The sequence below is a fragment of the Oxalobacteraceae bacterium OTU3CINTB1 genome (assembly GCA_024123955.1).
Taxonomy (GTDB): Bacteria; Pseudomonadota; Gammaproteobacteria; order Burkholderiales; family Burkholderiaceae_D; genus Rugamonas.
Window position 1 is genome coordinate 3453607 of the sequence record CP099652.1, and the last position, 57671, is coordinate 3511277.

Annotated in this window: 43 protein-coding genes (2 of these 43 only partly in view); 33 read left to right on the forward strand and 10 right to left on the reverse strand. The window is 63.3% G+C overall.

What is annotated here, in order from left to right:
- From NHH73_15225 to NHH73_15240, 4 genes are all read left to right on the forward strand, one after another.
- A protein-coding gene (locus NHH73_15225; protein ID USX23980.1) for a type VI secretion system tip protein VgrG crosses the window boundary here: on the forward strand, positions 1 to 1019 show its final stretch. Its footprint begins 1837 nt before the window's first position; the window shows 1019 of its 2856 coding nt (coding positions 1838-2856); its start codon lies off the left edge, out of view; its stop codon occupies positions 1017 to 1019.
- Positions 1020 to 1239: 220 nt separating this feature from the next.
- Positions 1240 to 2127: a DUF4123 domain-containing protein gene (locus NHH73_15230; GenBank protein USX23981.1), complete on the forward strand. Its 888-nt coding sequence runs from the start codon at positions 1240 to 1242 to the stop codon at positions 2125 to 2127.
- A gap of 52 nt (positions 2128 to 2179) precedes the next feature.
- Positions 2180 to 2668 carry a hypothetical protein gene (locus NHH73_15235; protein USX23982.1) on the forward strand — a complete coding sequence of 163 codons (489 nt, stop codon included), beginning with the start codon at positions 2180 to 2182 and terminating at the stop codon, positions 2666 to 2668.
- Positions 2658 to 4670, forward strand: coding sequence for a DUF2235 domain-containing protein (locus NHH73_15240; protein USX23983.1), 2013 nt, complete (start codon positions 2658 to 2660; stop codon positions 4668 to 4670). The genes NHH73_15235 and NHH73_15240 overlap by 11 nt, the downstream gene beginning before the upstream one ends.
- A 357-nt stretch (positions 4671 to 5027) precedes the next feature.
- Here NHH73_15240 and NHH73_15245 read toward each other — a convergent pair whose 3' ends face one another.
- The 5 genes from NHH73_15245 to vgrG (NHH73_15265) all read right to left on the reverse strand — a co-directional run bounded on the left by NHH73_15245 (position 5028) and on the right by vgrG (NHH73_15265) (position 13737).
- Positions 5028 to 5531 (reverse strand): hypothetical protein, encoded by a 504-nt coding sequence (locus NHH73_15245; protein ID USX23984.1) that lies wholly within the window; start codon positions 5529 to 5531, stop codon positions 5028 to 5030.
- A 344-nt stretch (positions 5532 to 5875) separates the two neighbouring features.
- Entirely contained in the window at positions 5876 to 6820 is a 945-nt protein-coding gene (locus tag NHH73_15250) for a hypothetical protein (GenBank protein USX23985.1), read from the reverse strand.
- A gap of 90 nt (positions 6821 to 6910) precedes the next feature.
- Positions 6911 to 9919, reverse strand: a complete 3009-nt coding sequence (locus NHH73_15255) for a hypothetical protein (protein USX23986.1) — start codon at positions 9917 to 9919, stop codon at positions 6911 to 6913.
- Positions 9920 to 9938: 19 nt separating this feature from the next.
- On the reverse strand, positions 9939 to 10907 hold the full coding sequence (locus NHH73_15260; GenBank protein ID USX23987.1) for a hypothetical protein: 969 nt from the start codon (positions 10905 to 10907) through the stop codon (positions 9939 to 9941).
- Positions 10897 to 13737 (reverse strand): type VI secretion system tip protein VgrG, encoded by a 2841-nt coding sequence (vgrG, locus tag NHH73_15265; GenBank protein USX23988.1) that lies wholly within the window; start codon positions 13735 to 13737, stop codon positions 10897 to 10899. Before vgrG (NHH73_15265) ends, NHH73_15260 begins: the two co-directional genes overlap by 11 nt.
- A gap of 424 nt (positions 13738 to 14161) precedes the next feature.
- On the opposite strand from vgrG (NHH73_15265), the gene NHH73_15270 reads away from it, so the two are divergent.
- From NHH73_15270 to tssM, 25 genes are all read left to right on the forward strand, one after another.
- Positions 14162 to 15265: an exo-alpha-sialidase gene (locus tag NHH73_15270; GenBank protein ID USX23989.1), complete on the forward strand. Its 1104-nt coding sequence runs from the start codon at positions 14162 to 14164 to the stop codon at positions 15263 to 15265.
- Complete coding sequence (locus NHH73_15275; protein ID USX23990.1) at positions 15262 to 16047, forward strand: hypothetical protein; 786 nt, start codon at positions 15262 to 15264, stop codon at positions 16045 to 16047. The genes NHH73_15270 and NHH73_15275 overlap by 4 nt, the downstream gene beginning before the upstream one ends.
- An 18-nt stretch (positions 16048 to 16065) precedes the next feature.
- Positions 16066 to 16908 carry a hypothetical protein gene (locus NHH73_15280; GenBank protein USX23991.1) on the forward strand — a complete coding sequence of 281 codons (843 nt, stop codon included), beginning with the start codon at positions 16066 to 16068 and terminating at the stop codon, positions 16906 to 16908.
- A gap of 19 nt (positions 16909 to 16927) precedes the next feature.
- On the forward strand, positions 16928 to 18916 hold the full coding sequence (locus NHH73_15285; protein ID USX23992.1) for an LTA synthase family protein: 1989 nt from the start codon (positions 16928 to 16930) through the stop codon (positions 18914 to 18916).
- A 576-nt stretch (positions 18917 to 19492) separates the two neighbouring features.
- Positions 19493 to 20947 (forward strand): hypothetical protein, encoded by a 1455-nt coding sequence (locus tag NHH73_15290; GenBank protein ID USX23993.1) that lies wholly within the window; start codon positions 19493 to 19495, stop codon positions 20945 to 20947.
- A gap of 9 nt (positions 20948 to 20956) precedes the next feature.
- Complete coding sequence (locus tag NHH73_15295) at positions 20957 to 22669, forward strand: GMC oxidoreductase (GenBank protein ID USX23994.1); 1713 nt, start codon at positions 20957 to 20959, stop codon at positions 22667 to 22669.
- Positions 22670 to 22977: 308 nt separating this feature from the next.
- A complete protein-coding gene (tssA, locus tag NHH73_15300) occupies positions 22978 to 24012 on the forward strand; it encodes a type VI secretion system protein TssA (GenBank protein USX23995.1) in 1035 nt (344 codons plus the stop codon).
- Positions 24013 to 24063: 51 nt separating this feature from the next.
- The gene (tssB, locus tag NHH73_15305; protein USX23996.1) at positions 24064 to 24564 is read left to right on the forward strand and encodes a type VI secretion system contractile sheath small subunit; all 501 of its coding nucleotides are present in this window, start codon (positions 24064 to 24066) and stop codon (positions 24562 to 24564) included.
- Between the two features lie 25 nt (positions 24565 to 24589).
- Complete coding sequence (tssC, locus tag NHH73_15310) at positions 24590 to 26083, forward strand: type VI secretion system contractile sheath large subunit (GenBank protein USX23997.1); 1494 nt, start codon at positions 24590 to 24592, stop codon at positions 26081 to 26083.
- A 55-nt stretch (positions 26084 to 26138) separates the two neighbouring features.
- Positions 26139 to 26645: a type VI secretion system tube protein Hcp gene (locus tag NHH73_15315; protein USX23998.1), complete on the forward strand. Its 507-nt coding sequence runs from the start codon at positions 26139 to 26141 to the stop codon at positions 26643 to 26645.
- A gap of 138 nt (positions 26646 to 26783) precedes the next feature.
- Positions 26784 to 27623 (forward strand): tetratricopeptide repeat protein, encoded by an 840-nt coding sequence (locus tag NHH73_15320; GenBank protein USX23999.1) that lies wholly within the window; start codon positions 26784 to 26786, stop codon positions 27621 to 27623.
- Positions 27616 to 28128 (forward strand): type VI secretion system baseplate subunit TssE, encoded by a 513-nt coding sequence (tssE, locus tag NHH73_15325; protein USX24000.1) that lies wholly within the window; start codon positions 27616 to 27618, stop codon positions 28126 to 28128. The genes NHH73_15320 and tssE overlap by 8 nt, the downstream gene beginning before the upstream one ends.
- Positions 28125 to 30002: a type VI secretion system baseplate subunit TssF gene (gene tssF, locus NHH73_15330; protein ID USX24001.1), complete on the forward strand. Its 1878-nt coding sequence runs from the start codon at positions 28125 to 28127 to the stop codon at positions 30000 to 30002. The genes tssE and tssF overlap by 4 nt, the downstream gene beginning before the upstream one ends.
- On the forward strand, positions 29987 to 30994 hold the full coding sequence (tssG, locus tag NHH73_15335) for a type VI secretion system baseplate subunit TssG (protein USX24002.1): 1008 nt from the start codon (positions 29987 to 29989) through the stop codon (positions 30992 to 30994). Before tssF ends, tssG begins: the two co-directional genes overlap by 16 nt.
- Positions 30995 to 31003: 9 nt before the next feature.
- A complete protein-coding gene (gene tssH, locus NHH73_15340; GenBank protein USX24003.1) occupies positions 31004 to 33727 on the forward strand; it encodes a type VI secretion system ATPase TssH in 2724 nt (907 codons plus the stop codon).
- Positions 33728 to 33792: 65 nt separating this feature from the next.
- Positions 33793 to 34701, forward strand: a complete 909-nt coding sequence (locus NHH73_15345; GenBank protein ID USX24004.1) for a hypothetical protein — start codon at positions 33793 to 33795, stop codon at positions 34699 to 34701.
- A 575-nt stretch (positions 34702 to 35276) separates the two neighbouring features.
- A complete protein-coding gene (locus NHH73_15350) occupies positions 35277 to 35933 on the forward strand; it encodes a hypothetical protein (protein USX24005.1) in 657 nt (218 codons plus the stop codon).
- Positions 35934 to 35994: 61 nt separating this feature from the next.
- Entirely contained in the window at positions 35995 to 36339 is a 345-nt protein-coding gene (locus NHH73_15355; GenBank protein ID USX24006.1) for a hypothetical protein, read from the forward strand.
- 4 nt (positions 36340 to 36343) lie between these two features.
- On the forward strand, positions 36344 to 37486 hold the full coding sequence (locus tag NHH73_15360; GenBank protein USX24007.1) for a hypothetical protein: 1143 nt from the start codon (positions 36344 to 36346) through the stop codon (positions 37484 to 37486).
- Between the two features lie 46 nt (positions 37487 to 37532).
- Complete coding sequence (locus NHH73_15365; protein ID USX24008.1) at positions 37533 to 37922, forward strand: DUF4280 domain-containing protein; 390 nt, start codon at positions 37533 to 37535, stop codon at positions 37920 to 37922.
- A gap of 22 nt (positions 37923 to 37944) precedes the next feature.
- Positions 37945 to 39912, forward strand: coding sequence for a type VI secretion system tip protein VgrG (gene vgrG, locus NHH73_15370; protein USX24009.1), 1968 nt, complete (start codon positions 37945 to 37947; stop codon positions 39910 to 39912).
- A 22-nt stretch (positions 39913 to 39934) separates the two neighbouring features.
- Entirely contained in the window at positions 39935 to 41449 is a 1515-nt protein-coding gene (gene tagH / locus NHH73_15375; protein ID USX24010.1) for a type VI secretion system-associated FHA domain protein TagH, read from the forward strand.
- A gap of 39 nt (positions 41450 to 41488) precedes the next feature.
- Positions 41489 to 42820, forward strand: coding sequence for a type VI secretion system baseplate subunit TssK (tssK, locus tag NHH73_15380; protein ID USX24011.1), 1332 nt, complete (start codon positions 41489 to 41491; stop codon positions 42818 to 42820).
- 6 nt (positions 42821 to 42826) lie between these two features.
- Entirely contained in the window at positions 42827 to 44212 is a 1386-nt protein-coding gene (gene icmH / locus NHH73_15385; GenBank protein USX24012.1) for a type IVB secretion system protein IcmH/DotU, read from the forward strand.
- 46 nt (positions 44213 to 44258) lie between these two features.
- Entirely contained in the window at positions 44259 to 47819 is a 3561-nt protein-coding gene (tssM, locus tag NHH73_15390; protein ID USX24013.1) for a type VI secretion system membrane subunit TssM, read from the forward strand.
- 100 nt (positions 47820 to 47919) lie between these two features.
- Here the strand turns inward: tssM and NHH73_15395 are convergent, their stop codons facing one another.
- The gene (locus NHH73_15395; protein ID USX24014.1) at positions 47920 to 49098 is read right to left on the reverse strand and encodes a GAF domain-containing protein; all 1179 of its coding nucleotides are present in this window, start codon (positions 49096 to 49098) and stop codon (positions 47920 to 47922) included.
- A complete protein-coding gene (locus tag NHH73_15400) occupies positions 49095 to 50165 on the reverse strand; it encodes a serine/threonine protein kinase (protein USX24015.1) in 1071 nt (356 codons plus the stop codon). The genes NHH73_15395 and NHH73_15400 overlap by 4 nt, the downstream gene beginning before the upstream one ends.
- A gap of 88 nt (positions 50166 to 50253) precedes the next feature.
- Between NHH73_15400 and tagF the strand changes: the two genes are divergently transcribed.
- A complete protein-coding gene (gene tagF, locus NHH73_15405; protein USX24016.1) occupies positions 50254 to 50961 on the forward strand; it encodes a type VI secretion system-associated protein TagF in 708 nt (235 codons plus the stop codon).
- A 38-nt stretch (positions 50962 to 50999) separates the two neighbouring features.
- On the opposite strand, the gene NHH73_15410 is transcribed toward tagF, so the two are convergent.
- From NHH73_15410 to NHH73_15420, 3 genes are read right to left on the reverse strand one after another with little or no spacing between them, the layout of a single operon-like run.
- The gene (locus tag NHH73_15410; protein USX24017.1) at positions 51000 to 51821 is read right to left on the reverse strand and encodes a protein phosphatase 2C domain-containing protein; all 822 of its coding nucleotides are present in this window, start codon (positions 51819 to 51821) and stop codon (positions 51000 to 51002) included.
- The gene (locus NHH73_15415) at positions 51818 to 53326 is read right to left on the reverse strand and encodes a serine/threonine protein kinase (protein USX24018.1); all 1509 of its coding nucleotides are present in this window, start codon (positions 53324 to 53326) and stop codon (positions 51818 to 51820) included. Before NHH73_15415 ends, NHH73_15410 begins: the two co-directional genes overlap by 4 nt.
- A 7-nt stretch (positions 53327 to 53333) precedes the next feature.
- The gene (locus tag NHH73_15420; GenBank protein USX24019.1) at positions 53334 to 54212 is read right to left on the reverse strand and encodes a DUF3365 domain-containing protein; all 879 of its coding nucleotides are present in this window, start codon (positions 54210 to 54212) and stop codon (positions 53334 to 53336) included.
- 353 nt (positions 54213 to 54565) lie between these two features.
- On the opposite strand from NHH73_15420, the gene NHH73_15425 reads away from it, so the two are divergent.
- The 3 genes from NHH73_15425 to NHH73_15435 form a co-directional block, all read left to right on the forward strand.
- Positions 54566 to 56515 (forward strand): sensor histidine kinase, encoded by a 1950-nt coding sequence (locus tag NHH73_15425; GenBank protein ID USX24020.1) that lies wholly within the window; start codon positions 54566 to 54568, stop codon positions 56513 to 56515.
- Between the two features lie 8 nt (positions 56516 to 56523).
- The gene (locus NHH73_15430; GenBank protein USX24021.1) at positions 56524 to 57222 is read left to right on the forward strand and encodes a response regulator transcription factor; all 699 of its coding nucleotides are present in this window, start codon (positions 56524 to 56526) and stop codon (positions 57220 to 57222) included.
- A gap of 101 nt (positions 57223 to 57323) precedes the next feature.
- Positions 57324 to 57671: the beginning of a 3-oxoacyl-ACP reductase gene (locus tag NHH73_15435; GenBank protein ID USX24022.1), read on the forward strand. Its footprint extends 1008 nt past the window's final position; only the first 348 of its 1356 coding nucleotides appear in the window; the start codon lies at positions 57324 to 57326; its stop codon lies off the right edge, out of view.

A 57671-nucleotide genomic window follows, 5' to 3' on the forward strand; every position in this document is an offset into this window, starting at 1 on the left:
AGCTCAAGAGCAGCCACGCGGCCAGTGAACTGAACCTCGGCCACCTGATCCATTCGGCCGACAACTATCGCGGCAGCCTGCGCGGCACGGGCGCCGAGTTGCGCACCGACGGCTATGGCGCGGTGCGCGCCGGCGCCGGCTTGTTGGTGTCGAGCTACAAGATCACGCACGCGGCCGACGCGCGCGAGCCGGCCGGCGACAACGTCGCCGGCATGGCGTTGCTCAAGCAGGCCGTCAAGCTGGGCGAGACCTTCAGCGGCGCGGCCAAGACGCACGAGACGGTGGCGTACGCCAGCCATCTGGGCGCGGCCAAGGCCGATACCAGCAAGCTCGACGAGAAGGCCGCGCCATTGAAGGCGATGCTGACGGCCGCCTCGGGCATGTTGAGCCAGGAGAGCATCGAGGCGGCCCAGGCCGACGCGCCGGACAAGCCGGTCGCGCCGGCCGACGACAAGCTGCCGCACACGAGCGGTGCCATCATCGCCATCGCCGCCAAGGCGGGGCTGGGGGTGTTGGCGGGGCAGAATTTGCAGATGGCCAACGGCGAAACCATAACCTTGATGAGCGGGCAGGACACGCAGTTCGTCACCGGCGGCCAGATGCGCGTGCATAGCGGTCAGGCCATCGGTATGCTGGGCGGGGCCGTCAAGGCCGGCGAGAACAACATGGGGCTGCAACTGATCGCGGCCAAGGATGCGATCGATCTGCAGGCGCAGGGCGACGTGCTCAACGTGCAGGCGCGCGACGACGTCAACATCGTCAGCGCCAATGCGCACATCGACTGGGCGGCGGCCAAAAGCATCAGCCTGTCTACGGCGGGCGGGGCGAATATCACCATCACCGGCGGCAACATCACGATCCAATGCCCGGGCAAGATCACGATTCACGCGGCGAAGAAGAGTTTCTCCGGCGGCCAGGAGGTCAACTATAAGTTGCCGATTTTGCCGCAATCCGTGTGCGTGGAATGTCTTGCAAAGCGGGCCGCGCAGCGTACCGCGTTCATTAACAAGGGGTCGTAGGCATGATCCAGGCATCTAAACGGCTTACCCGGCGCGTGCTATTGGGCGCGGCCGGTTGTCTATTATTCGTGTTTGGCGTCGGAAAGAAGAACGTTTCTGCGGGCGAGGGTGACAGCGTTGCCAAGCCGGCGCCCGCGCCCGCGCCACAGGAGCTGTGCATCGAATGTCTGGCCAAGCGTGCAAAGCAGCGCACGGCCTTTATAAATAAGTGGGTGTAAGTATGGAAAAGTATCCGCATGTCGATGCGCTCGTCACAGTGGCTTCAAATAATCCCCAGTGGAATTGGTACGCCATCGCTGACAGCGCGCAGAATAGTGACTTGCCGGGTGCGCTGACGGCAGCCGGCGGTGAGGTGAAATGTCTGCTTGGCGCCACGCAGGGCAGTCCGCTGGCGGAAAAGTCGCCCCATCTGGCCGCGCTGCCCAGTCCTGCGCGAGGCGGCGGTGCCTGGGAGTGGATCGGCCACACAGCCAAGCGCCAGCCTTGTGTGACCGTGGTCGCTAGCCGGTTGCCGTTCGATGTGCTTTTCGAGCAGTTAAAACAGTTTGCCGAGATCCGCCTGCCCGACGGCACCGAAATGTTCTTCGCCTTCTGGGACCCGGCCATCCTCGGCACGCTGATCGGCCAAAAGGACGATGCCACCTTGCATGTACCAGGCCCGGTGCTTGATGAGGAACAGCGCAAGATGTTGTTTGGCGGCTTGGCTGGTTGGTGGTATTGGGACCGCGACGGCACCCAGCATTCCGTCGAAATCGGTGGCGAGGCGCCCACAGTCCGCCTGGCAAAGCCCTTGATGCTGGCGCAAGGACAAGTGGATGACTTGGTCGAGGCCAGCTTGCCCGACCACGTGTTGTTCTATGTAGATTTGAACCAGCCATTCTTATTGAACGACATTCCGCCGAAAGAACACTATTCCTATGTGGCGAGGGCTTTAACCGGCGCGCGGGACATTGGCCTGGAGACCATGAAGGATCTGGTGAACTATGTTTCCGTGTCGCTTATCTATGGCGCTCGGCTGCGGGAAGATAAAGATCTCGTAGCGCTGTTGGCTCGGGTGAAAAGCGGCGAAATGCGGTTCTCCGCCGCGATGAGTCTGATGCCTGAATAGTAGGTGCGCATCGACCAATGATCTTGGTCCCCATTGAATAATGGATTGGAATATGTTGAAAACAAAAATGGCGAAAGTTACCGGAGCAAAGCGGCGCGACATCATGCTTGCCGCTTGCGGTTTTCTTTTACTTAACGCTTGCGAGGCTAAAGATATGCGTGTCGTACTGGATTTGGTGTTGTTCAACTACTTGGACAGACCGATTTTCGCGGTAAATGTGGATGGCATCGGCTACGAGGTGTCTGGCGCCTATCCTGAAACAGGCAAAAGTACGACAACAGGCTTTGCATTAACTCTGGGTCCCAAAATCGTCACCTGGAAGCTTGATGGGCCAAAAGGAACGCCCCGGAACGGCGAAACGGTTCAGAATAAAAACGCTTTGGCGTTGACCCAAAGTCAGATCGTGCCCGGTGCGAAGTATATCTCCGTTCACATCTATCCTGATGATACTGTCGAGCTCGTAACATCGGCCCACTTCCCACGCGCCACCGCGCGCGGTGAAAAGGAAGCCGCAAAAATGGACGATCGGCATGGCAAATGAAGCGATACCTGCGGCAGAGGCCGCGTCCCGCGATGTTCCCGATGAACCGGCAGGTCCCTTCCAGGACTGCCGCGATGTCGTGCATATCAGTCTGTTCTTCGATGGCACCGGCAACAATTTCGAAGCAGATATGTCGGAACAGAAGTGGAGCAATGTAGGACGGTTGATGGGGGCGATGCGCCAACAGGACAACGTGTACCCGATATATGTATCGGGCGTCGGTACCAAGTTCAACGGCACAGCCGGCAACTGGCTCGATGCGGCCGGGATATGGATTGAAGATCACATCGAAGGATTGGGCTTCGGCGGCGGTGGCGAGCGCAGGCTTCGACATGGCGAGGATGGGGTGAATGAGCGTTTGTTCGACGCGCTACTGGTTCAAGCGAAAGCGCAGGGACTCGAGGTGGAACAATATGCCGCAGCGGGAACCGCCAAGGGCATGGCCAAAGTCCACGAAGCGCTTGCGAAACACCGTTTGATCAAAATGATCGACATGTCCTTCTTCGGTTTTTCCCGCGGCGCGGCGCTGGCCCGGGCTTTTTCGCATCGTATCATCACGAAGTGCAAGCAAAACGGCACCGATTTGTTGCTTGAGAACTATCCGATGCGACCGAGTTTTCTTGGTATTTTCGATACGGTCGCGTCGTTCGGCATTCCTGCGCACAATGTCCAGTTGCCATTCCGTGATCGTGAACTGGTCGTGTCGCCTTTGGTCGAACGCTGTGTCCACTATGTGGCGGCGCACGAAGTGCGCGTCGCGTTTCCGGTCGATCTAATCAGGAAGAACGGAAAGTTGGCTGGTGAATGGGTGGAGAATGTCTATCCTGGCGTGCACTCCGACGTGGGCGGCGGCTACGCTAAAAAAGACCAGCAGGTCAGTAACAATTACGCGCGCATTCCGATGCGCGACATGTTACGTGAGGCCGTTTTCAACGGCGTCAGAATGAAGAGCTATCGAGAAATTGAAAAGACCACGTATGCGCTCTTCCAGGAACGATTCGAATGTTTGCCTGAGACGGAGGCTGCCTATCGCGACTATATGGCCGCTTGCGGTGCCATGAGCGGCACTGTCGAAAATCAGATGAAACGTCACCTCGAAGTTTTTTATAGCGCTAGTGGAACCATCGATCGTCGAGGCATCGAAACTCCAGGCGATCGTAGCCGCGCGGACAGTACCTTCAAGTCGCTGGGTCCGAGGGGCATGGCATGGGAGGTAAACCGTTATCGCGAAGTGGCGAAAGCCGGGGAATGGATGCGGATCGGCGGTGTTTCCGTGAATAGCTACGCGCAATATCTCAAACTTGAAGACTGGCAGTTGTCAGCTTGGGATAAGCCGGCAAGCAACGGCGTGGTGAACTTCGTGTCGCAGTTCATCCACGATTCCAAAGTCGACTTCATCGGCAATATTGAGCCATTTAGCTACTTCAAGCCCAGGGGCGTGTGGGAATCGAACGTCAGTGTCTGGACCGAATGGGGTAACTGGGTCGTCGTCAAGAGCGATGCCGTGAGCAAAACGGTGGGCGACGCCTACGAGTCTGGCAAACAGCAGGTCGGCGAAGCGGTCGACGCCACCACCAAGGCCGCCAAGGACACCGCTGCGGCAGCCCAGCGCAAGGCCGAAGAGGCGGCGGAGTACACTAAACGTAAGGCGGAGGAGGCTGCAGCTTACACCCAGCGCAAAGCGAAGGAAGCGGCCGACTATGCGCGGCAAAAGGCCGATGAGGCGGCAGCAGCCGCCAAGCGGGCGTATGACGCCACCGCCAAGGCAGCGAATGACGCCGCCGAGGCCGCCCAGCACCAGGCGCAGGAGGCTGCCGCCTATGCGCGTCGGAAAGCGCAGGAGGCATCCGACGCGGTGGAGGGCGCCTATAACGCCACAACCAAGGCCGGCAGGGATGCGGCCGCTGCTGGGGCTAAGAAAATTGGTGATATCGAGGACGGAGCTGAGAGGTTGTATGACCGGGGTATGAACTGGATTAAGCGGACAGTTAAGGGACAGTAGGGTGGTCTTCAACCTTCATAGGATATGGGCCACTACCCATCGATGAGCATATCGATTTGGCAAACTAAAGGTTGTGCCGCGTGCCGACATCTGTGGGAATCGGGCGGTCGGCCTCCGCAGTTAGCCACCAATTTAGAGCTCCACTCGCGTCTTTACCGTTGTACGACATGCCGGAGTTATTGGGAAGAGAACGAGCGTTACGCGGATGTGGTGCCGGAAAGCACAGTACTGGCCGACTATCCGGATCTGATCCGAAAGTTGTGATGAACTTTGACTGCGACAGGCACGGTACTTCTATATTGGCCTTACGGCGCGCTCGAGATGCTGTCCAAGTGGGCTGTGCCTGAATTATTGTAGTCAGCTAAATATGCCGCAGTTCTTGGGGCTCAAACCTTGAAACCCGTCCCTAAATAATCCCAAGCCTTGCGTTTTCGGACACTTCTTCAAAGCCTCGTCATCGGTATGATTTCGTTGCAGATAATACACTCCGATCGGTAGGTATGTTCGTTTGCTGGCTGGATTGACCCTCTCAGATTGCCCCTCTCTCCAAGTCCTCGCGAGCGCCGCCACCCTGTCGTAAGACCCCTCGAACCCCAATTCTTTTAGGTCCTCATGGATCTGTTTCAGCGTGCGCCGCTGCTTACGCGACTTGGCCGCCCCGGTCTTGAGGAGCGCAGAAAGCTGGAACGCGTATTTGTCGATGGCGCGGGTGGAGCGCCGCTCAGTGTAGGCTGGCTCTATGGTTTCCAAGTGCAGGTAGCGCCGGACGGTATTTCTGGAGATGCCCAACCGCCTGGCTATCTCTCTCAATTGGATCTGGTCGCGAATGTGCCAGCGTCGAATAATGCCTAGTAGTGCCACGTCATCACTCCGATTCCCCGCTCAATGTCATGAGCAGGATTGTGTCTTAAACGTGGGTCAGATTCGTTTGCAAATTATGCGGCAAAGTGGGTCAGATTTCGCTACAAATCGACAGCCGATCCCCCATAGGGTGCGGTGCGCACTATGTACTCGATGAAAGTAACGGGTCTTTTAGAGACCGACAAGTCTCACCAAGTGATGAGCGTCTGGACGCGGCTTATACTCCAGCCTTTAGCCTAGGCTAAATTGCTTGGAATTCTATAGATTTTCCTGTCCTCACGGTCGAAAATGATCGGCTCGTCCTCGGGTCGACAGAGTTCCATGCTACGACAGAGCTCCGATATTTAATCTGAGGTAGGTAGCCCGACCGCCGCGTGAACCTCGCTCGACCAACTAATGGGACTTGATGTGATATAACTCAGCCATGAAAAAATCCCGAGCAGCGTTACGATAGGGAAGGAAACCGGAAATATAAGAAATCCCAAAATGGTTACAAAGCGCGCATTTTTCCACCATTTTTTAAGATTGTCGCCATAAGGGCCTGTTCTGACCATGCACTCCAAAAACGTGGCAGGCTTTTGACTTACAGATACTGATTCTCCCGGCGGTAAATAAGGACCGCCATCTTCCATAAACCTTCGGATATGTTCATACATTGCAGGAACGGTAACTTCGCCTAATTCCATACTATTGCCAATTGTAAAACTCTCCACGACGGCCGGATCTGTCCGGCTCTTCCGGGCATTGAAGACAAGCGCATGAACACGACTGATAGTGGATGTGTTCGCAGTCACTACCGCGTGGTGTTCAGCTTCAATCCGGTCCCAGTCATAGGACGCTGAGGCCAACGGCCAGCTCTTCAGTAGCCCGTTCCACCCTGGTTCAACTACGCGATATATCCTATACACGCGTCTGTTCTTTCGATCAAATATAATTGGTTCGTCATAGGGGCGAAATAGTTCCATGCGAATGCAGCGGAGAAAAAAATATATTGAAAATGTTCCGAACGAAAAAATAAAAATCAGGGACGAAATGAATATGAGTGGCTCTTTCATTCCTTCTGCGATAACGGGTAATAAGTCGAACGTAATGAAGGCCATAAAGGACAAGCACGTCAACCCTATCAGCGTGAGGACGCCGCGGCTGCCATCAGTGATTCCTTTGTATTCAATCGCATCCTTATAGATGTTTTTGATAAGGCCGAACGCGATTGCGGATTGACTCGCTGGCTGGTTTTTCGCAAAACGTTCAACTACATTAGACACATTTTTTGATACTGAAGAATCCAAGATAACTTATTCCTTTGTTGTGCTCATGAGTAATGGCGATTCTTTGCGTTAGGAACACGCATTGTGGCGCAACTTGGTGCTTTACATTGGCTAATCACAATCCTTCTCCGACTCCTTGGTGTCCTTCGGTATCTTTGTAATAACCTCCTCTAGCGCTTTTTTTTCAGCTTGCCAATCTCCTTTGGGGAACATGTCATCACGTTTTCCGGTAAAAATAATGCCGCCGTCCAGCCCAAAATAGCTCCTGCCCAGCCAAGCTTGGAGATCGTCGGGGGTAAGTAAAATAGCACCAACCTGGAAAGCTACACCTGCACCAAGCAAAATTAGGCCAATTCCCGAGACCGTTAGGGCCACCCCACCAACGGTTGCTAACACCATATTCGCCCCCACCCGGACTGCGACCGTGCGAACGATAGCACCACCTACACCCCGTGCAACAAGTACTTCGGCAGCCGCACCACTTGTCAGTACAAATGACGTGAGTCCAGTACCCGCTGATGCTAGAGCCGATAAAAAATATAGATCGCGTGACGTAGAGTTGCCCGAATCCTTCTGATCTCCGCTTTTCTTCATTGATGCGATGTAATTGATAGCACCACCGGCAAGACCAGTTGCAGCACCTAAGATTTTCAGGGCACCAATGCCCAAACTTTGTGCTACCGCAGCGGTGGCTGCTTGCTCACCAACCTTTCGAACCAGCCGGAGCTCGGCAAATACGGCGCCCATCTGTAAGGCTCCGCCGCTGAATCCGACCACACTGTCTAAGATCCCATAAGTCGCGTCAAGTTTGGCGCTATCTGAGCGGGCTCTTTTATGCGCTTCCATACCATTCCAAATGCCTATCGCTTGGATTACCATGCTTCCTAGGGCGAGCCGTGCATCCAAAGTCTTCGATAGCTCAACCAAATTAGCGCCGGCAGCAGTACGGTTTAAGGCTGGCAGCGCGTCGCGAATCAGATTTGTCGCTTTCCCGGCCAGCGTCGCCTGCTTCTGATAGAGAGTCAGAAAAGCTTCTTTGGATAAGACCGGGGCTTTACCCAGTGCCGCTGCCGCAGCCGTGGTTGTAGCCGCAGTGCCGATTTTTACTGCTCCATTTGTTGAGCTATGTGCGATGTCCGAGACGTTGCCGCCGGCCGCTTTAATTGCATCCGTATCCGTTAGCAAGGTTAGCGTGACCATCCTGCCGGCAGCTCGATGCTGCTTGATTCTGCTTTTGCTGGCGCCAAGATCTTGGCCCGATCGCGCTGACATTATGGCCAGCGCTTCGTCCGCACCCACTCTGAGCTTGATCAGCACAGGAAGTTTCGGCGCGTTTCCTTTTAACGCGCCCTCCACGGCTGTCTCCAACATCCTTTGAAACATTGTCAACGTTTGCAGTTTGGCCGCGACCTTGGTTGTGACAGGATTATCTGCCGCAATGGACAAGGCCGCGCCCGTCAATGCGCTGAGCTGACCAACACTGTAGAGTGCTAAGGCATGACCAATCCAGCCATAGGATTGCATGTGTGGTGCCGATCTGGCGAGCTCACTGTACCCTTTCAGTATGTCGAAGGTCTTGTCACGCATGCCGTCGGCACCGGGATCGCCTGTCAATTGCACGTGAGCGTCAGCGATCATACTGCTTTTGTTGCAGACAAACTTACGTAGCACAATAGCGTCATCGCTCGTAATCGGTTTCTCAAGCATAGCCACGTAGCGCTCTGTAACCTGGCCCGCAGTCATCGGCGCTGGGACATGAATCAGATTGCTTTCACGTGAGTAAGTCACCCGATCAATGGGAGGCTTCGATGGTGAGGCTTGTGAATCCGGGTCAAAATGGCGCTTGAAGTAGGTAACAGTGTGAACATCTTCGGCGGCGCTGAACCAGTCTTCTTCCATTTTCCGGAGGGGATCGTAGTGCTCCTGCTTCATCCGGTTTTCGAAATTTTTGACCCATGCCGCGCGAGCTTCTTCGTCATGGTATTTCGCGAATTTGGACCAACTTGATGCTGCCTTCCGCTTTGTCCATTCCTGCGCCCGTTCCTCATGATCCGGGAAAAAGACCCATACCATCGGGACTGTTTTATCTCGGATTTGCATGCGCCGATTGATCGGCAAAATCACGCTGCGATCCTTTAATAGCTCAGCACCTTCCTCTGGGGTCATTTGTCTGTAGGTAGTGCCGGGCGGCCATTTCGTCTGTTGATATTCGGTTAGCGATCTGACTGGTGTGACCTGTTCGAAGCTAGCAGCATCGGCAGCATCGACATGGGATTTTTTTAATCCCAGAACCACATTGGAGCTATTCAGCGGATGAACGATCTCCGGTTTGGCAAATTCTCTTTTGATGGCCTCGTTCCTCCGCACGCGCAGTGAATTGAGTTCCGCAGCGATGCCTACCGGATCGCGTAACACCACCGCAACTTCTTTGCCGGCAGTTTTTGGATGCTTCGCAGCAGCAGCCGTCAATCCAGCCGCCAATTCATCAATGCTCTGCGCCACACTATTAAACGCAAAATCCTGCTCTGTCGAGCCGTCCATGGTGTAAGACTTCAATGCGCATTCGAGCACCTGTGCCTTAAGTTTTTGCGCGGTGGGCGTGAAAGTGTTCGGTCCGTTCCCTCTGAGGGAGACGTGCTGCATCACCGTTGCATCGCCACCGTTTTTCTTGCGCAAAGTGTCGTTCCAAAGGTTGGCGCTGTATGCGATCCAGATCTCAGCGATCTTGTCAGCTTGAGGGATGCTCAGTACCTTCATGCCTGTCGCGATGTGGACCGGTCGCTCGCAGGCGAAGGGCTCGCTCGGCTGGTCAAACAACGCATGTTCCTGCGGGAGGATATCGGCCTGCTCGGTCACCCGGTAGACCCGCCAGTGCGTCATTCGGGGTGGAGGGTTGGGAATGTAGACGTGCACATAGCCCGCGCGCAGCAGGCGCAGTCCGAAGCGGGCTTCGGTTGGCAGGCGAGAGGGCAACAGACCGGCGACAGACGCCGGTTCGGCGGCAACGCTTTGCGAGCCAGGGGCGAGTAGCAGCGGGCTTTTGGAGATGGGGCTAGGGCGCAGCAGCAGCAGCGAGAGCGAGCTTTTTTTGCATACGTCGCAACCGGTAGTCGTGGCCATGTGTATCTAAATCCTTAGTTCAATCAAATCGGGCGGTTTTCTCCGCCTGTTGTATTAATGTGATGAGGTCGCGGTGCAAAAAGCTCACCGGCTCGGCAGGCTCGCTTTCCGAACCTGGGTCGTCCAGCAGTTCTTGGATCGCCCGCAGCTTCGCCATCGATGGCCGCCACATCGCCAGCGCACCCCATACGGTGTCATCGACGTCGCTCTTGAAACGATGCGGCCATCGGAGCGCAGCATCCGCGGCGAGGAGGCGCGCCGTTTCGGCGGAGGAGTAGGTCGGCGGCGCTATCATGACATCGGTAAAGGTCGTCTCTCCGAGGTAGTGGGCCATCGCTCGATGCAGCATTTCGCCGGTAAGCATCCTTTGCCATTCAGTCTCGTCCAGGCGCAGTCGCTCGCGATGTTCGCCAGGCGACTGCAGCCGACACAGATCGCCACTGGGTTTTAAATAGGTCCAGCTCTGAAGGCGCCCGAATTGCACGGCAACACGGGTTTGGCCGGCGACGTGGCATAAGAGATCAAGCACCCGGCGATCGCCCAGGCGCAAGTAAGTCGCCTTGGTATTCGCATCGGTGTTGACTCGGCACATTTCCGCAACAAGCGTTCCGAGCTCCGTCCAGCGCATGCTGCTTTGCAGCCAGCCGCCGATGCGATGGGCTGAGCGGCCTGTTCCATCCAGGCCGCCAGACTGCGACGAGAGGCGCTCTTCTTCTGCGATGGCGAGTGTGACCTCCAGCAGCGGGTCGTCCGGTCCCAGCAGTTGAATCAGGTAAGGATGTTGATGCGCGGGCAGCGCAATGCTCTTGGCAAGCTCCACCGGGACGATGTCGCGCCCCCAACCTTGCATGCGTTGATCAGTCGCGTCTGATCGAGGCGCGGAGGTGCTGATGCCGGGCAGGGGCTCGCCAACCATCGGATCGACCAGCACAAACAGCGGTGTAACAGGATCGATGCTCGCACGTAGCTGAGCGAGCTTAGATTGCACTTGCGCCCCCCGTGGCGGCATCCGACTGTGCTGATGAGCATTCAGCCAGCTTGCCGACGGCCGGCAACTTCAACTTGCTGGACGAACTTGATGGCCCGGTCAGCTCCTTGCTGCTTGCTTTAAAGGTGATCGTACCCGGGCCGTGAAGCATAATATTGCCACCCTCCATCTTCAGGCTAGCACCTTGGGAGGTCAGCGCAAGATATTGCTTGGCGCTGGCAGTGATGCTTTTCCCCACACTGGTCACGGTCACCGCTTTGTCGGCAGTGAGCTTCGTTTCGTCCGACTGGCTTTGAGCGCTGACCTTGCCGCTGGCCGCGTGCAAACGAATACCGAGTTCCTTGTTTGGTTTTTCAGCGTTGGTCGCCTTGCCATAAGTGAATAGGCCGATGCCTGCTGCCACCGCATGGAATTTATTGCCCTGGGCCGCGAAGTTGATGTCGTGGCCGGCGCTCAGATTGCCGGTTTTGCCGGAGGCGAGCAGGGCGTTGGCCGGCGTCGCCGCCACGATCCCGGTCGGGCTCGAAAGTTGCGCATGGGCCTCGGTGTATGCGGCGGCCTTGAGCGCTTCGGATTGGCCGCCGGAGTCGGAGGACGATCCGCCATCCGTTCCACTCAGCACTTCACCTACATGCTTCACCTGTTTGATCGACAGCAGTTCCGCCGGTGCCGGTTCGTCCTTAAGTTTCGCGTTATGTTTCTGCGCCATCTCGACCAAATCGGTTTGCAGCTGAAAACTCTCTTCCAGCTGTGTGATGGCTTCCTTCGAATCCATCTGGCTGCCGGTCGCACTGCCGCGCGCGTCGCTTGAAAGCAGCACGCCTTTGCCGGCGCGCACGGCGATGCTGTGCTCGGTCTTGAGCTCGGCGCCGAAGCCGGCCGCCTTAAGGCGCTGGTTGTCGCTCTGGTGCAGCAGGTGGCCGAGGTTCAACTCGGCGGTGCCTTGGTGCGCGGTGGCGTGGCGCTGCAGCCCAAGGCGCGATTGCCCTGGACTGTCATCGAACACCAACTGGTTGTAAGCGCCGCTTCCGCCCTGGCTGGACTGGGCCGCCTGTGTCTTGATGCCCGACAGCGCCGCCGGGTGCGCGTGCCCGCCGGCCTCGCCGGGAAACCACGCCGGGGCGTTGCCGGTTGCCACGCCCGCGCCACCTGCGACCTGATTATGCTGGGCGTCGGCCTGGCCACGTCCGTTGTACACGGTGCCGAGCACCACCGGCCGGTCGATGTTCCCCTCCAGGAAATCGATCAGCACTTCCTGCCCGATACGGGGCAGGGCGCTGCTGCCCCAGTTGGCGCCGGCCACCGGCGCCATCGGCGTTGCCACGCGCACCCACGTGCCCGCCTGGTCGTCGCCGGGCGCGCCGGTGTGGCCGTCGGGCATCGGATGCTGAAGTCGGCTATGGCTTTGCGCGCCGCGCTGCCAGTGAAACTGCACTTTGACACGATGGTCACGGTCGGTGTGGATAGGCGCGCCGGGCGGGCCGACCACGATGGCGGTCTGCTGTCCGTGGATGGTCGGACGCGGATGGAGCAATTGGCCGTGCGCGTCCGTGCCGCTGGAGCGGTATGGAATGTTGCTGCGGATGGCGTCGATGCGGTTGCGGTACAAAGGCCGCTCGCCCATGGCTTTGCCAACCGCGTGCAGGCTGGTCTTTTCCTCCTCGCCGATCAACGCGTCGAGCAGGCCCTGGCCGATCCGCTGCATCAGGCTCGACTTCAGGTCGGCGCTCAGGTTGTTGTGCATCAGGTGCACGGTGCGCACCACCAGGAAGCTGCGCTCATCGTCGCTGCCGGCCAAGTCGAACTGCGCCTGACCGGTGAGGGCGAACGTGGTGCCGGGCGCGAGCGTGCGCACGGTGCCGGCGCCGACGTGGATTTCCTTGCTGGCTTCGAACGCCTGCAACTGGTTGTCGGCGATGCGCTGGCCTTGTTCGCGCGACTGGTAGGCGTAGGCCCCGGGCGCGTCGCGGCTGACCAGCGGCGCGCCGTCGCCGCCGTCCGCGCTGGCTGCGCCAACCGGACGGGTGTCGAGCGAGCGGTAGTCCCAGCTGCTTATCTCGATGGCGTTGGTTTGCAGGCGCAGCTCGGTGCGCCAGCGGTCCAGCGTATCTTGCTGCATGGTCGCGCCGGGCTGGCTGAAGGCGATGCTGGCCTGGGCATTGGGCTTGAAGCTGCCGTTGTGGTCGGCGATGACCATCGTGTGGCTGCCCAGGCCAGGACTGGCAGCATCGCCGCTGTGTTCGAAATAATCGAACAGGCCTTCCTCGTGCATAAGCCGCCGGGCGAAGGCGAGGTCGCTTTCCTGGTACTGCGTGGTGATGCTGCGCTTGGGATAGACCGCGCGGTCGAGGATGTCGAAGCGCCACGCCGGCGCCAGCTTGCCCTGGCCCTGGTAGGCGGCGAAAATGGTGTCGAGGATATCGAACACCGTCATATCCTGGAAGATGCGGCTGTCGCGCCCGCGTGCGAGGAAGGCGGTCCACGGTTCTAGCGTAAGGTTGTAACGGGCGAAGCCGCCGTTGGCGCCGGCCATGTCGACGGCGGTGACGTGGCCGTGGAAAGGCCGCAGCTGGTCGCGGCTCGCGGCGGTCATCAACTCCAGCAGCACCGGCTGGCCGATCAGCGACTTGAGCGAAATGGCGGCGTCGGTCGACAGCGCGGCGATCTTGAAGCTGAAGCCGGTGCCGATGCCTTCCTCGCCGCGCACGCACTCGGCCAGCAGCACGTCCGCGCCCAGCGGCGTGGTGAGCTTAAGTATCCGCGTGCTTTGCGTGAAGCCCGCGAGCAGTGAGGCGGGCGAGCTGTTTTGCGACGAAACCGGTTCTGACATGTTACTTCCACTCCAGATATGCCGCGCTGGGACCGCCAACGCCGGGCTAGATATAATCCATGCAAGATTACACCCTAGAAAGTACTGTTTGACAAGAGCGATTCGATTGGCGGCCCAATCGGAGGGCGCGCAACACAAGTCAAAGCACCGCAGCCGCCCGGCGGGGCCGCCGTGAGAAGTGCCATGCTCTAACATTTCTTTCGTGTTTTCATGTACGATACCGGATTCGTCAATGCATTCGCGGCGAAATCATGGTAGTGCTTGCCGCCCGCCGCAAGGCGAGCGCGGAGGGTTGTTAATTTAGGGCAAGAGGATCATTGCACGTGCTTCCTTCATGTCCCGATCTCTTGGAGACGGAATGGGAGCTTCGCGCCCACCTTTACAGCGGGCAGCCGGTCTGGTCATACTGGCATGTGTCCTGGCCGTGACCACCGCGGTGGCGGCCGAAGCCTGGCGCTGGTCGCACACAGCCCAGTCCGGCGGCAAGCCGGTAGCCAGCCGCTCCGCGGCCGCGCCGACCGATCCGACCCTGACCGAATTGTCCCGCGCCATCATTCCGATGCCCAAGGGCGTGCCGTCCGCGCACGCGAGCGCGCTGGCCAGCCTGCCCGGCGGCGATCTGCTTTCCTTCTGGTGGGCCGGCAGCCGCGAGAGCGGTCCGGACGTCAAAGTCTACGCCTCGCGCTGGTCCAACGGCAAATGGAGCGATAACTGGGAAGTGGCCAGCCGCGCGTCGCTCGGCGCCGTGCTCGGCCACGGCGTGCGCCGCATCGGCAACCCGGTCGCCTGGACCGCCACCGACGGCACCGTCCACCTGTACGTGGTCGCCACCGGCCTGGGCGGCTGGGCCGCCTCGCGCATCGTGCAGATGGAGTCGCGCGACCAGGGCGCCAGCTTCACCGTGCGCCGCGTGCTGCCGATGTCTCCCGTCTTCAATACCAGCGTGCTGGTGCGCTCGGCGCCCATCGGGCTGGCCGATGGCGGCTGGTGGCTGCCGGCCTATTTTGAAATCGGCAACAAATATCCGATGCTGATGGCGTTCGACGCCAGCGGCGCGCCGCAGCGCCTGACGCGCATCGGCGCGCGCACGCAATCGCTGCAGCCGACCCTGGTGCCGGTGTCGGCCACCGAGGTGCGCGCGTGGATGCGCGACGCCGGCGAGGACCGGCGCGTGCAGCAAGCCTTCAGCCGCGACGGCGGCAACAGCTGGCACGACATGGACGCGACGCCGATGTCCAACCATGGCACCGCACTGGCGGTGCTGCGCCTGACCAACGGCAGCTTCCTGATGCTGCGCAACGACGGCGCCGCCGGCAAAATGGCGCGCAGCATCTTGTCCCTGTCGATCTCGACCGACGCGCACGCGTGGCGCCCGCTGACCGATATCGTCAGCGGCAAGCCCGGCGACGAGTTTTCGTATCCGGCGATGTATCAAGTCGGCGATGAACTGCATATCACCTACACTTATCAGCGGCGCGCGATCGCGCACCACCGCCTGAAAATCAATCCCGGGAAGGACCCGTTATGAGCTTGCCTGATCTCGCCCTGCAGATCGTGTACGGGCGCCTGGCCTGGGCGCTGGTCGCCGCCGCGATGCTGCTGGCGATCTTGCCGGTGTTAAAGCCGGCGCTGTTTTCGACGTGGCTGTCCAAGCTGTCCCCCAAGCCGTCTCCGGTGGTGTTCGCGCTGCGCCCGCGCCGCTCGATGGCCAACGCGGCCTTCGTTCCCGGCGTGGTCATCGTCATGCTGGTGGTGATGGCCTTGCCCGACGCGGCGTCGCCGGCCTACTGGCTGACCCTGGTATTCCAATATCCGAGCGCGCTGCTGGCCGGCTTCAGCCTGGTGTCGCTGCACGCGCGCTGGCAGGGCCGGCCGGTCCTGCTGGTCATGCCGCCGGCCCTCGCGGTGCCGCTGGTCGTCGCCGGCCTGGTGCTGTATCTGGAGGCCTTCGGCGTGCTTGCCCTTGGCCTGTATTCCAGCGGCTTCGGCGCCGTCGCCGCGCCCCTGGTCGCGTGCGCGGTCGCCATCGCCTGCGCGGTGGCCATCGTGCGCGACCGGGCCGTCGCCGGCGCTGCCGCGCTGCTGGTCGCCGTGCTGCTGTTTTCGGTGCTGCGCCTGCCGTCCGGCAACCTGTGGGATGCGCTGCTCGACCCGCTGCTGTGGTCGTGGGCGCTGGGGTCGACGATGGTGTCGCTGGTGCGCCAGCGCGCCGCCCGCCGCGCCGAGCTGGTGTCGCCGTTGGCCGAGCCGGACAGCTCGCCGATCCCGGAACCGGTGCTCGCGCACGCGGCCGGCAATGAACAAATTTAATCAGCAATGGAGCAATGCATGGTAAAGAACAAGTGGTATGTTCATCCGGTGATCGCGGTCGGGGTCGTCGTCAATATCTTCGTGATGGCGCTGGCGATCCTGTGGAAGGGCGACCAGAGCGCGCTGTGGCGCCTGGTGGTGGAGGATGGCATCGTAGAGTGGATGCAGTTCCTGTGCTTCACCGTCACCGCCGGCATGCTCGGCTTCCTCGCCGTCGAACAATGGCAGCGCACGCCGAAGATCAACCTGCAACTGCTGGCCTTCGTCGGCCTGACGGCGCTGGTGGCGCTTGCCGCGCTGGAGGAAATCAGCTGGTTCCAGCGCATCCTGCACATCGCCTCGCCGGAATACTTCCTGGCCCATAACCGCCAGTCCGAGACCAATCTGCACAACCTTGCCGTCGGCAACGCCAGCCTGCACAAGGCCGTGCTGCTGAAGGTCATCGCCATCGTCGGCCTGACCCACAACATCATCCTGCCGCTGCTGGCGCGCAAGCGTCCGGGCATCCAGCGCTTTGTTGAAAGCTTCGGCCTGTACCTGCCGCCGCTGTCGGCGTCGGTGATCTACATCGCCCTGGTGGCGCTGTCTCACCTGGTCATCGACCACCCGCGCAAGGGTGAGCTGGGCGAGATGTTCGGCGCCGTCCATTACATGACCACCGTGTTTGCCGCCTATTACATCGGCGTGGGCTACGGCAAGCCGCCGGTGTTCGAGCAGCCGGCCGACAGCCGCCGCGTATCGACCTTGTTCGCGATGGTGGTGGTGTTCCTGCTGTTCACCGCCTGGCTGATGAGCGCCGGAGCGGGCGCCCCGCAGTACATGGCCTCGCATCCGATCGTCGCCGGCGCCGCCGCCGACTGACCCGTCGACAGGGACCGTTATGACACTACCTTCGAATAGCCTGTTGAACCGCTGCGCGGCCAAACTCGAAAGGCTGACCGCCTGGGCCGGTCCGTTCTCCAGCCTGCTGCAATTGCTGCTGCTCGGGCTGCTCATCCTGTCGCTGTCGCGCGCCGGCCTGGTTGCCTGGCAATGGAGCCGGGTGGCGCCTACCGGCATTCCGCTGCGGATCTTCGTCCAGGGTGTGCGGGCCGATCTGATTTTGCTCGGCTATTTCCTGGCGATCCCGCTGGTGCTGGCGCCGCTGCTGGCGCACCAGCGCACGCAGCGCCTGTGGCGTCTGTTGTCGGTCGGCTGGGCAACGTTCGCGTTGATCTTCATCGTCTTCATGGAAGTGTCCACGCCGCAGTTCATCATGCAGTTCGACGTGCGGCCGAACCGTCTGTTTATCGAGTACCTGTCCTACCCGCACGAGGTCATCGCCACCCTGTGGAACGGCTTCCGCATCGCCCTGGTGCTGGGCGTGATCGCCACCATCTTGCTGGGCGTCGGACTGTACCGGCTGCTCAAGGCCGCCTCCGCCAACATGACCACTTGGCGTCCGCTGAAGTTGTTGTTGGTGTGGCCGCTGCTGGTGTGCCTGGTGTTCGTCCAGGTCCGCTCGACCACCGCGCACCGGCCGGCCAATCCGGCGCTGTTCGCGCTGACCGGCGATTCGATGGTCAATTCGCTCATCATCAATTCGCCCTGGTCAGTGTTCGACGCGCTGAACTCGATGAGCAAGGAAGCCAATTCTTCCGAGATCTACGGCAAGTACCCACGCGAGAAAGTGTTCCAGGTCGTCAAGAGTGCACCGTGGCTCAAGGATGCGCAGTTCACCTCCACCGAGTTGCCGACCCTGCACAAGCAAGTCGCCACCGCGCAGCGTGAGCGTCCGCTCAATCTGGTCATCGTGCTCGAGGAAAGCCTGGGCGCGACCTTCGTCGAATCGCTCGGCGGCGTGCCGGTCACCCCCGAGCTGGAAAAGTTGAAGAAGGAAGGCTGGTGGTTCGAGCAGCTGTACGCCACCGGCACCCGCTCGGTGCGCGGCATCGAGGCGGTCGTCGCCGGTTACGGCCCGACCCCGGCGCGGAGCGTCGTCAAGCTGTCGCTGGCGCAGCAAAACTTCTACACGCTGGCGCTTGGCCTGGGTCAGAAGGGCTACCACACCGAATTCGTCTACGGCGGCGAAGCGCACTTCGACAATATGCGCGGCTTCTTCACCGGCAACGGTTTCCAGAAGGTGGTCGACCGCCGCGACATGAAGCCGGTGTTCGAAGGCAGCTGGGGCGCCTCCGACGAGGACTTGTTCGACAAGTCGCTCGAACGCCTCAAGGCGCTGCACGCGGCCAACAAGCCGTTCTTCAGCCTGATCTTCACCTCGTCCAACCACGAGCCGTTCCAGTTCCCGGACGGCCGCATCCAGTTGCACGACGCCGAGAAGCAGACGGTGAACAACGCCGTCAAGTATGCCGACTATGCGCTGGGCCGTTTCATCGCCCAGGCCAAGAAAGAGGCCTACTGGAAGGACACCGTGTTCCTGATCGTCGCCGACCACGACAACCGGGTCTACGGCGACAGCCTGGTGCCGATCAATAAGTTCCACATCCCCGGCCTGATCATGGGCGCGGACATCCAGCCCAAGGTCATCAAGACCATCGCCAGCCAGATCGACCTGGCGCCGACGATGTTGTCGCTGATGGGCGTGTCGAGCGAGCATCCGATGATCGGCCGCGACTTCGCGCGCGACAGCGACACCCCGGGGCGGGCCTTGATCCAGTTCGACAATTACTTCGCGTGGCTGGAGGGGTCGTCGGCGACAATCCTGCGGCCGGGCCAGGAGCCGTTGCTGGGCAAGTACGACGCCGCCACCAAGACGCTGACCACGAGTTCGACGCCCGCCGATCCGCAACTGGTGGACAAGGCCATGTCGCACGTGGTGCTGCCGTCGATCCTCTATCGCGAACAGCGCTACAAGTTGCAGAAGTAACTCACCGCGGCGGCGCGGTCTTTCCGTGGCCGCCGCGAGCAATACAGCTGGAAGTCCGCATCACGCCGGATGCTCAACACCCAGCAGCATGCATCCGGCCGCCCCAGCCGCCCGGCCCGGCGGCGTAGCTATCGTGGAGGTAGTTACCAACAGAAAATTAGTGTTGTTACAATTTACGTATTTTGGCAATTTTTGATCTGCTATCTTGTCCTCAGTGATCTAAACGGCGCGCAGTTTCCGGCTCGCCCAACCGCTGATGTTCGAGGACCAGATGCCACAGCTACCGCCAGCAGCACTGAGTTTGACCTCCGAATGGTTTTCCCGGCCCGGACACGAACGCCAACTTTTCCCCATCCTTGACAGGCTGGTCGCCGACATCCATGCCGGCGAGCCGGATACCCTGATCTACTTTGTGCACCAACCCTTGCCGTCCGCGCCGGGGTTGCAATTCCTGCCGCCGCCGGCGCCCAATTCAATGCTGTTCCCATCCCACTCTTCGCAGAAAGGCCAGCCGCTATAGCGTCACCCATTTGTCCGACGATCTTCCTCCAATAATTCAATAAGATAGGAAAGAACATGCAACTGAGCCGACTATTCCTCTTCACCGCCTGCACCTGCGTGGCCCTGGGCGCCGCGGCGCAAACCCCGAATCCGTTCGGCAACTCCGCCAATCCGTCGCCGCCGCCGTCCGAGTATTCGGGGCCGATGTTCAAGCTGAGCTACGCCTATCCGGCCAGCGCACTCAAGCCGCCGATGCCGTGGCAAGCGGCGATCAAGAATCAGCCCATTTCCGTGGCCAACGCCAGCGCATACGCCGAAGCACTGAAGGCGTCGATCGGCGACGACATGCGGGTGCTGCTGCAAGACTACAAGAACTGGGACGCCGGCAAGCGTGGGTGGTACAACGAGCCTTGGATGGCCTCGGTGAAGGGGGACGGCACACGTGAACCGATACACGGCATGTATGTCGGATCAAGTGACCTGGACGTTTCATTGTTTCAAAAAAGCGGATTGAACAAGTCTTTCACCACTTACGTGCTGACCTACTACGACCGGACCGCCGCCGTCACCTTGAACAAGATCTGGGGCAGTAGCGGGATGCAACCGGTAATGACGAAAGAAGCTACGCAGTTCCCCGAAGGTGCGATCATCGTCAAGGCGGCATTTACCACCGTCAGCGCCAAGGATTGGCCTGTCATGAAAGGCGCCTTGTCCTGGCCTGCGTACATCACGACGAACGTGACCGATTATCCGCCGCCGCCGAACAATCCGAACTTTTCGCCGGCCCGGAAGCTCACAGACACTTATCTGATGCAGTTCGACATTATCGTCAAGGACAGCGTATCCGCGCCCGCGACCGGCTGGGTGTTCACCACCCTGGTATACGACAGCCGGATCACCTCGCCTGACGTCTGGAAAAAAATGGTGGTGATGGGCGCGCAGTGGGGTAACGATCCAGTGCAGAAATACGTTCCGGGCCCTCAGCCACCTCTGGTGCAGAATTGGGTCAATCCGCAGGCCCCGCCATACGCGAGCGAGACGTTGGGGTGGGGCGGGCGCTTGTCCGGCCCCAACGATGGCGCGATGAATGACATCGTCTATCCCTACGGCGAGAACAAGTCCGCACCATTTTCAAATACGAAATTCAAGTCTGTCAAAAACGCTCAAAATTCGTCTTGCATGAGTTGTCACAGTTCGGCGCAATGGAGCGTCGCAGCCAATACCAGCCCGTCCTTCCTGCTGCCGGCGCTGGCGAATCCGCTCCTTCAAGCATCCACCCTTAATGAAACGACCGACTTTGTCTCCCCCGAACCGGGGTCGGAGTTATGGCTGAAATGGTTTCAGAATCGCAAGGGCGATGACCCCATGGATGCCGGCAACATCGCTGCCGACTTCGATATGGTGCTGACATTCAAGTCGCTTCCCGCCTGGCATAAAGCGACGCACCCCAATCCCACGCGCGGCGCCCTGCAATTTGACCTGAGGGGCAAACGCGTCGTGCCGCTGACCCAATCGACACCCGCCAAGTGAGGAGCGATCATGAGCCACAACTACAAGCGCTTCCTGGCCGGGCCGCATGCCGGGTCCGGCGGTAACAAGCAGGGCTACCCGGTCCCCGGCGCGCAAACGGCCGATGCCGACCGCGTCGCCGGCGCCGCCTTCTTCACCGGCCACGGCGACTGGGACGCCGTCGCCAACGCCAACTACGACTTCATCGTCATCGGCACCGGGCCGACCGCCGTGGCCTTCGTCGAGCAAAGCCTCAAGCACAATCGGCACGCCCGCATACTGATGCTCGAACGGGGCGGCTTCTGGCTGCCGACGCACTACCAGATGCTGCCGGCCGCGTTCCAGGCCACCACGTCGGCGCAAACCACCTACCCGTGGTCGCGCACCACCGACATGGCGACCACCGGCATGAAGTTTTTCCAGGCCGGCTACATTCCGGTCCTGGGCGGACGCTCGACCTATTGGAGCGCCTGGTGCCCCGCGCCCGATCCCGGGCTGATGCGCGACTGGCCGCAAGCGCTGATCGACGTCACCTTGCAACCGGGCTTCTGGGAGCGCGCCAAGACCTTCCTGCACGTGCAATCGATGAGTGACATGCGCGACGGCGTCTACGGCGAACTGCAGCGGCAACTGGACGACAACTTGCGCGAGAACTACCAGCGCCACGTGCCGACGGCGCAACATGCGTATCCGGCGCCGATCGCGGTGGGCAATCCGGATTGGAAGGGAGTGAAGTTCTACAAGTACTCCACCGTCGGCACGCTGCTCGACCTGCAGCAGCATCAGCAGGGCCTGGCGCAGCACGGCCATGGCGCGCCGCTGAGCATTGTCGACCGCTGCCCCGTCAACCGCTTGCTGCATGACCACCAGGGCGGCGTGACCGCGATCGACACCGGGCGCGGCGTCGTCACGGTCGGCGCGGCGCGCATCATCCTGGCGATGGGGACGATCCCACCGGCGACGCTGCTGATGAACTCCTTCGGCGACCTGCTGCCCAACGCCGGGCGGCGCTACACGGGCCACTTCATGTCGCACGTGACCGCGCGCGTGAGCAGGTCCGCATTCAAGGATTTGTCGGCGCTGGAAATCGCCGCGCTCTACCTCGACGGCAAGGATGCCGCCGGCTTCCAGTACCACGTCCAGGCCAGCGCCTTCGCGGTTGCCGATCCGGCCGCCGACGCCGGCACGATCGCGCACGAGGCGCCCGACGCGGCAGCGATCGCGTCGCCGCAGCAACTGGCCGGTTCGGAGGGGTATGTGGTGTTCGTCTGCGCGACCCTGGGCGAGGTGAACGAAAAGAATTCGCGCAACTGGATCCGGCGCAATAGCGGCGCCGACCCGACGACCAACATTAGCGTTCAACTGGAAACCGGACCGGAGGAGCTGGCGTTGTGGGACGTGCTCGACGAGGCGACCTATCAAACCATCGGCGCCATGGTCAACCGGGGCGGGACGGCGCCGTCGGTCGAATACTGGACCGACGCGGACGAGGGCGACGGCGGCGCATGGGGACCGGCGCGGCCCCCGCGCGGGAAAATCCGTCTCAATGTGATCGTGCACGAGGCGTCGGCATTGTGGATGGGCGAGGACCCGGCGAGCTCGGTGGTCGGCCTCGACTACCGTCCGCACGGCGTGCGCAACGTTTATGTCACCGGTGGCGCGATTTTTCCCACGTCGGGCTCCTGGAATCCCACGCTGACCATGTGCGGACTGGCCCAGGACCTGGCGGACAAGTTGCGTTAGCGCGGCGTCACCCCGCCGTCACCCGCCGCCGTCCGCCACGCGAGAACACGCGTGGCGGGCGCCGGCCGGGGGCCGGCAGCGCCGGCGCGCGCGTCCGCACTCCTTGAAAGTCTCTTCGCTTCATTTCCTTCCTCTCCGCAGTCCGCATTACCACTTCCCGGGTCCGGCCGATAGCTTTTCGCCGTCATCATTTATGGGGACAGACGTCCCCGATCCTCCTGACTAATATGTACACATTACAAATATAACCATGTGCCAGCCGGCGGCGAAACGCGGCCGCCCGGCACGTCCGACCCGGTCCAATTGCCATGTCCGTCATCGACTTTGATTTGCTGCTGCAAGACGTCAACGCAGACGATCCGTGCGGACCGAACCTTGAGTACGATCCCGATTTCGTCGCGCTCGAGTCGGAGGTGGCGGGCAAGCCCGAGGTGCAGTACGGCGCGACCATCACCGCCGCCGTGCCGCCGGACTGGAAGGCGATCGACCGCACCGCGCGCGCCTTGCTGCTGCGTAGCCGCGACCTGCGCCTGGCCGTGCATTTGCTGCGCGCCGGCCTGGCGCTGCATGGGGTGGCGGGGCTGGCCGACGGCCTGCGCCTGATCCAGCGCTTGCTCGAGGAGCAGTGGGACGGCGTCCATCCGCAGCTCGACGCCGACGACGACATGGACCCGACATTGCGCATCAATTCCCTGCTGATCCTGAACGACCACGCCACCGTGCTGCGCGACCTGAAGGAAGCCTGTCTGATCGTGCTGCCCGGACTGGGACGGCTGACCCTGAAGATGCTGGAGATCGCCACCGGCGAGCTGGCGCCACCGCCGGGCGTCGAGAAAGTGGCGCTCGCGTCGATCGAGCTGGCGATGCGCGACGCCGACGCCGCCGCCCTGACGGCGGCGCGCCAGGCCATCGCGCTTGCATGCGACAGCGCGGCCGGCATCGAGGCGGCGCTGGAGCGCCGGGTCGGCGCCGCCCAGTCGCTCAGCCTTGCCAGCCTGACCCGCTTGCTCCGGCGCGGCCGCGAGTTTCTTGGGGTCGAAGCGGTCGCCTTGCCCGACGATCCAGCGGCCGCCGTCGATGCAGAGGGCGCCGTAGGCGCCGACGGCGGCCGCCGCGCCACGCCGATCAGCGGCGAGATCGCCAACCGCGCCGACGTCGAGCGCGTGCTCGACAAACTGATCGGCTATTACGAACAGCATGAGCCGTCCAGTCCCTTGCCCATGCTGCTGCTGCGCGCCAAGCGCCTGGTGGCCATGAGCTTCATGGAAATCCTGGAGGACCTGGCGCCCGATGGCGTAAAGCAGGCCAGTTTGATCCGGGGGCCGCAGGGCGCACCGGAGTAATCAGTCGCCGGCAAGACGGCAATCGTGTTGTTCAATCATGGAGGAAGTATCGTGGCCAAAGAGAGTAGTCAGAAATTCATCGCGCGCAACCGCGCCCCGCGCGTGCAGATCGAGTACGACGTCGAGGTCTACGGCGCCGAGAAAAAGGTGCAACTGCCGTTCGTGATGGGCGTGCTGGCCGACCTGTCGGGCCAGCCGGCCGACCCGCTGGCCCCGGTGGCCGACCGCAAGTTCCTCGAAATCGACGTCGACAACTTCGACGACCGCCTCAAGGCGATGAAGCCGCGCGTGGCGGTGCAGGTGCCCAACACCTTGAGCGGCGAGGGCAACCTGAGCGTGGAGATGACGTTCGAGAACATGGACGACTTCACGCCGGCGGCGATCGCCCGCAAGGTCGGCCCGCTCAACAAGCTGCTCGAGGCGCGCGGCCAGCTGTCGAACCTGCTGACCTACATGGACGGCAAGACCGGCGCCGAGGACCTGATCGCCAAACTGCTGAGCGAACCGGCGCTGATGCAGGCGCTGACGTCGGCCCCGAAACCGCAAGAATAATATCTGACCGTCCTGGAGAAACACTATGGCTGAATTGAACGAAGCAGAAGCACCCCTTGCCGTCGCCACGCTCGAGATGAGCGACTTCGGCAGCCTGCTGCAAAAGGAATTCAAACCGCAGTCGGACAAGGCCAAGGAGGCCGTCGAGAGCGCGGTGCGCACCCTGGCCGAGCAGGCACTGGTGGGCAGCAACATCATCTCGGGCGACGTGCTGGCTACCATCGAGGGCCTGATCGCGGCGTTGGATTTGAAGCTCAGCGAGCAGATCAACCTGATCCTGCACACGCCGGAGTTCCAGGCCGTCGAGGGCGCCTGGCGCGGCCTGCACCACCTGGTTAACAACACCGAGACCGACGAGATGCTCAAGATCCGCGTGCTCAACATCTCGAAGAACGAGCTGGGCAAAACGATCAAGAAATTCAAGGGCACGGCCTGGGATCAGAGCCCGATCTTCAAGAAAATGTACGAGCAGGAGTTTGGCCAGTTCGGCGGCGAGCCGTTCGGCGCCATCGTCGCCGACTACTACTTCGACAACAGCGCGCCGGACGTCGAGCTGCTGACCGGCATGGCCAAGGTGGCCGCCGCCGCCCACGCGCCATTCATCTCGGCGGCCGCGCCGTCGGTAATGCTGATGGAATCGTGGCAGGAGTTGTCCAATCCGCGCGACCTGACCAAGATCTTCCAGACGCCGGAGCATGCCGCCTGGCGCTCGTTCCGCGAGTCCGAGGATTCGCGCTACGTCGGCCTGGCCATGCCGCGCTTCCTGGCGCGCCAGCCCTACGGCGCCAAGACCGACCCGGTCGAGGCGTTCGACTTCGAGGAGGATACCTCGGCGCCCGGCAGCAAGAACTACACCTGGGCCAACGCGGCCTACGCGATGGCGGTCAACATCAACCGCTCGTTCAAGGAGTACGGCTGGTGCTCGCGCATCCGCGGCATCGAGTCCGGCGGCGCGGTCGAAGGCTTGCCGGTGCATACCTTCCCGACCGACGATGGTGGCGTCGACATGCAGTGTCCGACAGAGATCGCCATCTCGGACCGGCGCGAGGCGGAGCTGGCCGCCAATGGCTTCATGCCGCTGGTGCACAAGAAAAACACCGACTTCGCCGCCTTCATCGGTGCCCAGTCGCTGCACAAGCCGGCCGAGTATGACGATCCGGACGCCACCGCCAATGCCAACCTGGCCGCGCGGCTGCCGTACCTGTTTGCCACCTGCCGCTTCGCGCACTACCTCAAGTGCATTGTGCGCGACAAGATCGGCTCGTTCAAGGAGCGCGACGAGATGCAGCGCTGGCTGACCAAATGGATCAACCAGTATGTAGACGGCGATCCGGTCAACTCCAGCGAAGGCACCAAGGCGCGCAAACCATTGTCGGCCGCCGAGGTGGTTCTGGAGGAGGTCGAGGGCAACCCCGGCTACTACACCTCGAAGTTTTATCTGCGCCCGCATTACCAGCTTGAGGGTTTGACCGTGTCGCTGCGTTTGGTCTCCAAGCTGCCATCGGCGAAGGCCGGCTAAGCTTCGCTTTTTCACATAAAACCGCCGGCATGGCGCCGGCACACAGGAGAAAATCATGGCATTAGATATGTTCATCAATATGGGCAAAGGCATCGAGGGCGAGTCGGCCGACAAAGTCCAAGGGGGCAAAGGCGACATCGACGTGCTGGCCTGGAGCTGGGGCCTTTCGCAGTCGGGCACCACCCACATGGGCAAGGGCGGCGGCGCCGGCAAGGCCAATTTCCAGGATCTGTCGTTCACCAAATACATCGACTCGGCCACTAACGCGTTGATGATCCACTTGTCCAAAGGCACGCACATTCCCAAGGTGTCGCTGCTGGCACGCAAGGCTGGCTCAGGCCAGATTGCCTATATCAACATGATCATGGAAGAAGTGATGGTCACGTCGGTGTCGACCGGCGGCAGCGGGGGCGAGGACCGTCTGACGGAAAATGTGACCTTGAATTTTGCCAAGGTGACGTTCTCCTACACGCCGCAGACTGGCGCAGGCGCCGAGGATAAGAAGAAGGACTTCGCATGGGATATCGCCGGCAACGCCGAGGGTACGGCCGCGACTGCATAGATGCACGGTACCGGCCTGCGGAAGTGCCGCGGCCGGTTTCTGTCGGCCGCAGGCCCCGGCAGGGTTTAGAGCTGGCGCCGCAATGCTGCCGGGACGCTCGCTATCCGATCGTCCACTGAACTTTTGAATTGGAACATCATGACTCCGCAAGAGCTGATACAAGAAGGTAAGCTGGTCGCCGCCCTATCCGCACTGCAGGAGCAGGTGCGCAAGGACGCGGCGAATCCAAAATACCGGATTTTCCTGTTTCAGTTGCTCTGCGTGCTAGGCCAGTGGAACCGTGCCCTGACGCAATTGAATGTGGCCGGCGAGTTGGACGCCGACAATCTGCCCATGGTGCAGACCTACCGCGAGGCGATCCAATGCGAGGCGCTGCGCGGCGACATTTTCGGCGGCGCGCGCGCGCCGCTCATCTTCGGCCAGCCGCAACTCTGGCAGGCGCTGCTGCTGGAGGCGCTCAAGGCCGACGCCGCAGGGGATGCGGAACGCTCCACCTCGGCCCGCGCCCAGGCCTTCGAACTGGCGCCGGCCGTCGGCGGCAACATCGACGGCCAGCGTTTCGAATGGCTGGCCGACGCCGATCAGCGCCTCGGGCCGGTGCTTGAGGCGCTGGTCAACGGCCGCTATTTCTGGATACCGCTGCAACGCATCAGCCGCATCGAACTCGATGCACCGGTGGACCTGCGTGACGCCGTCTGGACGCCGGCCTCGTTCACCTGGACCAACGGCGCGCAAACCGTCGGCCTGATACCCACTAGATATAACGGCACGGCGGCCAGCGACGACGAGGCGCTGCTGCTGGCGCGCCGCACCGAATGGATCGGGGAGGGCGGCTCCGCCGGCCAGGGCCTGGGCCAGCGCATGCTGGTCTCGGACGCTGGCGACTACCCGTTGATGGACGTGCGTCTGATCGAGTTCGACGCCCAAGCGGATACCGACGCCGACGCGGTTGGCGCCGAAGGAGCCGTCGATGGCTGAGCTGGCGCCACGCGAACGCCTGCAGCCATCGCTGCTGGACCGCCTCAGCGACGACGAGCCTGGCAGCGCGGTCGAATCGCGCGAGCGCCGCGTGCTGTCGCTGCGCACGCTGCGCGAGGGTGTGCTGCGCGACCTCGCCTGGCTGCTCAATAGCACCAACCTGTTGTCCGTGCTGGATGCGGCCAAGCTGCCGTACGTCGCCAGTTCGGTCATCAACTACGGTGTGCCGGACATCTCGGGTATCCCGGTCTCGGGCCTGAACCTGAACCAGCTGGAACGCGGCATCCGCCAAGCCATCTGGGACTTCGAGCCACGCCTGATCCGTTCGTCGGTGAGCGTGCGCGCGCTGGCGACCGCCCAGGTCGGCCACAACAAGATGATCTTCGAAATCGAGGCCGACCTGTGGGCCCAGCCTTATCCTGAGCGGCTGTACCTCAAAACCGAGCTGGACCTGGACCGCGCCGCGGTCGTGCTCACCGAAACCGATGCTCGGAGCGCGTCATGAACCCGCGCTTCCTCCGTTACTACAGCCAGGAGCTGCAACACCTGCGAGAAGTGGGCGGCGAGTTCGCCCGCGACTATCCGAAGATCGCCGGCCGCCTCGGCCTGGACGGCTTCGAATGCGCCGATCCGTACGTCGAACGGCTGCTCGAAGGCTTCAGCTTCCTGGCCGCGCGGGTGCAGATGAAGATCGACGCCGAGTTCCCGCGCTTCACCCAGCACCTTTCTGAGTTGGTGTATCCGCAGTTCCTGGCGCCGACGCCGTCGATGGCGGTGGTGCAGTTGCAGCCGGACCTGAGCAACCCCAGCCTGAAGGAAGGCTACCTCGTGCCGCGCGGCAGCGCCCTGCGCAGCGTGCTGGGAGCCGGCGACAACACGGCCTGCGAATACCGCAGCGGCCACGCCGTCACACTGTGGCCGATCGAGCTGGTGGAAGCCAAGTTCTTCACCCATGGCGGCCACCAGGCCGGCTTGAACGTGGTATTGCCGCCCGCCGTCAAGGCCGGCATCCGGTTGCGCCTGCGTACCTGCGGCGGCGTCGCCTTCAAGGACCTACCGCTCGATAGCTTGAGCCTTCACCTGCGCGGCGCCGAGGACATGCCGGTGCGCATATACGAAAAATTGCTTGGCCATGCCGTCGGAGTGCTGGCCACTCCGATCGGCCGGCCGGCCGCCTGGCACCGGCTGCTACCAAAAAGCGCCGTGCGTCCGCTCGGTTTCGCCGAGGACGAGGCGCTGCTGCCCAGCGGCGATCAAACTTTTCAGGGCTATCGCCTGCTGCGCGAGTATTTCGCCTTCCCGCAGCGCTACCATTTCGTTGAGCTGGGCGGGCTGGGCGAGGCGCTGCGCCAGTGCGCCGACACAGAAGTCGAACTCACCGTCCTGCTGGACCAGGCCGACGCGCAGTTGGAGAAAACGCTCGACGCCTCCCATTTCGCGCTGCACTGCACGCCGGTGGTGAACCTGTTCCAGCGCCGCGCCGACCGCATCAACGTCACCGGCGAGCAGTTCGAGTACCACGTGCTGGTGGACCGCACCCGGCCGATGGACTACGAGGTGTACCAAGTCGATTCGGTGACCGGCTACGGCAGCGGCAACCAGGCCGAGCAGGCGTTCCGGCCCTTCTACACGGCCAAGGATATCGCCGGCGCCCGGCAGGAGCGGGCGTTTTTCCAGATCCGCCGTGAGCCGCGCACCATCTCGCAGCGCCAGCGCCGCGACGGCCCGCGTTCGAGCTACATCGGCAGCGAAGCGTTCATCTCCATCGTCGACGCGGCAGAGGCGCCGTACCGCGCCGAACTGCGCCAACTGGGCCTGTCGGTGTGGTGCACCAACCGCGACCTGCCGCTGTCGATGCCGATCGGCGTCGGCAAGACCGACTTCATTCTCGACTCGGGCGCGCCGCTGCTGGCGGCGCGCTGCCTGGCCGGCCCCAGCCAGCCGCACCCGTCGATCGCCGAGGGCAGCGTCGCCTGGCGCTTGCTGAACCACCTGTCGCTTAACTACCTGTCGCTGGTCGACAGCGACGCCGCGCAAGGCGCCGCCGCGCTGCGCGAGATGCTGTCGCTGTACTGTCCGCCCACCGACGTGAACGCCCAGCGCCAGGTCGACGGTGTACGCTCTGTCGCCTCGCGCGCGGTCACGCGGCGCATGCCGTCGCCGGGCCCGATCACCTTCGGGCGCGGCGTCGAAATCAGCGTCACGCTCGACGACGCCGCCTTCGAAGGCAGCGGCGCCTTCCTGCTGGGCGCCGTGTTGAGCCGGTTCTTCAGCCAGTACGTCTCGATCAACACCTTCACCGAAACCGTGGTGAAGACGCTCGCACGCGGCGACATCATGCGTTGGCAGGCAAGGGAGGGCGTATGCGCGATCCTGTAGAACTCGATCTCCAACTCGAACGGCACGCCGCGCGCATGGACTTCTTCCAGACGCTGCGGCTGATTGAAAACGCCCACCCGGAGCTGCCGCGCATCGGCGCCTCCCTGCGCCCGCGCGACGACGCGGTGCGCTTCGGCCAGGACCCGGAGCTGATTTTCCACGCCGCCGCGCTGGGCCAGTTCAAGCGCGCCTCGGGCGAGTCGCGCGCCCGGCTGGCGGTCAATTTCTTCGGACTGCTGGGCGCCAACGGTCCGCTGCCGACGCATTTGACCGAATACGTGCGCGGACGCCTGCGCAACGGCGGCGACAGCACGATGCTCGCCTTCCTCGACGTCTTCCACCACCGCATGCTCGCGCTGTTCTACCGTGCACGCGCCAGCGCCGAACCGACCATCAGTCTTGATCGGGCGGACGCGGACCGCTACTCGATGTTTGTCGGCAGCCTGTTCGGCATCGGCGCGCCGGCGCTGCGCGAGCGTGACGACCTGAGCGACTTCGCCAAGCTGCATTTCGCCGGCCTGATGGCCAGCCGCAACCGGCCGGCATCGGGGCTGGTGTCGATCCTGCGCGCCTATTTCAAGCTGCCTCTGCACGTCGAGCAATTCGTCGGCCATTGGATGCGGCTGCCGGCCGACGCCTACAGCCGCATCGGCCAGGCCGAGCAGGGCAACCGGCTGGGCGGCTCGATGGTGCTGGGGCGCGGCGTCTGGGATTGTCAGACCAAGTTCCGCATCGTCATCGGGCCGATTCCGTATGCAGATTATCAGCGGCTGCTGCCCGGTGGCGACAGCTTGCGCCGCCTGCAGGCATGGGTGCGCAGTTACGCCGGCCTGGCGCTCGACTGGGACCTGCGGCTGGTGTTGGACAAACACGAGCGGCCGCCGTTACGACTGGGCGCCGCCACGGGAGGCACCCGGCTTGGCTGGACCAGCTGGCTGGCCAGCGCCGCGCCGCAGGGGCATCACGACCAGTTATTGATACACCCACGTTAAAGGAAAATCATGGCCGACATCAGCCGTGTTGCATTGTTTGGCAAACTGAATAGCCTGTGTTACCGGGCGATCGAAAGCAGCACCGTGTTCTGCAAGCTGCGCGGCAACCCATACGTGGAGCTGGTGCACTGGCTGCACCAGATTTTGCAGCTGCAGGATTCCGACCTGGTGCGCGTCATCCGGCAGTACGACCTCGATCCTGCGGCGCTGGCGCGCGACCTGACGGCGGCGCTTGACCGCCTGCCGCGCGGCTCGACATCCGTCACCGACCTGTCGTCCCAGCTGGAGGAGTCTGTCGAACGGGCCTGGGTGTACGGCACCTTGATGTTCGGCGAATCGCAGGTGCGCTCCGGGCACCTGATCATCGGCTTGTTGAAAACCACCGGCCTGCGCAACGCGCTGTATGGCATGTCGAAGCAGTTCGAGAAAATCAAGCTCGAACACCTGACCGACAACTTCGCCAGCCTCCTGCGCGAATCGCCTGAAGCGAAGATGGTCGCCACCGACGGCTTCTCGGGCGGCGGTGCGTCGCCCGGCGAAGCCTCCGGCGCCATCGCCCCGGCAGCGATGGGCAAGCAGGAAGCGTTGAAGAAATTCACCGTCGACCTGACCGAACAGGCGCGCAGCGGAAAGATGGACCCGATCGTCGGCCGCGACGACGAAATCCGCCAGATGGTCGACATCCTGATGCGCCGCCGCCAAAACAACCCGATCATGATCGGCGAGGCCGGCGTCGGCAAGACGGCGGTGGTGGAAGGCTTCGCCCAGCGCATCGCGCGCGGCGATGTGCCGCCGTCGCTCAAGGAAGTGCAGTTGCTGACGTTGGACGTCGGCCTGCTGCAGGCCGGCGCCAGCATGAAGGGCGAGTTCGAACAACGGCTGCGCTCCGTCATCGACGAGGTACAAGCCAGCCAGAAGCCCATCATCCTGTTCATCGATGAAACGCACACGCTGGTCGGCGCAGGCGGCGCGGCCGGCACGGGCGACGCAGCCAACCTGCTGAAACCGGCCCTGGCGCGCGGCACACTGCGCACCATCGGCGCCACCACCTTCGCCGAATATAAGAAGCACATAGAAAAAGACCCGGCGTTGACGCGCCGCTTCCAATCGATCCAGGTCGACGAGCCGAGCGAGGAACGCGCCATCCTGATGATGCGGGGAGTCGCCTCGACGATGGAAAAACACCACAAGGTGCAAATCCTCGACGAAGCGCTGGAAGCGGCCGTGAAGCTGTCGCACCGTTACATCCCGGCGCGCCAGTTGCCCGACAAATCGGTCAGCCTGATCGACACCGCCTGCGCGCGCGTGGCCGTCAGCCTGCACGCCACGCCGGCCGAAGTGGACGACAGCCGCAAGCGCATCGAAGCGCTGGAGGTCGAACTGGGCATCATCGGCCGCGAAGGCGCGATCGGCATCGACACGGGCAAGCGCGCCGCCGACGCGAACGAATTGCTCCGCGCCGAACGCGAACGCCTGGCCGGCCTGGAAACGCGCTGGAACGACGAACGAGCGCTGGTCGACCAGTTGCTGTCGCTGCGCGCGCGGTTGCGCGACGGCGCCCAACCGGTGGAAGGCACCGGCAGCAAGCTCGAAGCGGCTGCCGGCACCGAAGCGCCGCCGGCGCCGCTGAGCGACGGCCAGCGCGACGACCTTAAAGCGCAACTGCAGGACGTGCAGGCCAGGCTGTCCGCGCTGCAGGGCGAAAGCCCGCTGATCCTGCCGACGGTCGACTATCAGGCGGTGGCCGCCGTGGTCGGCGACTGGACCGGCATCCCGGTCGGCCGCATGGCCAAGAACGAGATGGAAACCATCCTGACGATTGCCTCGTCCTTGGCCAAGCGCGTCATCGGCCAGGACCACGCGATGGAGATGATCGCCAAGCGCATCCAGACCTCGCGCGCGGGCCTCGACAACCCGAGCAAGCCGATCGGCGTGTTCATGCTGGCCGGTACATCTGGCGTCGGCAAGACCGAGACCGCGCTGGCGCTGGCCGAGGCGTTGTACGGCGGCGAGCAAAACCTCATCACCATCAACATGAGCGAATACCAGGAAGCGCACACGGTATCGACCCTGAAAGGCGCGCCGCCGGGCTACGTCGGCTACGGCGAAGGCGGCGTGCTGACCGAAGCGGTGCGCCGCAAGCCGTACTCCGTGGTGCTGCTCGACGAGGTCGAGAAAGCCCACCCGGACGTGCACGAGATGTTCTTCCAGGTCTTCGACAAGGGCTTTATGGAGGATGGGGAAGGGCGTTTCATCGATTTCAAGAACACGCTGATCATCCTGACGACAAACGCCGGCACAGAACTCATCGCTGGTTTGTGCAAAGACCCGGACCTGATGCCGGCGCCGGACGACATGGCCAAGGCACTGCGTCCGGCGCTGCTGAAGGTTTTCCCGCCGGCGCTGCTGGGCCGGATGGTGGCCATTCCCTACTACCCGCTGTCGGACGCGATGCTGGGCGAAATTGTCAAGCTGCAGCTGGACCGCATCAAGAAGCGTGTCGAGGTGCGCTACAAGATCCCGTTCAATTACAGCGCGGACGTCGTTCACTTAGTCGTGTCGCGCTGCACTGAGGGCGAATCGGGTGGCCGGATGATCGACGCGATTCTGACCAACACGATGCTGCCGGACATGTCGAAGGAGTTCCTGCACCGGATGATGAAGGGGCGGCCGGTCGAGGGAGTGACTGTCGGCGTGGCCGATGGCGAGTTCGACTATGCATTTACGGTCTGAGACCCGGAGTGTTCTTTGCGCGTCTCCCGACGGGCAGACCGCACAATCTTTTTTTGCGAGGAATTATGACAAAGGCAAGGGACCTGCTAGTTGGCGACATCCTTATCTATAACGCTGGGCATACTGCCATCGTGGTCAAGCCAGGGATGAAAGTACATGCGCCAGGAACCGGTGATATCGTCGTGCATGACCCCATCTTGCCGCCAGAGGAAAAAGGTGAATTGCGCGCCTTCAGGCTGACCCGCGACCGAGGTCAGGTGCGGCACATTGCGGCAGCGTTTGCCTTTCAATGGTCCAAGCCAGCAGGCACGGTGAAGGGGCCTGGCACGACCCCCTATAGCGAAGATCGGGCGCGCGCGATCAAGGCGTTGCAGCAAACGCCTCTTTCGATTGCCACGACCAAATCCCGGCCGTTCGAGTTCGACGCGCTTTACCGTGCAGTCAAATGGGCACACCGCGCAATCAATGAAAGCAAGCCGTTCTCGGAACGGCACGGCACCACTTGCTGTGCCTTCGTGACTGCCTGCTATCACGCCGCGTTCATCTCCGATATCGCAAAAGGGGATCCTGCCAACATACAGATTACCTATGAATATCTGTCAGGAGAACGCACCGACAAGCGCAGTCCGGAATCGAAAACGGCCCGCAAAAATACGGAGATACAAGTGCATAACAAACTGGGAGCGTCGTATCCGCAGACTGGTGGATTTCATCATGCTGTGTCCAACGTCGGCTCTGACCGGAATAAGCAAACCAGCATATTTTCGATCGAGGACTGGATCGATGTGGCGCTGTTTGGCCTGGCGGATATCGACCTGCCCGAAGGCAAGGTCGTTACGCCAGCAGAGATTGTCACCCCGGGACTTGCCTACGACGCGAAATTCTATTTCTCCGCCGACCTGTTGAAAAATCTGGGCAAGTCTGATAGCGGCTGGACGGCGATCGACGTCGATGTCGAACCCTCCACACCTTGAGACATGCGAGGACATCGTGATTTGCTTTTTGGAAGAATGGACAAGGTCCGGTCTGACATTCGCAGGTGGGCGGGGTCTCGGGGTCCGGCCTGGCATTCGGACCCGACCTAGGCCTAGTATCGCCCGGAATATCAGACTACCCCCTTTCCTCCGTAGTGGTTTATTCGATCATGTCAAATCGAATCGCGCTTACGAAACGCATATATTTATATAGGAATACATGAATGAAAGTGAAATGGTTCAATAAAAATATCCGGGTTGTTGGTGCGCAGGTCACGCAGATCAATGACGCGGCAGGGCTTCGGGGTCAGGTCCGACATTCGGACACGTACTCAACAGCGAAATCGCCAAATTGGCGGGTGGGCAGCTCGTCGGTGACGGAGTTCGCCATGTCCGGCACCGTCAAACCAGGTAGAACCGATGAATGCGGGTGGGGTCAAGTCTGACATTCGGACACGTACTCAGCAAAGGGGGCTAGATGTTTTCGCTGCTGCCGGCTTGAGTTGAGCACCTGTCTCAATGTCAGACTTGACCCCGGGTAGGGATGTCGTGATCTTATTTCCAAAGGATCTTGTATGCCGAATATTACGTTTCAAGCATGGATTGGACACTCGCCAAGCGACTCCGGCCATATGGTGATGGTCGAACATGATCCGAATGGCTCTATCGCGTCCGACACCTGCTATGAGTTTGAGGGACCACCTGGAGTCAAAGAGTCCGCTGCGGTGTTTCCAAATGCAGCGGGACCGTATGATGTCGGGACAGTTGTCAAGTATATAAATAGCGATACGAATACCGAAGCCACTGCGAGAACTGTAAAGTTAAAGGCGACAGTGCGAAGTAGTCTTGATAACATGAAATATCAATTACAAAAGAAAAGGGAAGGCATAACGAGATTTACGCATTGGCGAATGTTGACAGTTTTTATTAGCGACGACGAGCATGAGCAGTTAAGAGCCCAGATTGCGATTCGTATGGCCGTTGGTGTGTATTGCTTTGCTCGAGAGGCAAAAGCCACATCGCCGATTTTTCCCGAAAATACTAAGGGCATCGGGAGATTTCCATTTTTAACTGAACTGATTTTTGCTACGCGGTGCATGACGCCTTTGGAGGACTTAGCCTTGATGCGCCGTATATGCCTGCCAACGGGCTCAGCCGAATACGTTATGAGGGCTTTTCATTATTTCAATAGGGACGGTTCAAGCACCCTATCGGAGAAACTCAAAATTTAGTTTTCAGCCGGGCGCGTGATCCGCGCCGTAGGCCATCTTTTCCACGATGCGAGGAACCGCTATGCAAACCGATCTCGGAAAAAATGTGTTGTTGATTCACCCCAAGGAAGTCGGAGTGACGGAATTGAAGACCTTCTTCCTTGTCGCACACGGAAAACAGTTAACGACGCAGTTCGGACTCGATAAGCGTACGACACTTTTTTATCCTTGGGGTGTCGGGCAATTTGGATGGTACAAAAAGAACGTCGGATTTCCGTTGCACGAAATCCTGCGGAACGAACATTCAGGCGTCAAGCAGGGCTTGACGGTGGCTGGCCGCGTCGTATCGAAAGCCATGCCCGGAAAGGGAGGCGCACGGTTATGTCGAGATCAAGTAATCAATCGTTCCTTTGTGAGAGATTTTTAATAAAATGAAATTTTACCTCCAACAAAATGACGAAAACGGTCGCCCGGCTTATCGTATCTATAAAAAAATAGATGACAACTTCGTCTTGCATGATGAGCAGTACTACCGATATATTTTGTCAAGCGGAACATCGCCCAGGGACCGGGTGTTCGTGCGGACAGTGGGCGAAACTATCGAATTTTGTCGATTTTTTCCCACACAGGGAAAGATGAAAGATTTCAGGCCGGGAGCATATGAATTAGATAACTATGTAGCGGCTGCGAAAGAGCCCAAGAGCTTTCGCGCACGCCAGTCGAGAGGATATGGATCGAGGGGATTGAAGAAACCCGTGCGGCTCTGGCACGTCAGCGGCAGCGCTGAGGCCGCTAAGGCATCTGAAGCTTTTCGCCAGAAGGTAGCGGCTGATAAAGCGGATGAGGGCGATTTGGAAATGGAGATCGTCGATAAAGAGACATTAAGCATGGCACAGACATCGCTGACGCGTGGTCAATCATTTGTATATTTGCCAAACGTGGAGAGTGGGGTTATAAAAGATAATGTATTAATGGCCATTCCCTCCGCGCTGGGCTCATCCACGTGTGTCAAAACCGATGTGGCTCGCGTTACCGTCGGCGTGAATCCGCTGGTGCAGAAAGGAGAGCATCTGTTTTCTTTTACGTCGACTCAAGCCGCAATGAAGGATTGCAACGCATTCACTCACGCGGTGGAGCACGCACGAGAAACAGCGAGCAATCCGAAAGGATCGTGGGAGTGGTTGCACATCCGAGGAAAGCAGATGGGTGGCGATTTCATACAAACAAATTTGGTTGCGGGAACCTATCACGGTAACTCTTCCATGATCGATTTTGAAAATTCGCTCACCGAGCACGCCCGTTTCTTCGCGGCGAATGCCACTTTGAGTTCCTATTTTGAAGTGACATGGAGCGCGGAGTGTGAACCTGCGAAGTCGCATGTCGGGCGGTGGATTCTGATCGAGTGGGAGGTTAGTTACTGTACTCCAAATGAACAGGCTGATTTCGAAGCCAACGCGAAATTCAAGGTGTTCACCAAGCGCGGTCGATTTGCGTTCGATGCGCGACGTACTGATGATTGGACCATGTTTCATGGTCAACACATGGTCAGATATTGCCAAGGTTTGCCCACGTAATTTGGGTCGCGCTCGGCGCGCGGCTCATTGAGATAAGAGAAAAATCATGCCAAATCAAGTGTCGATGGGCGCGCTGATGACTTGTACCTTCGGCGTCGCGCCGTCGTCGCTGGTGGTGCTACCGAAGAACAAGGTGCTGGCCGAAGGTCCACCGGCGGCCAACATCATGGACCACATCCCCATGGTGAACATCATGCCGTTTGGAATGTGCAACTCCGTGGCCAATCCGATGGTCGCCGCCGCGACTGCCGCCGCGCTGGGCGTCCTGACGCCGATGCCGTGCATCCCGGCCACCAGCGCGCCGTGGGTGCCCGGCGCGTCGACCGTGTTGATCGCCAATATGCCGGCGCTCGACAACGTTTCGAAATGTATGTGCAACTGGGGTGGCGTGATCGCCTTCAGCATGGCCGGCACTGTCAAGACCATGATTCCTTAACACGCAAGAAACCGAGATTCCGATGCCCGCAACGCAAGCCAACCGCGACATATCCGTGACCTCCGCCTTGGCGGACGACACGCTGCTATTCCATTCGATGAGCGGCACAGAGCAGCTGGGTCGGCTGTCGGAATACCGCGTCCAGATGAGCAGCGCCAAAAAGGATATCAAGATCGGTGACGTGCTGGGCAAGCCGATGGGCATCCATGTCAACCTGGCCGACGGCGGTGTGCGGCATTTTAACGGCGTCGTCACGCGCTTTCGCAGCAACGGCTGGGATGGCGACGCGGCGGCCTACGAGGCCATCGTCCATCCGTGGCTGTGGCTGTTGACGCGCGCCTCGAACTGCCGCATCTTCCAGGACCTGTCGGTGCCCGACATCGTCGCCGAGGTGTGCGGCGCCCCCGCGTACGGTGGCCTGGTCGATCTGTCGGCCGGCGCGCTCAGTGGCAGCTACGCCAAGCTGCCTTACTGCGTGCAGTATCGCGAGACCGATTTCAATTTCGTCTGCCGCCTGCTGGAGGGTGCCGGCATTTACTTCTTCTTCACGCACGATGCGGACAAGCACACGATGGTGCTGGCCGATTCCTATGGCGCGCACGTGCCCATTCCCGGCGATGCGCTGAAGTTTTCCAGCGAGGACCGGCGCCTGAGCACCGATGATGAGATGGTCTATGCATGGTCGGCGTCGGGCGAAATCGAGTCAAGCGCCTTCGCGCTCAATGATTTCGATTTCGAGAAGGCCGCCGCCAGCAACAGCGGCGGCTTGCTGGTGAAGTCGACGATTGCGGCGCCTTTCGAGCAGTCCGCGTTCGAGATGTTCGATTACCCGGGCGGCTATACGCTGGCCGCCGACGGCACCGCGCTGGCGCGCGGGCGCATGGAAAGCCTGCACGGCCAGGGCGAACGCATCGACGCCACCAGCAACGCGCGCGCGCTGTGCACTGGCCGGCTGTTCACGCTGGCCGAGCATCCGCGCGAGGACCAGAACCGCAGCTATCTGGTGACGGAGGCCGGTTACGCGATCAAGGGCGCCGATTACCGCAGCGGCGGCGGGGGCGTCGAGTTCCAGGTGACGCTGGCGGCGATCGGCACGGCCTTTGCGTTTCGGCCGCTGCCGGTGGCGCGCAAGCCGGTGGTGCAGGGGCCGCAAACGGCGATGGTGGTCGGCAAGGCGGGCGAGGAGATCTGGACCGACAAGTACGGCCGCGTCAAGGTGCAGTTCCATTGGGACCGCCTGGGCAAGGACGATGAAAAAAGCTCGTGCTGGGTGCGCGTGTCGCAAAGCTGGGCGGGCAAGGGCTGGGGCACGATGTTCATTCCGCGCATCGGCATGGAGGTGGTGGTCGAGTTCCTGGAGGGCGACCCAGACCGCCCGCTGATCACCGGCTGCGTCTATAACTCGGATGCGCTGCCGCCGTACGCGTTGCCGGCCGAGCAAACCAAGTCCACCCTCAAATCGAATTCGTCGAAGGGCGGAGAGGGCTTCAACGAGGTGCGCTTCGAGGACAAGAAGGGCAGCGAGGAAGTGTTTGTCCAGGCCGAGAAAGACTACAACCGCGTCGTCAAGAACAACGACACGCTGAAGGTCGGTTTTGAGAAGGCCGACAAGGGCGACCAGACCATCGACATCAAGAACGATCAAGCCCTCACGATCGGGAACGATCAACGGGAGACCGTCAAGAACGACCAGACCATCGACATCGGCAACGATCAAAAGGAGACCGTTAAAAACAACCAGACCGTCGCCATCGGCGGCGAGCAGAAGGTCGATGTCGACGGCGCGCAGAAGATCAAGGTGGGCACCACCATCGCGATCGAGGCCGGCACGTCGATCGAGTTGAAGGTGGGCGGCAGCAGCATCAAGATCGAGGCGGCCAAGATCACCATCAAGTCGGCCCAGATCGAGATCGCCGCCGACGCCAATATTGAAGCCAAGGCTGGAGCGATGATGGTGATCAATGGCGGCGCCATGGTCAAGATAAATTGATGTCTACCCGAACGATTAACCGATGATGCTGACCCTGAATGTACTCACGTATCGCAACCAGCCAACGCCATATGCGCTGGCGGGGCGCTTTTCCGACGCGGGCGGCGCCTTGGGGCGGGGACCCGACAACCTGCTGGTGCTCGACGATCCGGGCAAATACATCTCGCGCACGCACGCGCGGGTGAGTTGCCGCGACGGCACGTATTTTCTGGAGGACGTCGGCAGCAATCCCAGCGTGGTCAACGACCGCCCGCTGGGCAAGGGCCGCGAGATCATGCTGGCCGACGGCGACCGTATCGTCATCGGCGACTATCAGCTCGAGGCGCGCGTGGTCGCCGCAGCGCCGGCCTTGCCCTGGCTGCCGCCGGCGCCGTTGAACGATCCGGCGCTGCCGTTGTTCGAGCCGCCCCCGGTTGCCGCGCCGGTGCCGCAGCCGGCGCTGGAATCGCCGTCCGTCGTCGCCGCGCCCGCGTACCAAGGCGCGCCCTTCGATGCCCTAGCCGGGGCGCGCATCCTCGATGTCGCTCCCGCCGACGGAGGCGCACTGGCCATCGATGATCCGCTAGGACTGAACCTGTTCGCGGCGCCCCCGCCGACGCCGGTCGTGCCGGGTGATTTCGGACTCAATCTGGCGACGCAATACCGCGCAGCCGAGAGCGATCATGTGTCGCCCGAGCTGGTGCCGTTCCGTATGCCGGCGGCCGATACGCCGAAGCCTGCGGCAAGCGGCTTCGCGATTCCGCATGATTACGATCCGTTGGCGGACTTTTTGCCGCCCGTGCTCGCGCCCGCGCCCACGCCACCGGAACCTGCGGCGCCTCCGCCATCGCCCGAGAGCGAGCCGGTAGCCGTGCGCGCCGAGCTTATACAACCCGTGACCACGCCGCAAGCTTCGGCAGCCATCGCTCCAGCGACAAAACCGGCATCCTCCCCGGCCGCCAGCGACAGCGAGATACTCCAAGCGCTGCTGCGCGGCCTGGGCTTGCCCGATTTGCAGCTCAACCGCTCCGGCGTGCAGGTGGCCGAAACCGTCGGTGCGATGCTGCGCGAGGCGACCACCGGCACCATGGATGTGCTGATGGCGCGCGCGCTGACCAAGAAGGAGAGCCGCATCGACATGACGATGATCTCCGTCAGCGCCAACAACCCGCTCAAGTTCTTCCCCAATCCGGACAGCGCGCTGACGCAGATGCTGACCAACACCATGGCCGGCTACATGCCGCCGGTGCAGGCGATCCGCGGCGCCTACGACGATTTGAAGGCGCACGAACTGGCCGTCATCGCCGGCATGCGCGCGGCGCTGGCGGCGGTGCTGCAGCGCTTCGATCCGGCGCGCATCGAAAGCCGCCTCGCCGCGCCGAGCGTGATGGACAAGATGCTAGCCGCGCACCGCAAGGCCAAGCTGTGGGATCGCCTGGTGGTGCTGTACGGCGAGATCGCGCGCGAGGCCGACGACGATCTGCAGCGCCTGTACGGCGAAAAATTCTCGGAGGCGTACGAAGAGCAGGTCGCGCGCCTGCGCCAGGCACGCAAATAGACGCGGCTTCCACAATCAATGAGCAATCGATGAGGCATCATGGCTTGGAAAAATAAAGTGGTCTGGTCGGAGGGTATGCTGCTGCAGCCGCAGCACCTGCAGCAGCACGACCGTTACTGGCAAAGCCAGCTCGAGGCGCGGGTGGCCGCGTTGACGCCATACGGCTACGGCTTCGCCGACCTGCGGCTCGACGAGCAGCAACTGGCGCTGGGCAAGCTGTCGTTGCTGTCCTGCCGAGCGGTGCTGCCCGACGGTACGCCGTTCGATTTGCCGGCCGAGGACGATCTGCCGCTTCCGCTCGACGTGCCGGCCGACGCCCGCAACGTACTGGTGGTGCTGGCGTTGCCGTTGCGCCGGCACGGCGTGGCCGAAGTGGGCAACCAGGACGGCCCGGACAACTTCGCCCGCCACCGCGTGGACGACTACGAGGTCTGGGACAGCAACGGCCTGGATAACAGCGCGCTGATGCAGGTCGGTAAGCTGCGCCTGCGCCTCGCGCTGGAGAGTGAAGTCGCCAACGCTTACGCGACACTGGGCATCGCCCGCATCGTCGAGCGGCGCGCCGACAACCGCGTGGTGCTCGATCCCGAATATTGTCCGCCATGCCTGGACTTCCGCGCCGCGCCGCGCCTGGCCGGTTTCGCCGACGAATTGGTCGGCCTGCTGCACCAGCGTGGCGACGCGCTCGCCGCACGCCTTTCGCAGCCTGGTGCCAGCGGCGCTGCAGAAATCGCCGACTTCCTGCTGCTGCAATTGCTGAACCGCGCCGAGCCTCAGTTCACGCACCTCGCCGGCGCCACCGGAGTGCATCCGGAGCGGTTGTATAGCGCGATGCTGCAACTGGCCGGCGAGCTGGCTACCTTTACCGAGGCGGGCAAGCGCGCGGCGGCGTATGCGCAGTATCGTCATGACCATCTGGCCGAGAGCTTTTCGCCGGTGATCGCCGATCTGCGCCGCGCCTTGTCGACCGTGATGGACGCGCAGGCCGTGGCGATCCCGCTCGAGGAGCGCCAGTTCGGCATCCGCGTGGCAGTGTTGCCGGACAAGGAGCTGCTGCGCGCGGCTTCGTTCGTGCTGGCGGTGAACGCGCAGATGCCGGCCGAGATGGTGCGCAACGCCTTCCCGGCACAGGTCAAGATCGGCTCCGTGGAGAAGATCCGCGACCTGGTCAACCTTCAGCTGCCGGGCATCGGCCTGCGCGCCTTGCCGGTGGCGCCGCGCCAACTGCCGTTTTACGCCGGCCACACCTATTTTGAACTGGATCGTAGCAGCGAGTACTTCCAGCACCTCGCCAACTCGGCCGGCTTCGCGCTACACGTGGCAGGCGATTTCCCGGGATTGCAGATGCAGTTCTGGGCCATCAGAAGGTAGGCGGGCGTGAGCGCGCAAGATCCCCGCGACCCCAACCCGGACCCTGACGCCACGATGATGGTGCCGCGCCCGGGCGGACGCCGGCCCGCGTCGACGGCGACGACGGCGACGGCGCCAGTCGAAACCACTGCTGTCACGCCCATAGCGGCGACGCCGCAGCCGGCCGCGCCAAGCTTTGCGGCGGTATCGCCGCCGTCGCCGTCCGCAGCGACGGTTCCCGTGTCGCTCGGCGGCGGACTCAATCCGCTGGTGCGCGCCGCCAATCCCTTGCTCGACCTGGTGGTCCCGCTACGCACCACGGCGCAGCCACCCGATTTACAGCAGTTGCGCGAACGTCTGGCGCAGGCGCTCAAAACCTTTGAAGTCGAGGCCCGCGCGGGTGGTGTCGATAGCGAAGCCATGGCCGCCGCGCGCTATGCGCTTTGCACGCTGCTCGATGAAACCATCGCCAGCACTGCCTGGGGCAGCGGGGTGTGGAACACGCGCAGCCTGCTGGTGGCCTTCCATAATGAGGCGTCCGGCGGCGAGAAGGTGTTCCTGATCCTGCAAAGGCTAAGCCAGAATCCCGCCGCCAACCTCGATCTGCTGGAATTGATGTATCTGTGCCTGGCTCTTGGCCTGGAAGGCCGCTACCGCATGCTGGAACAGGGCCAGGCGCAACTGGCGACGCTGCGCGAACGCCTGCTGCAGCTGATCCGCCAGCACCGTGGCAGCTATGAGGCCGACCTGTCGCCATCCTGGCGCGGCGAGACCATGCGCGCCACGTCGCCGCTGCGTCGGGTCCCGCTATGGGTGCTGGTCGCCGCCGCCGCCGTGGTCCTGCTGATCGTGCAACTGGTCTGCGGCGTCCTGCTGAACCGCGCGTCCGACCCTGTATTTGCCGAATTGTCGGCTATCCGCGTGCTGCGCACCACACCGGCGCCACCGCGCGCGCCGCCGCCGGCCGCGCCGCCCCGCATTGCCGGCTTCCTGACACCGGAAATCGCCCAAGGCCTGGTGAGCGTGCGCGAGACGGCGGAACGTTGCGTCATCACCGTGCGCGGCGACGGCATGTTCGGCTCCGGCAGCGCCGAGGTGCGCGACACGGTGTCGCCACTGCTGGCGCGCATCGGCGAGGCACTGAACACACTGCCGGGCAAGGTGGTCGTCATTGGCCACACCGACAACACCAAGCCGGGGCTGTCGGCGCGCCTGCCGTCCAACTATGACCTGTCCAAGGCGCGCGCCGCCGGCGTGATGACGGCGCTGGCGGGGCGCGCTGGCCCGGTGTCGCGCTACACCGCCGAGGGACGTGGCGATACCGAGCCGCTGGTCGCAAACGACAGTCCGATCAACCGCGCGCGCAACCGCCGGGTGGACATCGTCGTGTTGACACCGGCGCCTGCGCCATGACGGTCAAAACATTGACAACTTTTGTGGGCCGCCCGGGCGGAAGATTATGAAACGACTATTCTCCTGGCTGATGAAGCGCTGGGTGCTGTCCCTGCTCGGCGTGCTGCTGGTGTCCCTGCTGGTGTGGTTCGAGGGGCCGCTGTTCGCCTTCGACGGCAATGCGCCGCTGGAGCCGGCCGGCGCGCGCTGGTTCATCATCTTGTTGTTGCTGTCCATCTGGGCTGCCTACTTCCTCTGGAAGTTGATCGCCGCCAGGCTGGCCAACCGGCGCTTGATGGCCAGCCTCGCGCCGCCGGAGGAAAACAAGGCCGGCGACACCACGCAGCCGCCGGAAGCGCTGCGCGAACAGGCCTTGCTGGCGACGCGCATGCGCCAGGCGATGGACGCCCTGCGCAAGGCCGCGCCGGGCAAGAAGCAGTGGAACGGCCAGTATCTATACCAGCTGCCGTGGTATATGTTCGTCGGCGCGCCGGGCAGCGGCAAGACCACCACCTTGCTGCACTCCGGATTGCAGTTTCCGTTGGCCGACACCCTGGGGCCCGGCGCGATCGGCGGCGTGGGCGGCACGCGCCATTGCGACTGGTGGTTCACCGACGAGGCGGTGCTGCTGGACACGGCGGGCCGCTACACCACCCAGGACAGCGACGGCGCGCTCGACCAGGCCGGCTGGAGCGGCTTTCTCGGTCTGCTCAAAAAGCACCGGCCACGGCGTCCGATCAATGGCGTCATCGTCGCGCTGAGCGTGGCCGATCTTTTGCAGCAGGGGCCCGCCGGACGGCAGTCGCAGGCGCTGGCGATCCGCGCCCGCATCAAGGAGTTGCATGAGCGCCTGGGCAGCAGCTTCCCGATCTATGTCACCGTCACCAAATGCGATCTGCTGGCCGGCTTCGTCGAGTTTTTCGATGGCCTTGGCCGGGAAGAACGCGCACAGGTCTGGGGCATGACGTTTGCGGCGGGTGTGGAGGACCAAACCGGCCGTGCCCTGGCCAGTTTCCCGCAGCGTTTCCAGGCGCTGGAGCGGCAATTGCAGGTGCGTGTGCTCGAACGCGTGCAGCATGAGCGCGACTTGCAGCGGCGCGCGCTGGTCTACCGCTTCCCGCAGCAGTTCGCCGCCATCGGCGAGGTGTTGGGCGGCTTTCTCAACGAGGTGTTCCAGTCGACGCGCTTCGAGCAGGCGGCCCTGCTGCGCGGTGTGTACTTCACCAGCGGCACGCAGGAGGGCAGTCCGATCGACCGCGTGATGGTGTCGCTGGCGTCGGCGTTCGGACTCGATCGCAAGGTGCTGGCGCCCAACGCGGCCAGCGGCCGCAGTTATTTCATCACCAATCTGCTGCGGGAATTGATGTTCAAGGAGGCCGGGCTGGCCGGCACCGACCGTGACTTCGAGCGCCGTCGCCGGCGCCTGCGCTGGCTGGCCGGCGGACTGGCGGGCGTGCTGCTGGTGTTGACGGCCGCCGGCCTGGCCACCAGCTATGTGCGCAACCAGCGCTATGTCGACGAGATGGCGGTGCGCGCGGCACAACTGGAGAAAATGGCGCAATCGGCGCCGCCGCAGGGCAGTGTGGTGGCGCTGCTGCCGCTGTTGCACGCGGCGCGCGATCTGCCGGGCGGCTATGCCCAGCGCGGCGACGGCGTGCCGCTGCTGAACCGTTTTGGGCTCAATCAGGCCGACAAGCTCGGGGCGGGCGCCCGTACCGTCTACCTGCGCCTGCTGCGCGCCACGCTGCTGCCGCGCGTCGCCAGCCGTCTCGAAGATGTGCTGCGCCGCGGCGACGCCAACAACCAGGAACTGCTGTACGAAACCTTGCGGGTCTACCTGATGCTGGGCCAGCCGAGTCACCTGGATGCCGAGTCGGTGCAGGCCTGGCTGGGCTTCGACTGGAGCCGCAACCTGCCCGACGCCGGCGCCGAGCAGCGCGACCAGCTGGCGGCCCACGTCGCCGCGATGCTTGATGCCGATGGCGCCGACAGTGCCGAGCCGCCCGTGCTCGATGCCGCGCTGATCGCCCAGACGCGACTGACCCTGGCGATGATGCCATTGCCGCAGCGCGTCTACAACCGGATCAAACGACAGGTGGCGCAGGCGCGCCTGCCGGAGTTCAGCGTCAATCGGGCGGCGGGACGCGACGTCTCGCCGCTGCTGGCGCGCGGCAGCGGCGAGCCGCTCACGCGCGGCATCCCCGGTGTGTACAGCGTCGCCGGTTACCGCGAGCTGCTCAAACAGCTGCCGCAGGCCATGCTCGATATCGCCAAGGACAGCTGGGTGCTGGACCGGCGCGAGGCCGAGGGCGCGCTGGCGGCCGCCGGCGGCGAGCAAATGCGCGCGGCGGTGCTGCAGCTGTACTACGCCGACTACATCCGGCAATGGGACGGCTTGCTGGCCGATGTGCGCATCGTGCCATTTTCGAGCCTTGAGCAGGGCGCGCGTGTCACCAACGCGCTGGCGTTGCCCGATTCGCCGCTGCGGGCCCTGTTGCAGGCGGCCGCGCGCGAGACCCGGCTCGATGGCGCCGGCGCCAAGCCGACGGCCGCCGCGCTCGACGAAGCGGTGCGCGGCAAACTGGCCGCCGCGCGCCGCAAGCTCGAATCGGCGCTGGGCGCCGAGGATACGCCGCCGCCCGAGGCCAAGGCGGCCAATCCGGTCGACCAGCATTTTGAGGCGCTGCACAAGCTGGTCGGCGCCCCGGGCGCGGCCGGCCCGGCGCCGCTCGATGCGTTGCTGGCGATGCTGAAGGACGCGTCGCAGTACTTCGATGCCGCCGATGGCGCGCGCCGGGCGGGAACGCCGCCGCCGCCGGCCGATGTCATGCAGCGCCTCAAGCGCGAGGCCGACGGCAAGCCGGCGCCGCTGGGCGGCATGCTGAAAAATATCGACAGCGCCGGCGCCGGCCTCACCGTGGGCGGCGAGCGGGCGCGCTTGCAATCGCTGTGGAACGCGGACGGCGGACCGTTCTGCCAGGATGCCATCGCCGGCCGTTATCCGCTGGCGCGCGGCGCGGCCAAGGAGGTGACGCCGGACGATTTCGGGCGGTTTTTTGGTCCGGGTGGGGTGATGGATGATTTCTTCGCCAAGAATTTGGCGGCCCAGGTGGATATGGGCGGGGCGCAGTGGAAATGGCGCGATGGCGGCGCGGCGGCGGGATTGCCGCAGGAGGTGCTGAACCAGTTCCAGCGCGCGGCGCGGGTGCGGGAAACGTTTTTTGTCGCGGGCGGGCGGCAGCCGTCGCTGCGGTTCGAGCTGGCGGCGCTGGGCGCGGATGCGGCGTTTAGCAAGATCAGTTTTGATATCGATGGTCAGCCGGTGTTGTACGCCGCCGGCGCGGTGGGGCGGCCGGTGCCTGTTTCGCTTCCGAGTGGTAAGGCCGGAGGGCAGATGCACCTGGAGGCGACGCCGGCGTTGAAGGCGGATTTGCGTAGCGATGGGCCTTGGGCATGGTTTCGCATGCTCGACAAGGGCGTGCTGGAGCCGAGCGCGCAGGGGGAGCGGTACAAACTGACCTTCGACCTTGAGGGCCGCAAGGTTGTGTATCAACTGACAGCGAGCAGTGTTGTGAATCCGTTCAGGCGGGAGGCGCTGGAGCAGTTCCGGTGCCCGGCGGGGTGGTGAAGCTTGAGAAAATCTAAAACACGTAGGGCGGATTAGGCGGAACGCCGTAATCCGCCATCTTTGAGCCGCCGACGGCGCGTGCATGGCGGATTACGCTTCGCTAATCCGCCCTACGTGTTTCAGAAAGAAGCACGCCGCTCACCTGAAAGCGTATTTCGCCAGGGGCGTCCCCGGGCGTCGTTTCGATGTGCAACTGGCGGATGCCGTGTCGGTGCGCCTGCTGCGCGAGGCCGGCCACCACTTCGGCCAAGTCGGCCGGCATCGGCGCCGGCGCCACCGGCGGCTCGTCGCCAAAAAACTGCTCCACCATCGAGCCGAATTCGCGCCGCGTGGTCACGCACCATACAGGCCGCACGCCGGGAAAGGCGCGGGCGACGGCGCCGTCGGCGCGCGCCTGGTCCGGATCGACCGCGAGCACGAACAGGCCGTTGCCGCCGTCGACGATGGGCATCCATTGTTGCCGCAGCACGTCGGCGCGCTGGAACTGCTCCAGCAGCCGCACCGGGCGCCGGTGGGCGCGGTCGAAGGTGAAGTAGGGCATGGAGTAGAAGTCGGCCAGCGCCCGTCCCACCAGCACTGTCTTGATGCCGAAGTCGTCGATCAGCACATCCTCGATGTCGCGCCCGGCGACGGTCAGCCGCATTGCCTGGTCGAGTTGGGCGCGCGACAACAACGCTTCCGGGATCAGCGCGGCGAAGCGTCCGCGCTCGCGCCGCGCGGCCTTGCCGCCGCCTCCATTGGCGAACGCGCCCGCCAGCAGGCGCGCCAGCTCGCGCACGCCGTCTTCGATCAGTGGCGGGAACGGCCCGCCGTGGCGGTTGTTGATCAGCTGGACCACGCCCAGCACGGCGCCGCCGCCGTCGACGATGGGCGCGACCAGCATTTCGCGTGTGCGGTAGCCGGTGCGCCGGTCCACACCCAACTGAAAACGCAGCGCCGGAGCGTGGCTGCGCAGCTCCTCCTCGTCGTAGACATCGCGCAGGTTCAGCGTGCGCCCGGACAGCGCCGCGTAGCCGGCGATGCTGTCGGCCGAAATCGGCAATTTGAGCTGCTTGAACGACGCCAGGCCGGTCTTGAGCTTGGACACCAGGCTGGCCTTGTCCTCGCCCAGCGCGTAGATGCTCAGGCGGTCCGCGCCAAACAGCTCGCAGATGCCGGCCGACAGGTTGAGCATGATGTCGTCGATGTCGCCGGTGGCGCCGATACTGTCGCCGACACTGCGCAGTTGCGGCAAGAAGGCGGCGCGGCGCGCGGCGTCGTCGGTGGGTCCTGCGCTCATGGCGAGCGTCCCCGCGGTGGCGCCACGATGGTGGCGTCGGCGTCATTGGCTTGCGTCGCCAGTAGCGTGGCCTCAAGGTCGGTGCGTGGCGTCGTCGGCGCCGTCGGCGGCGTTGCCTCGGGCCGGTCGCGCGCCGGCGGCGCCTCCACCGTCTGGTCCTCGTCCGGCGCCGTCAGGAAGGGGTTGACGCCGTGCAGGCGCGGCGGAATGGTGGCGTTGGCGGCGATGCGCTCGCCGTTGAGCGCGCGCTGCAGGTCTTCGCGGAAGGCGCGGGCGTCCGGGTAGCGGTCGTGCGGGCGTTTGGCCAGCGCGCGCAGCACGATGCGGTCGAAAACCGGATCGAGCGCGGGACTGAGCATGCTTGGCAACACGGGCTGTTCGTGCAGGATGTTCTGCTGCAGCGCGAACAGGCCCTGGCCGCGAAACGGTTTTTGCGCTGTCAGGAACTGGTACAGGATGATGCCGACGGCGAAAATGTCCGAGCTCGGACCGGCGCCCTGGCCGGCGATCTGCTCTGGCGACATGTAGCTGGGAGTGCCGACCAGCGTGCCGACTTCGTCGACCGCCGCGCTTTCCAGGCAGGCCACGCCGAAGTCGGTGAGCTTTACGCGCAGCTGGGCGCCGAGCATGATGTTGGCGGGCTTGATGTCGCGGTGGATCACACCGTTCTGGTGCGCGTAGGCCACCGCGTCGAGCAGCTCGCACGTCATGCGCACCGCGTCGGCCAAGGTGAATTCGAGCGAAAAGGACTGGTTCTCGTCGAAGTAGTCGCCCAGCTCCTCGCCGGCGATCAGCTCCATCACAAGGTAGGCGATGCCGTTTTCCTCGCCGAAGTCGTACACGGTGACGATGTTCGGATGGTTCAGGCGCGCCACCGCACGCGCCTCCCGCACGAAGCGCTCCGAATAGTCGGCACGCTGTTCGGCGTCGAGGTGGGTGGTTTCGACGACCTTGATGGCGACGCGCCGGTTCAGCTTTGGATCGAGGCCCAGGTACACCAGGCCCATGGCGCCGCGCCCGAGCAAGCGTTGTAGTTCATACCGGCCAAGTTGCTTTAATTCGTTCATGGACGTTGCCCTATCGGGTATAGTGGTCGGGACCAAACCAAGCGGTTTGCCACATGGGCCGCGGCGTTTCAACCATCAACGGGGCATCATGGCTTGGGAAAATAATGTAGAGCGTACGGGCTTCTTCGGCAAGGTCACCAGCCATGGCGACTTCGTCACGCGCCGGCTGGCGCCGGAGTTCCAGCAGCCCTGGGACGCCTGGTTGCAAGCGGGACTTCAACACAGCAAGGCGGCGCTGGGCACCGGCTGGCTGGCCACTTATCTCAGTAGTCCGATCTGGCGCTTCGCGCTGGCGCCGGGCGTATGCGGCGTGCAGGCGCAGGCCGGCCTGCTGATGCCCAGCGTGGACCGGGTCGGGCGCCATTTTCCGCTGACGCTGGCGCGCGCGCTCGATACCGCCACGCCGCTGGCCGATTGCGTGACGGCGCATCATCGCTGGTATGCGGAACTGGAGTCGCTGGCGCTGTCGTCGCTGGAGGAAGACTTTTCGCTCGATGCGTTCGACGCCGCCGTCGAGGCGCTGGCGCCACCACCGGCATTGGCCGGGGCGCCGGGGACCACGGTGGTTGCGCTGGACGGTATCGCGCCGCCCGCGCTCGCGCAGACGCGGGCCGATGGCGGCGGCGTGGTCGCGGCCATCGCCGCCGCCGCGCTGTCGGGACACTGCCTGTGGTGGACCGACGGCTCGCCCCAGGTGGCGCCTTGCCTGGTTCTCAGCCGCGGCCTGCCGCCCGCCGGCGCCTTCGCGGCGCTGCTCGATGGCGACTGGCGCGGCCACGGCTGGCCCGGCGCCTGACGGATGGCCACTGATATTGTGCATGACGGTGATGACGTTCATGGCGGGCAGCAGGTGAGCAGCACGGTGACGTTGTCACGCCCGCCGTAACGCGTGGCCAGCGCGATCAGGCGCGCGCAGTCGGCATCGAGCGTGGCGGCGCTGGCGCCGGCCAGCACCTGTTCGATTTCCCCGTGCGGCACGGCGCCGTGCAAGCCGTCGCTGCACAGCATCAGCACATCGCCCGGGCGCACCACCTGCGAGCGCACCTCCGGCGACACCCGTTGCGACGGTCCCACCGCCTGCAGCAGCAGGTTCCTGGCCGGCAGGTTGTCGAACATGCCCGAGTCGAGCGCTTGCTGGTACAAGGTCTGGTCGCGCGTCAGCTGTTCGAGCCGGCCGCCGCGCTGGAGGTACAAGCGGCTGTCGCCAACGTTGAACAGCACCAGCGCGACCGCTCCGGGCGGATACCAGTAGCCGCACAAGGTGGTGCCCATGCCGCCGCCGTCGGCGCAGTTGCGCTCCAGGTTGCGGGCGTACAGCGCGTGGTTGGCGGCGTCGATGGCGTCGTGCAGCAAGGCCACCGCGCGCATATCGAGGTCCGACCACGTCGCGTCGGCGTCGGCGCTGTCGAACGGCGTTCCCTGGCCGCCGTGCCGGCGCAGATAGTCGCGCAGCGCCGTCAGCGCGCCGGCGCTGGCCACTTCGCCGGCCTGGTGGCCGCCCATGCCGTCGGCGACCATCGCCAGACCCAGTTCGGCGTCGATCAGGAAGTTGTCCTCGTTGCTGTCGCGTACCGGGCCGATGTCGGTGGCGCCCAGCGCCACGCCGATCGCCATCCGGTGCGGCCGGGTGTCTGACAGTGGCGTCCGCGCGCTCATGCCGCGACGCCGTTCGCGGCGAGGAAGCGGGCACGCTCGGACGGCGTTTCGATATGCGCGGCCACCAGGCGCAGGAAATCGTCGCGGTCGACGGTCTCCCGGGATGCCCGTCTGACCACCACCCTGGCGATCGGACCGATGATCGCCGTGAGCGTTTGCGCCGTGGCGTCGACGAAGGCCGCGTCGAAGGCGACCGGCGGAACGATCGCCGAGCGGCCTGCCGCAGCGCCGGTGCCGCCGCCGGTTCCGATGCCCATTGTCGCAGCCGTGCGCAATCCCGCCGACGATGCGCCGGCGCCCATGGTGGCACGCGAGCTGCCGGTCCCGGTGCCGCTGGCGGCAAGCTTGCGCTTCACCAGCGTCACGCCTTGCTGGAATTCGACTTTGCCCAGCTCGGACGGGATGTGCAGCAGCAGCAGGTCGCACAGCTCGTCGATGCCGTCCGCCCTGGTCGCGACTTTCTTGAGCAGGAATTTCGCCATCGGCCCGATCTGGCGCGACAGGATGGTTTCCAGCTCGGGAAAGGCTTCCAGCTTCCATGGGGTCATCGTGGGGCTGCCCGTGCCCGTGCCCGTGCTCCCGTCGCCGCCGGGCACAGACACCGGCGGCGGGACCCAGTTGGCGCGCACGTCGGAGGCCAGCACCGTGCGGTCGGCATCGGCCAGCGCTGCGGCGTCCGGGGAGGCGGCGCCGGCGCGCCCCAGGGCGGACAGGTCGTCGAGAAAAGCGCGCGCCGAAGGATAGCGCTCGTCCGGCGCCTTGGCCATGGCCCGTTCGACGAGACGGTCGTAGCCTGTGCCGAGCGTCGCCACCAGTTGCGACGGCGGCGCCGGTATCTCATTGAGAATCTGCTGCATCACGATGGTGGGCGAGCCGACGAACGGCCGCACCCCCGTCAGCAGCTGGTACAGCAGCACCCCGGCCGAGAACACGTCGGAGCGGCCGTCCACGGTCTCGCCGCGAAACTGCTCGGGCGACATGTAGCTGGGCGTGCCGATCATCGATCCGGTCTGCGTCAGCGTCGACGATTCGATGCGCGCCACGCCAAAGTCGCCCACCTTGACCTGGGCGCTGGACGTGATCAGCAGGTTGGCCGGCTTGATGTCGCGATGGACCACGCCGCGCGCGTGCGCATAGTCGAGCGCCAGCAGCAGGTCGCCCATCCAGGCGTCCACGCGCGCCAGCGCGGTGGGCTGGCCGGCGACCATCAAGGTATTGAGCGGCGTGCCGTCGACGAATTCCATGGCGATGTAGGCGGCGTCGGCGTCCTCGCCGTACTCGTACACGCTGACGATGTTGGGATGCTGCAGGCGCCCGGCGGCCTGCGCCTCGTTCTTGAAACGGCTGATCAGCTCGGCCTGACGGGTGTCGCCGAACAACTCCTTGCGGATCGTCTTGAGCGCGACCACCCGCTCGATGTGCGGATCGAAGGCCTTGTAGACCACCCCCATGGCGCCCTTGCCGAGGGTGGCGTCGATCCGGTATTTCCCCAATTGCGCAAGCATGTCGCGCTTACTCTTCGAGCATTTTCATCGCGCTCGCCAGGCTGGTGCGCATGCGGCCGAAGGAGCGCGCCAGCACCGACAATTCGTCGCTGCCCTTGACGTCGAGCTCCCCGGCGCTGAACTCGCCCATGCTGACCTGGTCGGCCAGGCACGACATCTGCGTGATGCGGCGCGTGACGAACAGGTGCACCATCACGTTGAGGGCGATGAACAGGAACACGAAGATGCCCAGCATCGACACCATGTAACTGCGCAGCATGACGCTGGCGCGGCGCAGCGGCACCTCCATCGGCACCGACACCACCTGGGCGCCGATGATCTCCATGTGCTTCCAGCCGAAGCCGTTGTTGCGGCCGTAAATGTCGAGCATGGTCTTGGGGGCGTTGTCGGGCACGCTGTGGCAGCGCAGGCAGGCCGCGTTGGTGATCTGTAGCGGCCGCGCCACATACAGCGCCGGGCCGATCGGCGTGCCGCGCTCGCCCACCATTTCCTTCAGCTCCGGTTTGGCGCGCAAGGTGTTGACGACGTCGGCCTCCCAGTCGGAGGCGCGGTCGCGCAGGTTGGTCGGGTTCAGCGTCGCTTCCTTGTAGCTGAAATCCGGGTAGGACTTGAGCAGATGGTTCAGGTGCTCGGTGGCGGCGTACGAGGGGATCGACTGCGGCAGGAATTCGTACTTGAGCTGCATGTCGAGCAGCGGGGCGATCTGGCCCGAGGTGTAGCTGCGCGCGGCGGTGGCCGCTTGCATCAGCACGCGGGCGCTTTCCAGCGTCTCTTCGCGCGCGTTTTGCTGCAGCAAGTGGTTGGTGACGGCGCTGGCGGCGCCGAAGCCGATCGCGAAAATGGTGAGAAAGACGATATTGAATTTCGCGGCGAGCGACAGTTTCATGGTGAGGGCCTCGTTGACATCGACCACTCTACCTCTGAAGCGCCAACCGCGCTGTCACCAGAATTGGGGACAGACCGCGATGTTTAAATTGTGGACATTAATGTTACGATTAAGAATAACATTAATATTTTTTTAATAGTCACTTTTGCCCGGCGTGCAAGCGCTGTTCGAGGCGAACGGGGACTGGGGTCTTTTCATCGGGCGGGGCCAGATTGTATCCACGCACAGCACTATCGCGGCCGCCTCGCCGACGCATCGCCATGCCGCCAGGCAGGCTGGCGGCTTGCCTCTGCATGCTGCTTTTGGGCATGGCCGGTGCCTGCGCCGGGCCCCTGCACCTGACGAAAGCCGAGATGCAGGAAGTCGCAGGCGAGCGCCCCACGCCGGCCGCGGACAAGGTCGACAGCGCCACGTTGCCGGCGGCCTGGCGCACCGTGACGCTGCCCTACGCCCACCCGTCGGACGTGCTCGGCCAAGCGCGCGCGGCGCAGGCCGCCAGCGGCGCCAGCGCGCACGACACGCCCGATGCCCCGAGCCCCCCCAGCGCCGCAGGCCGCTTGAACGTATCTGGCGCCCCCATCGTCACCACCTGGTTCCGCCTGACCTTGCCGGCCGCCGAATCCGGCGCGGGGCGGATGCTGTACTCGGCGCGGGTCAAGGCCTACGGCCCGATCGCCGTCTACGTCGATGGCCGGCTGCGCCACCAACGCCAGCTCGACGGGCCGACCTGGTACTGGCCGCCATTGTGGCTGGAACTGGGCGGCGACCCGCGCAGCACGCCGCCGCGCGAGATCCTGTTCCGCATTCAGCACCCGCCCAGCAGCCGCGCGGCGCTCGCCTCGGTGTGGCTGGGAACGACCGACGATATCGGCTGGCGCTACCACGGACGGCAGTGGCTGCAATTGTATCTGCCGCTCATGTGCATCGGCGCCTTCGTCGCCGTCGGCGTGTTTTCCGCCTTTGTCTGGCTGTGGCGCGGCGTCGGCCTGGGCTACGGGCTGTTCACCTTGCTGGCGGCGGCCCAGTTCACGCGCTCGCTGAGCTTTTTCTGCGAGGCGCGGCTGGACAACGACTGGTTCGCCTGGCTCATGCTCAATTCGCTGTTCTGGATGCTGACGCTGGTGCACGCGTTCCAGGAGATGGTGCACGGGCAACGCCAGCGCTGGCTGAGCCGCAGCTTGCTGGCGGTCAACCTGTTTGTCGCCGTGTGCTCGTCGCCGTCGTTGGCGGGCTGGAACACGCCGCTGGTCACGCCGCTGATCTACCTGCTCGCCATCGTGGCCGGCAGCGCCATCACCGTTGCCGGCGTACGGGCGTCATGGCGCCGTTCGCCGGACGCCATGCTGATGTCGGTCGGCGTCGGCCTTTGCGTGTTGTACGGTCTTAACGATTGGGCGCTGCAAAGCAATTTCCTCGGGCCGGAGCACTGGTATCTGGGACCGTATATCAATCTGCAAAATTTCGGCATGCTGTGCTACCTGATGTACCGCCGTTATATCGGCGCGCTGGCGCATGTCGAGCAGAGCAACCTGCAACTGGCGTCGCGCCTGCGCGAGCGCGAGGCCGAGCTGGCATTGAGCTACCAGCGCCTCATCGAGATCGAGCACAGGCAAACGCTCGCCGGCGAACGCCTGCGCCTGATGCAGGACATGCACGACGGCCTCGGCTCGTCGTTGCAAAGCGCGCTGTGGGCGGTCGAGCGCGGCCAGCTCGAGGAGAACGCCATCCCCGACATCCTGCGCGCCTGCATCGACGACCTGCACCTGACGATCGACTCGCTCGAGCCGGTCGAGGCCGATTTGCTGCTGTTGCTGGCGACCTTGCGCTACCGGCTGGGCGAGCGCCTGCGACTGGCCGGCATGCGCCTGCACTGGGCCGTGGCCGACGTGCCGCCGCTCGAATGGATCGATCCGCGCACCGCGCTGCACATCCTGCGCATCTTGCAGGAAGCGTTGAGCAATATCGTCAAGCACACCAACGCCACTGAAATCCGTGTCGCCACCGCGTTCGACGACGACGGCGTGACGGTGTCGATCGCCGACAACGGTCCCGGCTTCGATCTGGCGGCGGCGCGGCAGCGCGGCGGCAAGGGCTTGCTGAACCAACAGCGCCGCGCCGCCGCCATCGGCGGCGCCATCGATTGGGAGACGGTCGTCGGCGGCGGCACCCGCGTGCTGCTGTGGCTGCCGCTAACGCAACCGCAACCCCAGCCGCAGCCGCAGCCGCTCTCGCAACCGCAACCGGCACTGCCAACGCACTCGCAACCGACCCTGGCGCCGCCGCGGGTCGCCACACTCCACTGAGACAACCCATGATGACCACCACTTCGATCCACCCCATCCGCGTCGGTATCGTCGAGGACGATATGGACTTCCTGCATGCGCTGGAGGGGACCGTGGCCGGCGCGGCCGACATGGTGCTGGCGGCGGCCGCCAGCACGCGCCATGCCGGGCTGCAAATGCTCGACGGACGGGCCTGCGACGTGCTGGTGGTGGACCTGGGCCTGCCGGACGGTTCCGGCATCGATGTCATCGGCGCGGCCGCGTCCCACTGGCCCGATTGCGCGGTCATGGTCAGCACCAATTTCGGCGACGAACTGCATGTGATGCGCGCGATCGAGGCCGGCGCCGCCGGGTATCTGCTCAAGCACACCAAGCCGGGCGGCCTGGCCGACGAGATCCGCAGCATTTTTCAGGGGGGCAGCCCGATCAGCCCGATCATCGCCCGGCAAATGCTGACCCGTTTCCGCCACCTGCCGCCGGTGCGGCAGGCGCTGGCCAGGAGCGCGGCGGACGCCGACACGCAACCGTTGCGCACCCAGTTGTCGCCCCGCGAGCAGCAGGTGCTGGAGCTGATCACCAAGGGCTTCACCACGGAGGAGATCGCCGGCTTGATGGCGGTGTCGAGCCACACCGTGCTGACCTTCATCCGGCGCACCTACCGCAAGCTCAAGGTCAACTCGCGCGCCGAGGCGATCTACGAGGCCAAAATGCTCGGCTTGCTCGACTGAGGCCGGGCCGGCGTCACGCGGGTGGACGGCAAGCCGGGCTGGAACGACTCGAGCGGCCGATGCGGGCATAATGCGGTGTTACCCGCACCGAAGAGAATCATATGTCCGATTTGTTAATGCGCTTGAACGGCAACCCGATCACCGGCGCCATCGCCAGGGCCATCGGCCTGCCGAACCCGGTGCCGCTGTCGCGCGAGGCGGGACCGTATGTGGACCGGCCGTTCGATGGCAAACGCGTTTTGTTGTGCCGGACGGCCGGCGGCTATGCGGCCGAGGCGATGGCGGCGGCTTTTGCCCGCGCCGGCACGGCGGCGTTGGGCGCTTCGGCCGCCGGCGCCGGGCCGCTCGATATCGTCGCGATGGACGCCACCGGTTGCGTGGCGCCGCAGGACTATCGGGCGTTGTATGACGGCTTGCATCCCGTCGTGCGGCGGCTGGTTCGCAATGGC

Excerpts from the sequence above, each read along its gene's own strand:
- NHH73_15290 (USX23993.1), top strand. The coding sequence starts at position 19,493 with ATGCAACTGAGCCGACTATTCCTCTTCACCGCCTGCACCTGCGTGGCC.
- tssF (USX24001.1), top strand. The coding sequence starts at position 28,125 with ATGAACCCGCGCTTCCTCCGTTACTACAGCCAGGAGCTGCAACACCTG.
- tssM (USX24013.1), top strand. The coding sequence starts at position 44,259 with ATGAAACGACTATTCTCCTGGCTGATGAAGCGCTGGGTGCTGTCCCTG.
- NHH73_15410 (USX24017.1), bottom strand. The coding sequence starts at position 51,821 with ATGAGCGCGCGGACGCCACTGTCAGACACCCGGCCGCACCGGATGGCG.
- NHH73_15350 (USX24005.1), top strand. The coding sequence starts at position 35,277 with ATGCCGAATATTACGTTTCAAGCATGGATTGGACACTCGCCAAGCGAC.
- tssH (USX24003.1), top strand. The coding sequence starts at position 31,004 with ATGGCCGACATCAGCCGTGTTGCATTGTTTGGCAAACTGAATAGCCTG.
- vgrG (USX24009.1), top strand. The coding sequence starts at position 37,945 with ATGCCCGCAACGCAAGCCAACCGCGACATATCCGTGACCTCCGCCTTG.
- vgrG (USX23988.1), bottom strand. The coding sequence starts at position 13,737 with ATGTCAGAACCGGTTTCGTCGCAAAACAGCTCGCCCGCCTCACTGCTC.
- NHH73_15425 (USX24020.1), top strand. The coding sequence starts at position 54,566 with ATGCAGGAAGTCGCAGGCGAGCGCCCCACGCCGGCCGCGGACAAGGTC.
- NHH73_15430 (USX24021.1), top strand. The coding sequence starts at position 56,524 with ATGATGACCACCACTTCGATCCACCCCATCCGCGTCGGTATCGTCGAG.
- NHH73_15360 (USX24007.1), top strand. The coding sequence starts at position 36,344 with ATGAAATTTTACCTCCAACAAAATGACGAAAACGGTCGCCCGGCTTAT.
- NHH73_15240 (USX23983.1), top strand. The coding sequence starts at position 2,658 with ATGGCAAATGAAGCGATACCTGCGGCAGAGGCCGCGTCCCGCGATGTT.
- NHH73_15400 (USX24015.1), bottom strand. The coding sequence starts at position 50,165 with ATGAACGAATTAAAGCAACTTGGCCGGTATGAACTACAACGCTTGCTC.
- NHH73_15275 (USX23990.1), top strand. The coding sequence starts at position 15,262 with ATGAGCTTGCCTGATCTCGCCCTGCAGATCGTGTACGGGCGCCTGGCC.
- tagF (USX24016.1), top strand. The coding sequence starts at position 50,254 with ATGGCTTGGGAAAATAATGTAGAGCGTACGGGCTTCTTCGGCAAGGTC.
- NHH73_15320 (USX23999.1), top strand. The coding sequence starts at position 26,784 with ATGACTCCGCAAGAGCTGATACAAGAAGGTAAGCTGGTCGCCGCCCTA.
- NHH73_15285 (USX23992.1), top strand. The coding sequence starts at position 16,928 with ATGACACTACCTTCGAATAGCCTGTTGAACCGCTGCGCGGCCAAACTC.
- NHH73_15255 (USX23986.1), bottom strand. The coding sequence starts at position 9,919 with ATGGCCACGACTACCGGTTGCGACGTATGCAAAAAAAGCTCGCTCTCG.
- NHH73_15345 (USX24004.1), top strand. The coding sequence starts at position 33,793 with ATGACAAAGGCAAGGGACCTGCTAGTTGGCGACATCCTTATCTATAAC.
- NHH73_15420 (USX24019.1), bottom strand. The coding sequence starts at position 54,212 with ATGAAACTGTCGCTCGCCGCGAAATTCAATATCGTCTTTCTCACCATT.
- NHH73_15315 (USX23998.1), top strand. The coding sequence starts at position 26,139 with ATGGCATTAGATATGTTCATCAATATGGGCAAAGGCATCGAGGGCGAG.
- NHH73_15415 (USX24018.1), bottom strand. The coding sequence starts at position 53,326 with ATGCTTGCGCAATTGGGGAAATACCGGATCGACGCCACCCTCGGCAAG.
- NHH73_15230 (USX23981.1), top strand. The coding sequence starts at position 1,240 with ATGGAAAAGTATCCGCATGTCGATGCGCTCGTCACAGTGGCTTCAAAT.
- tssK (USX24011.1), top strand. The coding sequence starts at position 41,489 with ATGGCTTGGAAAAATAAAGTGGTCTGGTCGGAGGGTATGCTGCTGCAG.
- NHH73_15280 (USX23991.1), top strand. The coding sequence starts at position 16,066 with ATGGTAAAGAACAAGTGGTATGTTCATCCGGTGATCGCGGTCGGGGTC.
- tagH (USX24010.1), top strand. The coding sequence starts at position 39,935 with ATGATGCTGACCCTGAATGTACTCACGTATCGCAACCAGCCAACGCCA.
- NHH73_15295 (USX23994.1), top strand. The coding sequence starts at position 20,957 with ATGAGCCACAACTACAAGCGCTTCCTGGCCGGGCCGCATGCCGGGTCC.
- tssG (USX24002.1), top strand. The coding sequence starts at position 29,987 with ATGCGCGATCCTGTAGAACTCGATCTCCAACTCGAACGGCACGCCGCG.
- NHH73_15235 (USX23982.1), top strand. The coding sequence starts at position 2,180 with ATGTTGAAAACAAAAATGGCGAAAGTTACCGGAGCAAAGCGGCGCGAC.
- NHH73_15355 (USX24006.1), top strand. The coding sequence starts at position 35,995 with ATGCAAACCGATCTCGGAAAAAATGTGTTGTTGATTCACCCCAAGGAA.
- NHH73_15365 (USX24008.1), top strand. The coding sequence starts at position 37,533 with ATGCCAAATCAAGTGTCGATGGGCGCGCTGATGACTTGTACCTTCGGC.
- tssE (USX24000.1), top strand. The coding sequence starts at position 27,616 with ATGGCTGAGCTGGCGCCACGCGAACGCCTGCAGCCATCGCTGCTGGAC.
- tssC (USX23997.1), top strand. The coding sequence starts at position 24,590 with ATGGCTGAATTGAACGAAGCAGAAGCACCCCTTGCCGTCGCCACGCTC.
- tssA (USX23995.1), top strand. The coding sequence starts at position 22,978 with ATGTCCGTCATCGACTTTGATTTGCTGCTGCAAGACGTCAACGCAGAC.
- NHH73_15395 (USX24014.1), bottom strand. The coding sequence starts at position 49,098 with ATGAGCGCAGGACCCACCGACGACGCCGCGCGCCGCGCCGCCTTCTTG.